The organism is Serratia sp. NCCP-200, assembly GCF_059697885.1.
On record NZ_BAAKUJ010000008.1, the window covers coordinates 151,733 to 209,403 of the forward strand.

The 57,671-nt window shown below is 55.6% G+C and carries 50 protein-coding genes and 1 pseudogene (2 of these 51 running past the window's edge); 28 read left to right on the plus strand and 23 right to left on the minus strand.

The features are described from left to right. From AC6HVW_RS22130 to ppnP, 4 genes are all read left to right on the plus strand, one after another. Positions 1-513: the 3' portion of an IclR family transcriptional regulator gene (locus tag AC6HVW_RS22130; protein ID WP_071683039.1), read on the plus strand. It extends 261 nt beyond the left edge of the window; the window shows 513 of its 774 coding nt (coding positions 262-774); its start codon lies beyond the left edge, outside the window; its stop codon occupies positions 511-513. A gap of 213 nt (positions 514-726) precedes the next feature. Continuing rightward, on the plus strand, positions 727-2,295 hold the full coding sequence (locus AC6HVW_RS22135; RefSeq protein ID WP_071683038.1) for an OPT/YSL family transporter: 1,569 nt from the start codon (positions 727-729) through the stop codon (positions 2,293-2,295). A 60-nt stretch (positions 2,296-2,355) separates the two neighbouring features. Next, positions 2,356-3,285, plus strand: a complete 930-nt coding sequence (locus tag AC6HVW_RS22140) for a DUF1177 domain-containing protein (RefSeq protein WP_021805521.1) — start codon at positions 2,356-2,358, stop codon at positions 3,283-3,285. A 184-nt stretch (positions 3,286-3,469) separates the two neighbouring features. Next, positions 3,470-3,760, plus strand: coding sequence for a pyrimidine/purine nucleoside phosphorylase (gene ppnP, locus AC6HVW_RS22145; protein ID WP_021180225.1), 291 nt, complete (start codon positions 3,470-3,472; stop codon positions 3,758-3,760). Positions 3,761-3,836: 76 nt separating this feature from the next. On the opposite strand, the gene rdgC is transcribed toward ppnP, so the two are convergent. Next, on the minus strand, positions 3,837-4,748 hold the full coding sequence (gene rdgC, locus AC6HVW_RS22150) for a recombination-associated protein RdgC (RefSeq protein WP_021805520.1): 912 nt from the start codon (positions 4,746-4,748) through the stop codon (positions 3,837-3,839). A 240-nt stretch (positions 4,749-4,988) separates the two neighbouring features. On the opposite strand from rdgC, the gene mak reads away from it, so the two are divergent. Further along, positions 4,989-5,897, plus strand: coding sequence for a fructokinase (gene mak, locus AC6HVW_RS22155; protein WP_071683037.1), 909 nt, complete (start codon positions 4,989-4,991; stop codon positions 5,895-5,897). Positions 5,898-6,075: 178 nt separating this feature from the next. On the opposite strand, the gene licT is transcribed toward mak, so the two are convergent. The 3 genes from licT to sbcD all read right to left on the minus strand — a co-directional run bounded on the left by licT (position 6,076) and on the right by sbcD (position 11,617). Then, positions 6,076-6,933 carry a BglG family transcription antiterminator LicT gene (licT, locus tag AC6HVW_RS22160; RefSeq protein WP_024483904.1) on the minus strand — a complete coding sequence of 286 codons (858 nt, stop codon included), beginning with the start codon at positions 6,931-6,933 and terminating at the stop codon, positions 6,076-6,078. 206 nt (positions 6,934-7,139) lie between these two features. Further along, the gene (gene sbcC / locus AC6HVW_RS22165; RefSeq protein ID WP_071683036.1) at positions 7,140-10,391 is read right to left on the minus strand and encodes an exonuclease subunit SbcC; all 3,252 of its coding nucleotides are present in this window, start codon (positions 10,389-10,391) and stop codon (positions 7,140-7,142) included. Beyond that, a complete protein-coding gene (gene sbcD, locus AC6HVW_RS22170; protein WP_071683035.1) occupies positions 10,388-11,617 on the minus strand; it encodes an exonuclease subunit SbcD in 1,230 nt (409 codons plus the stop codon). Before sbcD ends, sbcC begins: the two co-directional genes overlap by 4 nt. Positions 11,618-11,841: 224 nt before the next feature. Here sbcD and phoB point away from each other — a divergent pair, with 224 nt between their 5' ends. The 6 genes and pseudogenes from phoB to proY all read left to right on the plus strand — a co-directional run bounded on the left by phoB (position 11,842) and on the right by proY (position 19,405). After that, positions 11,842-12,531: a phosphate response regulator transcription factor PhoB gene (gene phoB / locus AC6HVW_RS22175; protein WP_021180214.1), complete on the plus strand. Its 690-nt coding sequence runs from the start codon at positions 11,842-11,844 to the stop codon at positions 12,529-12,531. A 24-nt stretch (positions 12,532-12,555) separates the two neighbouring features. Then, positions 12,556-13,872, plus strand: coding sequence for a phosphate regulon sensor histidine kinase PhoR (gene phoR / locus AC6HVW_RS22180; protein WP_186486895.1), 1,317 nt, complete (start codon positions 12,556-12,558; stop codon positions 13,870-13,872). Between the two features lie 13 nt (positions 13,873-13,885). Next, on the plus strand, positions 13,886-14,824 hold the full coding sequence (locus tag AC6HVW_RS22185; protein WP_071683033.1) for a PstS family phosphate ABC transporter substrate-binding protein: 939 nt from the start codon (positions 13,886-13,888) through the stop codon (positions 14,822-14,824). A gap of 188 nt (positions 14,825-15,012) precedes the next feature. Beyond that, positions 15,013-16,116 (plus strand): annotated as a pseudogene (locus tag AC6HVW_RS22190) (cobalamin-independent methionine synthase II family protein). A gap of 498 nt (positions 16,117-16,614) precedes the next feature. Continuing rightward, positions 16,615-17,934 (plus strand): branched-chain amino acid transport system II carrier protein, encoded by a 1,320-nt coding sequence (gene brnQ, locus AC6HVW_RS22195; protein WP_497569668.1) that lies wholly within the window; start codon positions 16,615-16,617, stop codon positions 17,932-17,934. A gap of 73 nt (positions 17,935-18,007) precedes the next feature. After that, the gene (gene proY / locus AC6HVW_RS22200; RefSeq protein WP_071683031.1) at positions 18,008-19,405 is read left to right on the plus strand and encodes a proline-specific permease ProY; all 1,398 of its coding nucleotides are present in this window, start codon (positions 18,008-18,010) and stop codon (positions 19,403-19,405) included. 564 nt (positions 19,406-19,969) lie between these two features. On the opposite strand, the gene AC6HVW_RS22205 is transcribed toward proY, so the two are convergent. Continuing rightward, positions 19,970-20,245 (minus strand): hypothetical protein, encoded by a 276-nt coding sequence (locus tag AC6HVW_RS22205; protein ID WP_071683030.1) that lies wholly within the window; start codon positions 20,243-20,245, stop codon positions 19,970-19,972. A 133-nt stretch (positions 20,246-20,378) separates the two neighbouring features. Then, the gene (locus AC6HVW_RS22210; RefSeq protein ID WP_021180206.1) at positions 20,379-21,644 is read right to left on the minus strand and encodes a mechanosensitive ion channel family protein; all 1,266 of its coding nucleotides are present in this window, start codon (positions 21,642-21,644) and stop codon (positions 20,379-20,381) included. Between the two features lie 238 nt (positions 21,645-21,882). On the opposite strand from AC6HVW_RS22210, the gene malZ reads away from it, so the two are divergent. Next, positions 21,883-23,706 (plus strand): maltodextrin glucosidase, encoded by a 1,824-nt coding sequence (gene malZ / locus AC6HVW_RS22215; RefSeq protein WP_071683029.1) that lies wholly within the window; start codon positions 21,883-21,885, stop codon positions 23,704-23,706. Positions 23,707-23,752: 46 nt separating this feature from the next. Here malZ and ggt read toward each other — a convergent pair whose 3' ends face one another. From ggt to AC6HVW_RS22230, 3 genes are all read right to left on the minus strand, one after another. Further along, positions 23,753-25,516: a gamma-glutamyltransferase gene (gene ggt, locus AC6HVW_RS22220; RefSeq protein ID WP_071683028.1), complete on the minus strand. Its 1,764-nt coding sequence runs from the start codon at positions 25,514-25,516 to the stop codon at positions 23,753-23,755. 227 nt (positions 25,517-25,743) lie between these two features. Next, positions 25,744-26,346, minus strand: a complete 603-nt coding sequence (locus tag AC6HVW_RS22225; protein ID WP_037375265.1) for a peroxiredoxin C — start codon at positions 26,344-26,346, stop codon at positions 25,744-25,746. Positions 26,347-26,576: 230 nt separating this feature from the next. Further along, the gene (locus AC6HVW_RS22230) at positions 26,577-27,158 is read right to left on the minus strand and encodes an ACP phosphodiesterase (protein WP_037375264.1); all 582 of its coding nucleotides are present in this window, start codon (positions 27,156-27,158) and stop codon (positions 26,577-26,579) included. Positions 27,159-27,275: 117 nt separating this feature from the next. Between AC6HVW_RS22230 and queA the strand changes: the two genes are divergently transcribed. The 5 genes from queA to secF all read left to right on the plus strand — a co-directional run bounded on the left by queA (position 27,276) and on the right by secF (position 32,761). Next, positions 27,276-28,346 (plus strand): tRNA preQ1(34) S-adenosylmethionine ribosyltransferase-isomerase QueA, encoded by a 1,071-nt coding sequence (gene queA / locus AC6HVW_RS22235; protein ID WP_021805506.1) that lies wholly within the window; start codon positions 27,276-27,278, stop codon positions 28,344-28,346. A 72-nt stretch (positions 28,347-28,418) separates the two neighbouring features. Then, positions 28,419-29,543: a tRNA guanosine(34) transglycosylase Tgt gene (tgt, locus tag AC6HVW_RS22240; RefSeq protein ID WP_021805505.1), complete on the plus strand. Its 1,125-nt coding sequence runs from the start codon at positions 28,419-28,421 to the stop codon at positions 29,541-29,543. Positions 29,544-29,576: 33 nt separating this feature from the next. Further along, positions 29,577-29,909, plus strand: coding sequence for a preprotein translocase subunit YajC (gene yajC, locus AC6HVW_RS22245; protein WP_021180200.1), 333 nt, complete (start codon positions 29,577-29,579; stop codon positions 29,907-29,909). Between the two features lie 25 nt (positions 29,910-29,934). Beyond that, complete coding sequence (gene secD / locus AC6HVW_RS22250) at positions 29,935-31,782, plus strand: protein translocase subunit SecD (RefSeq protein WP_071683027.1); 1,848 nt, start codon at positions 29,935-29,937, stop codon at positions 31,780-31,782. A gap of 10 nt (positions 31,783-31,792) precedes the next feature. Next, on the plus strand, positions 31,793-32,761 hold the full coding sequence (secF, locus tag AC6HVW_RS22255; protein ID WP_059200001.1) for a protein translocase subunit SecF: 969 nt from the start codon (positions 31,793-31,795) through the stop codon (positions 32,759-32,761). A gap of 56 nt (positions 32,762-32,817) precedes the next feature. On the opposite strand, the gene ttrR is transcribed toward secF, so the two are convergent. Both ttrR and ttrS read right to left on the minus strand, forming a co-directional pair. Then, positions 32,818-33,432, minus strand: a complete 615-nt coding sequence (gene ttrR, locus AC6HVW_RS22260; protein ID WP_071683026.1) for a tetrathionate respiration response regulator TtrR — start codon at positions 33,430-33,432, stop codon at positions 32,818-32,820. Beyond that, positions 33,407-35,146 (minus strand): tetrathionate respiration histidine kinase TtrS, encoded by a 1,740-nt coding sequence (gene ttrS / locus AC6HVW_RS22265; protein ID WP_497569671.1) that lies wholly within the window; start codon positions 35,144-35,146, stop codon positions 33,407-33,409. The genes ttrR and ttrS overlap by 26 nt, the downstream gene beginning before the upstream one ends. A 171-nt stretch (positions 35,147-35,317) precedes the next feature. On the opposite strand from ttrS, the gene ttrB reads away from it, so the two are divergent. The 3 genes from ttrB to ttrA are packed head-to-tail and all read left to right on the plus strand — an operon-like array spanning position 35,318 to position 40,183. Next, positions 35,318-36,052: a tetrathionate reductase subunit TtrB gene (gene ttrB / locus AC6HVW_RS22270; protein ID WP_071683025.1), complete on the plus strand. Its 735-nt coding sequence runs from the start codon at positions 35,318-35,320 to the stop codon at positions 36,050-36,052. Continuing rightward, positions 36,049-37,107 carry a tetrathionate reductase subunit TtrC gene (gene ttrC / locus AC6HVW_RS22275; protein WP_186486897.1) on the plus strand — a complete coding sequence of 353 codons (1,059 nt, stop codon included), beginning with the start codon at positions 36,049-36,051 and terminating at the stop codon, positions 37,105-37,107. Before ttrB ends, ttrC begins: the two co-directional genes overlap by 4 nt. After that, a complete protein-coding gene (gene ttrA, locus AC6HVW_RS22280; RefSeq protein ID WP_071683023.1) occupies positions 37,100-40,183 on the plus strand; it encodes a tetrathionate reductase subunit TtrA in 3,084 nt (1,027 codons plus the stop codon). Before ttrC ends, ttrA begins: the two co-directional genes overlap by 8 nt. Before the next feature lie 50 nt (positions 40,184-40,233). Here the strand turns inward: ttrA and AC6HVW_RS22285 are convergent, their stop codons facing one another. Continuing rightward, positions 40,234-40,776: a SadB/YajI family lipoprotein gene (locus AC6HVW_RS22285; protein WP_071683067.1), complete on the minus strand. Its 543-nt coding sequence runs from the start codon at positions 40,774-40,776 to the stop codon at positions 40,234-40,236. 196 nt (positions 40,777-40,972) lie between these two features. Between AC6HVW_RS22285 and nrdR the strand changes: the two genes are divergently transcribed. The 5 genes from nrdR (at position 40,973) to thiL (ending at position 44,594) form a co-directional block, all read left to right on the plus strand. Next, positions 40,973-41,422, plus strand: a complete 450-nt coding sequence (gene nrdR, locus AC6HVW_RS22290) for a transcriptional regulator NrdR (RefSeq protein ID WP_021180191.1) — start codon at positions 40,973-40,975, stop codon at positions 41,420-41,422. A gap of 10 nt (positions 41,423-41,432) precedes the next feature. Then, the gene (ribD, locus tag AC6HVW_RS22295; protein ID WP_071683022.1) at positions 41,433-42,539 is read left to right on the plus strand and encodes a bifunctional diaminohydroxyphosphoribosylaminopyrimidine deaminase/5-amino-6-(5-phosphoribosylamino)uracil reductase RibD; all 1,107 of its coding nucleotides are present in this window, start codon (positions 41,433-41,435) and stop codon (positions 42,537-42,539) included. A 120-nt stretch (positions 42,540-42,659) separates the two neighbouring features. After that, complete coding sequence (gene ribH / locus AC6HVW_RS22300) at positions 42,660-43,130, plus strand: 6,7-dimethyl-8-ribityllumazine synthase (protein ID WP_021805495.1); 471 nt, start codon at positions 42,660-42,662, stop codon at positions 43,128-43,130. Positions 43,131-43,151: 21 nt separating this feature from the next. Further along, positions 43,152-43,568, plus strand: coding sequence for a transcription antitermination factor NusB (gene nusB, locus AC6HVW_RS22305; protein ID WP_021180188.1), 417 nt, complete (start codon positions 43,152-43,154; stop codon positions 43,566-43,568). Between the two features lie 45 nt (positions 43,569-43,613). Next, entirely contained in the window at positions 43,614-44,594 is a 981-nt protein-coding gene (thiL, locus tag AC6HVW_RS22310) for a thiamine-phosphate kinase (protein ID WP_071683021.1), read from the plus strand. A 146-nt stretch (positions 44,595-44,740) separates the two neighbouring features. On the opposite strand, the gene AC6HVW_RS22315 is transcribed toward thiL, so the two are convergent. From AC6HVW_RS22315 to xseB, 4 genes are all read right to left on the minus strand, one after another. After that, positions 44,741-45,715, minus strand: coding sequence for an aldo/keto reductase (locus AC6HVW_RS22315; protein ID WP_071683020.1), 975 nt, complete (start codon positions 45,713-45,715; stop codon positions 44,741-44,743). A gap of 120 nt (positions 45,716-45,835) precedes the next feature. Next, the gene (gene dxs / locus AC6HVW_RS22320; protein ID WP_497569669.1) at positions 45,836-47,698 is read right to left on the minus strand and encodes a 1-deoxy-D-xylulose-5-phosphate synthase; all 1,863 of its coding nucleotides are present in this window, start codon (positions 47,696-47,698) and stop codon (positions 45,836-45,838) included. Positions 47,699-47,719: 21 nt separating this feature from the next. Beyond that, positions 47,720-48,622, minus strand: a complete 903-nt coding sequence (ispA, locus tag AC6HVW_RS22325) for a (2E,6E)-farnesyl diphosphate synthase (protein ID WP_021180185.1) — start codon at positions 48,620-48,622, stop codon at positions 47,720-47,722. 5 nt (positions 48,623-48,627) lie between these two features. Beyond that, positions 48,628-48,891, minus strand: coding sequence for an exodeoxyribonuclease VII small subunit (gene xseB, locus AC6HVW_RS22330; protein ID WP_021805491.1), 264 nt, complete (start codon positions 48,889-48,891; stop codon positions 48,628-48,630). A 283-nt stretch (positions 48,892-49,174) separates the two neighbouring features. Between xseB and thiI the strand changes: the two genes are divergently transcribed. Then, positions 49,175-50,623: a tRNA uracil 4-sulfurtransferase ThiI gene (thiI, locus tag AC6HVW_RS22335; RefSeq protein ID WP_071683019.1), complete on the plus strand. Its 1,449-nt coding sequence runs from the start codon at positions 49,175-49,177 to the stop codon at positions 50,621-50,623. Positions 50,624-50,796: 173 nt separating this feature from the next. Then, the gene (locus AC6HVW_RS22340; protein WP_071683018.1) at positions 50,797-51,588 is read left to right on the plus strand and encodes a DUF4198 domain-containing protein; all 792 of its coding nucleotides are present in this window, start codon (positions 50,797-50,799) and stop codon (positions 51,586-51,588) included. A gap of 40 nt (positions 51,589-51,628) precedes the next feature. Here AC6HVW_RS22340 and yajL read toward each other — a convergent pair whose 3' ends face one another. Together yajL and panE are read right to left on the minus strand one after the other, a co-directional pair. Beyond that, a complete protein-coding gene (yajL, locus tag AC6HVW_RS22345) occupies positions 51,629-52,219 on the minus strand; it encodes a protein deglycase YajL (RefSeq protein WP_059200012.1) in 591 nt (196 codons plus the stop codon). Continuing rightward, the gene (panE, locus tag AC6HVW_RS22350) at positions 52,182-53,093 is read right to left on the minus strand and encodes a 2-dehydropantoate 2-reductase (protein WP_021805488.1); all 912 of its coding nucleotides are present in this window, start codon (positions 53,091-53,093) and stop codon (positions 52,182-52,184) included. Before panE ends, yajL begins: the two co-directional genes overlap by 38 nt. A 169-nt stretch (positions 53,094-53,262) precedes the next feature. Between panE and AC6HVW_RS22355 the strand changes: the two genes are divergently transcribed. Beyond that, complete coding sequence (locus tag AC6HVW_RS22355; protein WP_024483937.1) at positions 53,263-53,754, plus strand: YajQ family cyclic di-GMP-binding protein; 492 nt, start codon at positions 53,263-53,265, stop codon at positions 53,752-53,754. Between the two features lie 33 nt (positions 53,755-53,787). On the opposite strand, the gene AC6HVW_RS22360 is transcribed toward AC6HVW_RS22355, so the two are convergent. The 5 genes from AC6HVW_RS22360 to cyoB form a co-directional block, all read right to left on the minus strand. Next, on the minus strand, positions 53,788-55,152 hold the full coding sequence (locus AC6HVW_RS22360) for an MFS transporter (RefSeq protein WP_186486902.1): 1,365 nt from the start codon (positions 55,150-55,152) through the stop codon (positions 53,788-53,790). Positions 55,153-55,355: 203 nt separating this feature from the next. Beyond that, positions 55,356-56,246, minus strand: a complete 891-nt coding sequence (gene cyoE, locus AC6HVW_RS22365) for a heme o synthase (protein ID WP_186486904.1) — start codon at positions 56,244-56,246, stop codon at positions 55,356-55,358. A gap of 17 nt (positions 56,247-56,263) precedes the next feature. Continuing rightward, entirely contained in the window at positions 56,264-56,602 is a 339-nt protein-coding gene (locus AC6HVW_RS22370) for a cytochrome o ubiquinol oxidase subunit IV (RefSeq protein ID WP_021180176.1), read from the minus strand. After that, entirely contained in the window at positions 56,603-57,217 is a 615-nt protein-coding gene (locus AC6HVW_RS22375; RefSeq protein WP_071683015.1) for a cytochrome o ubiquinol oxidase subunit III, read from the minus strand. It lies immediately after the preceding gene. Further along, positions 57,207-57,671, minus strand: partial view of a cytochrome o ubiquinol oxidase subunit I gene (gene cyoB / locus AC6HVW_RS22380; RefSeq protein ID WP_059200014.1) — the 3' end only. 1,527 nt of this gene lie beyond the right edge of the window; 465 of the gene's 1,992 nt are visible here — the last part of the coding sequence; its start codon lies beyond the right edge, outside the window; the stop codon is at positions 57,207-57,209. Before cyoB ends, AC6HVW_RS22375 begins: the two co-directional genes overlap by 11 nt.

Consider the following 57,671-nt stretch of genomic DNA (forward strand, 5'->3'; position numbering starts at 1 on the left):
GCGGCGATGATGCAGCTTAATCAGTTAACCTTCTGTACCGGCTATATATCGGTGTTGGAGGGGCGGGAGAATTGGGTGATGCGTACGCTGCCTGGCCGCCATTTCTTACAGGTGGTGACACCGGTGGGGGCCAGTTCGCCAGCGGCAGAAACCTCTGTGGGGCGCGCGATACTGGCGCGGGAAAGTGATGAGCAGGTGCGTGAGCGTTTCGCAGCTGGCTACCAGGTCGCTTCGGCAAACTCTCCCAAAACGCTGGAGGCGTTGCTGCAAAAGTTGGCAACCATTCGGCAGCAGGGCTGGTCATTGGCCCGTAATGAAACGCTGCCGGGTATCAGTTCGTTGGCAACCTCGGTGAGGAATAAGCACCGTAGTGAGACGGTGGGGTTATGTCTCTCTTTCCCCTCACAGACCGAGGAGCAACCTTATTCTCCCCAGGTGCTTGAGGCATTAATGACGGTTTCCCGGCAACTGGCAGAAAAACTCGGTGATGACTATTGGCAACAGATCAATTAGCTCACCGTAAACCGGCTTGATTAGCGCGCCAACACCAGGGCATCTCGCTGATGAGTTAATGGTAGAGAGAGTCGTTCTACCATTAATGCGGCCAAGGCAGGCACTAAATAATTTATTTCACCGCGTAGAGTTTCGAATAATGGAACTCTATCGGCAATCTGTGTCCGAAATATTATTTTTGCCATTTAGCAGGGATATTCACAGGGTGGATTTATGAAACCAGATATAACGAGTAATCCATTGAAAGATATCGGTACGTTACTGGTGATGGTGCTGTTATCCGTCGTCGGGGCGATAATTGGCGTACAGTTGATCACCACCTTGGGCGTGACGCCTAATACTTCGATTATCGGTGCGCTGATCGCCATGTTGCTGGCGCGGATCCCGCTGCGCATGTTCCAACGCTATCGTTCGATACACACTCAGAATCTGGCCCAAACGGTAATTTCCTCAGCCACCTTCGGGGCGGCCAATAGCCTGCTGATGCCGATTGCCGTGCCTTATGTCATGGGACAACCGCAATTGATCCTGCCGATGTTTTGCGGCGTAGCGGCGGCGATGCTGCTGGATGCTTACCTGCTGTACCGGATGTTTGACACTAAAGTGTTCCCGGCGGCCAATGCCTGGCCACCGGGAGTCGCGGCGGCGGAGGCTATCAAGGCCGGTGACCGCGGTGGTAAACAGGCCTGGTTGCTGGTTGTCGGCGTTGCTGTGGGGATTGCAGGCTCCATGTTGAAGATCCCTATGGCGGCCTTCGGTACCGCATTTATTGGCAATATCTGGGCGCTGAGCATGTTCGGTGTTGGCCTGTTGCTGCGTGCCTATGGCCAGCCGCTGACCGGTGTCGACATCAATGCGCACTATATTCCGCATGGCGTGATGGTCGGTGCCGGGCTGGTGGCATTAATCCAGGTGGTGCAGGTGATCCGCAACAAGAATCAAAGTTCGACATCTACCTATACCCAACCTGACAGCGAAGTACGCAAAGCCTTGGGTCTGGGGGCTGTTGGATATGTCGTGATTGCCGGGATGCTGGCTTTGGGGGGCGGGTTATACAGCGAAATGTCGTTGACCATGCTGGTGCTGTTTGTCATCTATGCTGCGTTTGCTGCCTTTGTACATGAACTGATCGTCGGCATTGCGGCGATGCATTCCGGCTGGTTCCCGGCGTTTGCGGTGGCGCTGATCACGCTGATCGTTGGGATCATGCTTGGTTTCCCTCCTCTGGCGCTGTGCATTCTCACCGGTTTTACCGCAGCGACCGGGCCGGCGTTTGCCGATATGGGCTTTGACCTGAAAGCCGGTTTTATCCTGAGAGGTTACGGTAAGGATTTACAGCAGGAACTGCTGGGGCGGCGTATTCAGCTGATTGCCGCCATGCTTGCTTTTGTGATCGCCATTCCCGTGGTTTATCTCTCTTACACCAGCTATTTCCTGCAGGAGTTGATCCCACCGGTGGCCCGGGTATACGCCAAAACCATTGAGGCAGGAGCCCAGCCCGGTATTGCGTCCAGCCTGCTGATTTGGGCTATACCAGGCGCGATAGTGCAGTTTATTGGGGGGCCTAAACGCCAGCTCGGCGTGCTGCTTGCGACAGGTTTGCTGATTAATAATGCCTTGGCAGGATGGGCGGTGCTTGCCGGTATCGCGCTGCGCATTCTGATCATCAAACGCTGGGGGGATAAAGGCCGCGCGCCGATGGAGATCATGGCTGCCGGGTTTATTGCCGGTGATGCGCTATACAACTTCTTCAACTCGATCTTTTCCAGCAAGGGAAAATAACGCCGTGCCTGCAATTGCGGGAGGCATAAACCTATCAGGCAACATTTGCGAGGGATTAACATGAGTTTGCAACAAACGCTGCAGGTCTTTGAGCTGATTGATAATGCCTATGTCAAAGGGCAGGACGTAGTCGATCTGTTTGCCCACTACCCGTCGGTCAAGGCCAGCACTCATCGTGTCAGCGGTGAGAAGGGCACCACGGACTTTGTCCGCATCGAGATCCCTGGCAGTGCGGGCAAGCAATCCGGTGGTGATGCGCCAACCTTGGGAATTATTGGCCGGTTGGGCGGCATTGGAGCTAGGCCCACGCGTATAGGATTGGTGTCAGACGGTGATGGGGCGATTGCGGCGATCGCCAGTGCGCTAAAGCTGGCAGAAATGCAGCGCAAAGGTGACGTTCTGCCTGGTGACGTGGTGATCACTACGCATATTTGCCCGAACGCACCCACTCGCCCACACGATCCGGTCGATTTTATGGATTCACCCATCGATGACGTTACGATGAATGATAACGAAGTGGTGCCGCAAGCCGATGCCATTTTGTCGATCGATACCACCAAGGGCAATCGTATTATCAACCACAAGGGCTATGCACTATCACCGACGGTGAAACAGGGCTACATCCTGCGGGTGTCGGAAGACCTTTTGCGTATCATGGAAATGACCAGTGGCCGCCCGGCAGTGACCTTCCCGATCACCATGCAGGACATTACGCCCTATGGTAATGACGTTCATCACCTCAACAGTATCCTGCAACCCTCAACCGCTACGGCAGCGCCAGTAGTAGGTGTGGCAATCTGTACTGAGTCGGTAGTGCCGGGCTGTGGCACCGGTGCCAGCCATGAAGTGGATATCGCGCTGGCGGTGAAGTTTGCGGTGGAAGTGGCCAAAGAGTTTGGGCGTGGTACCTGCAGCTTCTACGATCCTGCTGAATATGACCGTCTGCTGGCGCTTTATGGCAGCCTGAGCCATTTTCAACAGCGGAAATAACCGTGATGTCTGCCAGACTGAATGAGCAACAGAACGCCGAACGTTGGTCATCGAACTCATTGTTTGATCCCGCTCATGTTTTGCCGTGCGTAACGATCGCATTTCGCATCAAAAACCAGTGACAGACCCGGATTCATCCCCCAATATGGAGATCCCTCAAAGATGATTACGCAGGTGCCAGTCTATGCTGAAAGTGAACGAGTATTTTGCCGGGAAAGTGAAGTCTATCGGTTACGATAGTAGCAGCATCGGTCGTACCAGCGTCGGGGTGATGGAAGAGGGTGAATACACCTTCGGTACCGCACAGCCGGAAGAGATGACGGTGATCACCGGGGCATTGAAAGTGCTGTTACCGGGCGCACCGGATTGGCAGGTGTTTACGCCAGGCGAGAAGTTCTTTGTGCCTGCGCAGAGTGAATTCAACGTTCAGGTTGCCGATGCGACGGCCTACCTGTGTCGTTATCTGAGTAAGTAATCAGTGCAGTTTGGCCGGGAATGAAGATTTTCCCCGGCATTCCCCAGAGGGCGCAACGTGTTGCGCCCCTTCTGTTTTAGCGCTGTGCTTCGCCACCCAAGGCTTCGATGGTGTTGCTGATCAAGGCCGCCAGTTCGCTGGTCATCAGGATGAAGTCGGCGTCGAAACGCTGGGCAAAATCTTCACGATCGATATCGTCGTTCTGATCGCGCAGGGTATCGGCAAACTTCAGGCGCTTGAGTGAGCCGTCGTCGGCCAGCACCAGTTGAATGCGTTCCTGCCAATCTACCGCCAACTTGGTCACCAGCTTGCCCGCTTCGATATGCACGGCAATCTCGTCGCTGATCAGGTTCTGCTTCTTACAGCGGATCACCCCGCCTTCTTCCAGAATGGCTTTCAGTTCGGCCTCATCCTGAATGATAAAACCGGCTGGCAGTTCGCCGGAGCGGACCCATTCGGTCAGCGTCAGCTCGATCGGGCTTTCCATGGTCAAAGGTACCACCGGCAGAGAACCCAGGCTCTTACGCAGCAGCGCCAGCATATCTTCGGCGCGCTTGGCGCTGGCGGCATCGACCATAATCAGATCGTTAACGGTATCGATCCACATATAGGTCTGGTTGAAGCGGCTGAAGGCGCGCGGCAGCAGGCTATGCAGCACTTCATCTTTCAGGGAGTCTTTCTCGGTTTTTTTCAGCTTGCGGTGCTGTTCGCCTTCCAGCTTTTCGATCTTGGCCTGTAGCTCTTGTTTCAGCACCGGAGAGGGCAGGATCTTCTCTTCTTTACGGGCGCAAATCATGATCTGGCCGTTAACCGCGTGCGTCAGTGCGTCGCTGTGAGAGCCCATCGGGGAAACCCAGCCGGTTTTCGCCATGTCCTGGCTGCCACATGGTGTGAAGGCAAAGGCGCTGAGCTGTTTTTCCATTTCATCCGCAGTTAGCGCAACGTCGCGGCTCAAACGGTAAACCATCAAATTCTTAAACCACAGCATAATGTTATCCCAGGCTGGGCGTGCATTTGGCACGCAGATTCATCAAAAGCAGGGCGGCATAATAACGAATTGACGCTGAAAAATCGCCTCATTCCCGCTGATTTGCGTCCGCTGCCGCGTTTCACACAGCCAGATAGGGGAATTGCCATTGGCGTCACGTTTGCTGAGCATGGCTTGAGCCGGGCTATGGGGTACACTGGGCGGAAAATTTTTTGCCGTGCTGAATTGGGGAGAGAAATTGTGCGTATTGGTATCGATCTGGGTGGCACCAAAATTGAAGTGATTGCATTGGCTAACGATGGCGCAGAGCTGTTCCGCCATCGCATTGCCACGCCGCGCCATGATTATCAGCTGACGCTGGAGGCTATCTGCGGGTTGGTGAAGTTGGCGGAGGAAAAGACCGGCCAGCAAGGCTCGGTGGGGGTGGGGATCCCTGGCACGTTGTCGCCCTTTACCGGCCTGGTAAAAAACGCCAACTCTACCTGGCTGAATGGCCAGCCGGTGGATAAAGACCTCTCCACTATGTTGCAGCGCGAAGTGCGGCTGGCCAACGATGCCAACTGCATGGCCGTATCGGAAGCCACCGATGGTGCCGCAGCAGGAAAACCAACCGTGTTTGCGGTGATCATTGGCACCGGATGCGGTGCTGGAGTTGCGATAAATGGCAAGGTGCACTCTGGGGGCAACGGTATTTCCGGCGAGTGGGGCCACAACCCGTTGCCGTGGCTGGATGAGGACGAACTGCGTTTTCGCGCCGAGGTGCCCTGTTACTGTGGCAAGCAAGGCTGTATTGAAACCTTTATCTCCGGGACCGGTTTCACTACCGACTATGCGCGGCTGAGCGGTCAGGCTCTGAAAGGTCACGAGATCATGGCACTGGTGGCGCAGCAGGACGCGGTGGCAGAGTTGGCTATTCAGCGTTACGAAATGCGGTTGGCGAAGTCACTGGCGCACGTGATCAATCTCTTTGATCCCGATGTGATCGTCCTGGCTGGCGGCATGAGTAACGTGGATCGGTTGTATCAAACGGTGCCGTCACTGGTGAAGCCTTGGGTATTTGGCGGCGAGTGCGAAACGCCAATCCGCAAGGCAATTCACGGTGATTCCAGCGGTGTGCGCGGTGCCGCCTGGCTCTGGCCCCAGGTATAACAAACTTACCGTAGGGTGTCAGGCTGACCGTAGGGGTTACAGATTGCCTCCCATACCTGACCATGACTCCGCACCGGTTTTTGGGGAGAGGGCTGGGGTGAGGGGGAACAGCCTTCTCTGGCTAACCATTGATCATCCAAACGGGCACTGCATGCAGTGCCCGTTGTGATCCCCAGCCTCACTCCTTCGGCGTGTAATCCTTTTCGCTTTCGCTGCGTACCCGCTCGATATGGATGGTCAGAAACAGCATCTCTTCGCTGGTCAGCTGATGCTGGTAGCTCTTCTCGATGTGCTGGTTGATCTTGCCGGCACAGGCGAATGACTCGCGGTATTTCTCCTTCACCACCTGATACAGCGAATCGTCCTCGCTGTTGACGTAATTCTTGCCTAACAGGCGCTGGGCAAAGAATTTCAGGTGGGTGACAAAGCGATGGTAGCTGAGCGATTCCTCGTTGTAGTCAAAACGGAAATGGTATTTGACGATATTGAGGATCTCCTGCATCACGCGGGTGATATGCAGGGTGTTGTGCATTTCGTCATTGAGCTGCGCGTTGACCAGGTGCAAAGCGATAAACCCAGCCTCGTCTTCCGGCAGCGTGGTTTCCAGGCGCTGGGCGATGATGGTCAGCGCCTCCAACCCAATGGCAAACTCGTTTGGATAGAGTTTTTTAATCTCCCACAGCAGCGCGTTCTTGATATCCAACCCTTGCGCGTGGCGTTGCAGCGCAAAATGGATATGGTCGGTCAGCGTGATGTAGACAATGTTATGCAGTTTCCCCGGCAGCCGCTCGCGGGCGAGGGTGATGATCTTGTCCGCGGTGGTCACGCACGCCAGAGGGATCTCCGCCAGCAGTTCTTTGTAACGTTCGCTCATTTCGCCGCTGTTGAGGGTGAACACCTTTTCGATCAGGCTTTCATCCACACTTTCCCCGGCTTTCTTTTGAAAGCCAATGCCACGCCCCATAACCACCGTTTCTTCCTGATGGTCATTCAGCGTAATCACTACGTTATTATTGAGTATTTTAGCGATTTTCATGGCTATTCCCGGCCCGCTGAAAACGAAAAAACCCGACGTCCAGGAGCGATCCCGGAGGTCAGGTTTTGCCTGTATGCACAGTGACAATCCTGTAATCATTATCATGATAACCGTTGTCGGCTCTGGCTCAATGCTTTTCAGCCTGTACTGTCGCCGCGATCACACTTCTGGCCGTAGTTACCTCTTGACGTAAACCTCAGTCGCGGTCATTCGATGCGAAACTGCGCGTCCAGTCGGCTGACCCCCAGGCCATTGACCTTTTTCACCTTAATCTGCACCGGGATGCGCTCCTTCATTGCCTCAACGTGGCTGATCACACCGATGGTTTTGCCGGTGGCGTTAAGGCTGTCCAAGGCGTCTAGCGCGGTATCCAGCGTCTCGGCGTCCAGCGTGCCGAAGCCCTCATCCAGGAACAGCGAATCGATGCTGGTCTTGTGGCTGACCAGATCGGACAAGGCCAGCGCTAGCGCCAGACTCACCAGGAAGCTTTCACCGCCGGAAAGGGTACGGGTATCGCGCAGAGCATCTGCCTGCCAGGTATCTACTACCTGTAGCTCCAGCGCATCACTGGTTTTGCGCTGCAACAGATAGCGCCCGTGCAGGCGGCCAAGCTGGTTGTTGGCCAGGTACACCAGATGATCCAGGGTCAGGCCCTGAGCGAACTTGCGGAACTTGTCGCCCTCTTTGGAACCGATAAGCTGGTTGAGCAGGCTCCAGTCGTCGTACTGCTGCTGGCTTTGGGCGATCTGTTCGAACAGGGACTGTTGATTCAGGCGGCGCTCGGCATCGCTGCTCAGTTGGTTACGTACCTCGCCCTGGCGCAGCTGTAATGTTTTCAGCCGCTCTGCCAGTTCGCTGAGCGCGGTGGTGAGTTGCTCAATATTGACCTGGTTTTCATCCAGATCCGCAGGGCGTTCCAGACGGTGCTGTTCCAGAGCTTGTACGGCCTGCGCCAACAGCGTTGTGGCCCGCACCTGACGCTCCTGCAACTGCTCTTTGTGCTGCTGTAAGCGCTGGCGTACGTCGTCATCCAGCAGCGCGGCGTTGAATGCGGCCTCATCATCGAAGGTGCTGCTGGCCAGGGCCTGCTGCCATTGCTGTTCGGCCTGTTGCCCCCGTTCGGCTTGCTGTTGTTGCTGTTGCTGCAAACCGACCCACTGGCCAGCCAGGCGATCGCGCTGCTCCTGCGCTTTGTGCAATTGCTCCGTGGCCTGCTGCAAGGCGTGCTCTGCGGCGATTTGTGCCGTGCGTAGCTGCTCACGGGCTTCAACCACCGTTCGCTCACCAAACAGCGCGATGCGTTCGTTACGCTGTGCCAGCAGCTGAGTTTCATTCGTCAGGCACTGCTGTTGCCACTGCGCCAATTGGCGTTGAGTTTCCTGCTGGTTTTTCTGCAGCAGTTCAAAGCGCTCATTCAACCTTGCCGCTTCCTGTTGCGAACTCTGCTGTTCGGTTTGCAGGGCATTCAGGGCATCCTTCGCCAGTTGCACGGCCTTGGCGAGCCGTTCGTGTTGCAACAGCAGTTGCTGACCGGCCTGTTCCTCACTATCGCAAGCCTCCAGCCAAGCGGTTAACCGGGCGCTGTCTTGCAGCGTAAAGTCGAAGGCCAAGGGCGCGCTGAGGGTTTGCCAGTTTTGCAGATAGCTTTCCTGCTGCTCGAGTTCCTGGTTCAACTGTGTTTGCAAGCGTTGCTGCTGCTCTTTCAGGCTTTCACTGCGTGCACGCAGCTCTGTTCCTTTAGTGTGCAGCTCTTCGGTTTGGGCGCGCAATTGAGCGACGCGCTGCTCCGTTTCTGACGGTTTGACAGCCTGATATTGCTCGATCGCCGGATGGTGCGTGGAGCCGCACAGCGGGCAGGGGGCATCGGTTTGCAGACGCGCCCGTTCGGCTTCCAGACTGACGATGCGTTTTTCCAGTTCGAGTGTCTTCTCAACGTCTGTCAGGTGCGCTTTTTGCTGTTTATACTGCTGGCGCACCGCATCGAGCTGGGTTTCTACTTCGGTCAGCTGTTTTTGGCGCGAAGTGAATTCGAGCCGCTGTTGCTCAAGGCGCTGCTGGCTCTGCTGGAACAGTAAGGTCAGTTTCGACAACTGTTGGCGAACCGGGCGCAAGCCACTCAGTTCGGCCTGGCGGTGACGCAGTTTCTCCAGAGGGGATTGCGCCTCTAACGTGGCTTGCTGCTGGAGTTGGCTATCCAGCGCCGCCGTGAGTTCAAGCTGCCTGGTCTGATATTGACCCGCCAGGGTAGCCAGTTGGCCGCGTCTTTCGGTGAGTTGTTCCAGCGTACGCCGCAGCTCATCGCTCTGCTGTTGGCTCTCTGCATGCTGTTTATGCGCTTCTGCCAGTTGGTTTTGTAACTGAGCAATCTGATGATCGAGCGGCAACACCTTGTCATCCATCAGCGTCTGCTGCTGTTGCTGATGTTCCGCCTGAGCCTGCCTGGCCTTTTGCGCCTGCTCCAACTGCTGTTGTAACGGGGTCAGTTCGGCTAATTGCTGCTGTTGCTGTTTTGCCAACAATTCGATCTGCCGTTGCAGCGCCAAATGTTCTTGCTGACAACGATTACGCTCATTGAGCAACGGGCGCAGTTTCTCGGCGGGCTCACTGCGAGCTAATTGCTGCAACTGCGGTTCGGCCAGTTGATACTCCTGCTGCACGCCAGACAGCTGTTGCTGATAATCCTGGGTCTGTTGCTGGATGGCGTGCCAGCGTTGCAGCCAGCTCAACTGATGTTGTTGCCGCTGTGATTGTTGGCTGAGAAGTTGCTCTTCAGCGCCGAGCTCGTTGAGCTGGTTTTCCAACGCCTGGCGCTGCTCATCATTAAGCAGTTCAATCCCACTGGCACGGTGGTGCAAAGCGTCCAGATCGCTTTTCGCCTGTTTGTGCTGTTCGAATACCTGTGCCGATAGCCGTCCATAAATTTCGGTGCCGGTCAGTTCTTCCAACAGTTCGGCACGTTCGTTGGCCTTGGCGTTCAGGAAGGCGGCGAACTGGCCCTGTGACAGCATCATCGATTTGGTGAAGCGGCCGAAATCCAGCCCGGTGATCGCGGCAATCAGCTCTTTTTTATCGGAAATTTTATCCGCCAGGATTTTGCCGTCTGCCCGCAGTGCCAGCTCCACCTTGGGAGCCTGCAGGTTGCCGTCCGGATCGTTTTTCGCCCGGCGTTGGCTCCAGAAGGCGCGATAGCCGACGCCTTTGACCTCAAACTCCACTTCGGCCAGCGATTCGGCGGTGTGGCGGGTCATCAATTCATTCTGGCTGGCACTGACTTCCAGGCGTGGTGTCTGGTGATAGAGGGCCAGGCAGATGGCGTCCAGCAGGGTGGTTTTACCCGCTCCGGTGGGGCCGGTAATGGCAAACAGGCCGTTGCTGGCGAAGGGTTCCGCCGTGAAGTCGATTTTCCACTCGCCCTGTAGCGAGTTCAGGTTTTTCAGCCTTAGGCTCAGGATCTTCATGCTGATGGCTCCTCATGGTGATGCAAGGTTTCTACCACCTGCTGGAACATCTGCCGCATCTGTTGTTGGCGCGGTTCGGCCATCTCGGCTTCCAACGCCAACCGGCGCTCGAAGACTTCGCCCACGCTTAATTCATTCAAGGTTTCTTTATCCTGCTGGGCAATGGTCTGGCTACGTTGCTCTTTACTGCGTCGCAGCAGCACCACTTCAACCGGTAAATCTTCCGCCAACTGTTGGATGCGGCGCTGAATATCGCTGAGGTAATCCTGGGTGGCCACTTCGATATCCAGCCAAACCGGAAGTTCGCCCTGATAATCGGCAAACTGCTGTAATTGCGCCTCGATTTGCTGCAAATTACCTTTGATCAGCTGCATGGGCTGGAAGGTTGGGATCTCCAGTGGCGTGATCTGTTGCAATGCTCCGTCGGCAAAATCGACCATAAACACGCTTTTGGCTTTGCCTAACTCGTCAAAGCTCAGTGGGATTGGCGAGCCGCTGTAGCGGATGTGCTCGGATTTGGCGACGTTCTGCGCACGATGGATATGCCCCAACGCAATGTAATCGGCAGGAGGGAACGCTTGAGCCGGGAAAGCGTCCAGCGTGCCGATATAGATATCCCGTACCGAATCCGAGGTGGTGACGCCTACTGTGGTTAAATGGCCAGTGGCGACGATCGGCAGTGGCAAACCCAACGCATCACGGCGCGCACAAGCTGCCTGATACAGGTTTTGGTAATGCTCGGCGATGGCTTCTTGCAGGGCCTGCTGCTTTTGGTTGCCAGACTCACCGGCGCGGCTGGTGAGCAGATCCCGTGGGCGCAGGAACGGGATGGCGCAGAGCACCGCACCAGGTTGGCCATCAAGCTGGTTGAGCACCACGATTTGCTGCTCAAGCTCGCTTTGCGCGTTGGCAATCACGGTGGTGTTCAGGCAGGAAAGCAGCTCACGCGATTCATTCAGCGTGGCTACGGAGTCGTGGTTGCCGCCCAGCACTACCAGTTGGCAGCCGGTGCGTTGCAGCTCCACCACAAAGCGGTTGTACAGCTCGCGGGCGTAGCTGGGTGGGGAGCCGGTATCGAACAAATCGCCTGCGACGATCAGCGCATCCACCCGCTGCTGTTCCACCTGTTCGATCAGCCAACCTAAGAAGGCCTGATGCTCGGCGGCGCGGCTTTTGGTGAAAAAGTACTGGCCCAAATGCCAGTCGGAGGTATGGATCAGGCGCATAAAACTCCCAGGGCGACAACATAATGGCGACGATTATAAAGGGGGGGATCTCTCCTGTCGTGGCTCAATCAAGCAGGGAGCCGAATGATTTTTGTTTGCCGTCAGAAATAATCGCTATGCTTACTGCCATTAATGGGGCTTTTTTTTCATAAAAGTGTCACAAAACTGACGCATAATGGCGACCGCAATCAACTGAGATCGCTAACACATTGGCAGGATTGACGATGGCAAGACGCATACTGGTGGTGGAAGACGAAGCGCCGATCCGTGAGATGGTGTGCTTTGTGTTGGAACAGAATGGTTACCAACCGTTGGAAGCCGAGGATTATGACAGTGCCGTCACGCGCCTGTCTGAGCCGTTCCCTGATTTGGTGTTACTGGACTGGATGTTACCGGGGGGATCCGGCATTCAGTTTATCAAGCATATGAAGCGCGAGGCGATGACCCGGGACATCCCGGTGATGATGCTGACCGCGCGCGGTGAAGAAGAAGATCGGGTACGTGGCCTGGAGGTTGGCGCGGATGATTACATCACCAAACCTTTCTCGCCCAAGGAGTTGGTGGCACGTATCAAGGCGGTGATGCGCCGTATTTCACCGATGGCAGTAGAAGAAGTGATTGAAATGCAGGGGCTAAGCCTGGATCCTTCCTCGCACCGGGTGATGGCCAATGAGCAGGCGCTGGAGATGGGGCCGACCGAGTTCAAACTGCTGCACTTCTTTATGACTCATCCGGAGCGTGTTTATAGCCGCGAACAGTTGCTTAATCACGTCTGGGGCACTAACGTTTATGTGGAAGACCGCACCGTTGATGTGCATATCCGCCGGCTGCGTAAGGCGCTGGAGACCAGTGGTCATGACAAGATGGTTCAAACCGTTCGCGGCACCGGTTATCGGTTCTCAACGCGCTACTGATCGCACTGCGCTGGAGAGGTTACCGTGCTAGAACGTTTATCGTGGAAGAGGCTGGCGCTGGAGCTGGCCCTTTTCTGCCTGCCTGCCTTATTGCTGGGGCTGATTTTCGGTTATCTGCCCTGGCTGCTGTTGGTTTCGGTGCTGGCCGCGCTGGCCTGGAACTTCTATAACCAACTCAAACTTTCCCACTGGCTGTGGGTGGACCGCAGCATGACGCCGCCGCCGGGCCGCTGGAGCTGGGAGCCGCTGTTCTATGGTCTGTACCAGATGCAGCAGCGTAACCGTCGCCGCCGTCGTGAGCTGGCGCTGTTGATCAAACGCTTTCGCAGCGGGGCCGAATCCTTACCGGATGCGGTGGTGATGACCACCGTTGAGGGCAATATCTTCTGGTGTAACGGCCTGGCACAGCATCTGCTGGGCTTTCGCTGGCCGGAAGATAACGGCCAACACATTCTCAACCTGCTGCGCTATCCGGAATTCAGCCATTATCTGCAACAGCAAGAATTTACCCGGCCGCTGACGTTACAGCTGAATAACGAGCACTTTGTCGAATTCCGTATCATGCCGTATTCCGAAGGCCAACTGCTGATGGTGGCACGTGATGTGACCCAGATGCGTCAACTGGAGGGGGCCAGACGCAACTTCTTTGCCAACGTCAGTCATGAGCTACGTACGCCGCTAACGGTGCTGCAAGGCTATCTGGAAATGATGAGCGATGAAGAGCTGGATGGTTCGCTGCGTGGCAAAGCCTTGGGCACCATGCAAGAGCAGACCAAACGCATGGATGGGTTGGTAAAGCAGTTGCTCACGCTCTCCAGGATCGAGGCCGCGCCAAACGTGGATATGAACGAGAAGGTCGATATTCCGTTAATGCTGCGGGTATTGCAGCGTGAGGCGCAATCGCTCAGCGGTAGTAATCACCAGATCAATTTCCGGGTGAATGAAAATCTGCAAGTGTTCGGTAATGAGGATCAGCTGCGCAGCGCGGTTTCCAATCTGGTGTACAACGCTGTCAACCATACTCCGGCGGGTACCAACATCGAAGTGAGCTGGCAGCAGACGCCGCACGGGGCCCAGTTCCAGGTCAGCGATAACGGGCCGGGCATCGGTGCCGAGCATATCCCACGCCTGACCGAGCGTTTCTATCGCGTGGATAAAGCACGTTCGCGCCAGACCGGCGGCAGTGGACTCGGGTTGGCGATCGTGAAGCATGCGCTCAGCCATCATGATTCGCGGCTGGAGATCCTCAGCGAGCCAGGCATCGGCACCCGTTTCATTTTTACCTTGCCTAACCGGTTGATTGTTCCCGCGGCTTTAGCAGAGAATGCGGTGAAAAATTAACAGGTAGCCCGCCATGAATCGATTTACCCAAGCTTTGCTGCTTTGCCTGCTGTTGTCGGTTGGCCGCGGGGCCGTGGCTGCACCGGACGGCATGCTTTCCGGTAACCTGTCCAGCGTAGGTTCCGACACCCTGGCCAACCTGATGGCGCTGTGGGGGCAGGATTTCAGCCGGCACTATCCCAACGTGAACTTGCAACTGCAGGCTGCCGGTTCCTCGACGGCACCCACCGCATTGGCGGCAGGAGCTGCACAGCTTGGACCAATGAGCCGGCCAATGAAGGCGGCGGAGGTGTCGGCATTTGAGCACCGCTATGGCTATGCGCCGCTGGCGGTGCCGGTCGCGGTTGATGCGCTGGTGGTGCTGGTGCATCAGGACAATCCGCTACGTGGGTTGAATCTGCAACAGCTGGATCAAATCTTTTCCGCTACCCGCCGCTGCGGGGAAAACACGCCGATTAACCGCTGGGGAGAGCTGGGGCTGCAGGGCGGCTGGCAGCAGCGTGCCTTGCAACGCTTTGGCCGCAACTCCGCCTCGGGTACCTATGGGTATTTCAAACTGCGTGCGTTATGCGGTGGTGATTTTATGGCGCGGGTGAATGAACTGCCGGGGTCGGCCTCGGTGGTGCAGGCGGTGGCCGGATCGTTAAACGGCATTGGCTATGCCAGCATCGGTTTTCGTGCCAGCGGGGTGCGGCTGTTGCCCCTGGCAGAAACGGGTGACCGTTATGTTGAACCTAGCGAAACCAACGTGCGTAACGGCAGCTATCCGTTGGCGCGCTACCTGTATATCTACATCAACAAAGCTCCCAACCAGCCGCTGGAACCTCTGACGGCGGCATTCCTCGACCGTGTACTGTCTGCGCAGGGGCAGGAGCTGGTAAATCACGACGGCTATCTGCCGCTGCCGCCGGCTACGCTGCGCAAAACCCGTACGCTCCTGGGGCTGGATTAGTCCGGCCAACTTGAATTTAATTCAACACCAATGAAAATTTCTCCATTGCCGGGTGACCGGTGACATGAAAGGATGCACTCAAGCAGTGTAGACGTCTGGATGTCTATTTGTAACCCGGCGTAATAATTCAACTTGTCAATGATTGGAACTGATGGCGGCTAGCCCTCAGTGCATCATCGGAGCAGAACATGTCCAAAGCCAGCCATGCCTTTCACGCCGACGTTGTCGGTAGCCTGTTGCGCCCTGCGGCGCTGAAAACGGCCCGTCAGCAGTTTCAGAATGGTGAGATTGACGCGGCTCATCTGCGTGCAGTAGAAAACGAGTAAATCCGCCACATTGTTGGCAAACAGCAAGAGATCGGCTTACAGGTCGTGACAGATGGCGAGTTCCGTCGCGCCTGGTGGCACTTCGACTTCCTTGAAGGGCTTGATGGTGTAGAAGGCTACGACGTGGAGCAGGGCATTCAGTTTAACGGCGTGCAAACCAAAGCCCGCAGCATCAAGGTGACCGGCAAACTGGGTTTTAGCAACCATCCGATGCTGGAGGATTTCCGTTTTCTGAAAAGCGTAGCCGGTGATGCTGTACCGAAGATGACCATCCCGAGCCCGAGCGTGCTGCATTTCCGTGGTGGCCGTAAGGCGATCGACCCTCTGGTTTATCCGGATCTGGATAGCTACTTTGACGATCTGGCACAAACCTACCGCGATGCGATCAAAGCTTTTTACGACGCTGGCTGCCGCTACCTGCAGCTCGATGATACCGTCTGGGCCTATCTGTGCTCCGACGAGCAGAAGCGCCAGATCCGTGAGCGGGGTGAAGATCCTGAGCAATTGGCCCGAACCTACGCAGAGGTGCTGAATAAAGCCATTGCCGGAAAACCGGATGATTTGACCATTGGTCTCCACGTTTGTCGTGGTAACTTCCGTTCCACCTGGATCTCGGAAGGCGGCTATGAGCCAGTAGCGGAAATCCTGTTTGGCCAGGTCAATATTGATGCCTTCTTCCTGGAATATGATAACGAACGATCTGGCGGTTTTGAGCCACTGCGTTTTATCAGGCCGGGCAAACAGCAGGTGGTGCTAGGGTTGATCACCACCAAGACCGGTGAGCTGGAAGATCCGGCGGTGGTGCAACAACGTATCAAGGAAGCAACGCAGTTCGTCGATATCAGACAGCTATGCTTGAGCACGCAGTGTGGCTTTGCCTCTACCGAAGAGGGCAACAGCCTGAGTGAGCAGCAGCAGTGGAATAAGCTGCGTAGCGTGGTCAATATCGCAGCGTCAGTCTGGTAAGCGCCAGTAAAATGAGCACATGACACGCGTTTAGTGTTTGGTTATTGGTGTTTTCACGCACTATGTAACCATTTGTTTCACATTTCGTGAGTGATGTGCTCAAAAATAATACAAATCATGTAGTGCATATTTATTGATAACCCCTATGTTCGACTGGATGAGCAATATTATCTGGACGATCACTCTGCTTTCTGTCCTGCGTATTGCCTTTTGGCACTATAAACGTTTAACTATCCCCCTATTGCCGGACTAAACCTCCATTTTCCTCAGCATTCCGCGGTGATTGCGACCTGGGATTCAGCACGGGAAAAAACGTCTAAAAATCTGCTCGTCATCATGAGTATTCGCCTTTATCAAGGTCAGACGCCGCTATTGCGTGCTGTCTGTTGCCCATGAGTATTACGATGAGAGAGCAGGCCGGCAACCGAACCGAAGTGGGGCACTTTTGCCACCATGCTTATCGGCAATTTTTTATTTCAACAGGCAGCACAACAGATTATGAGTCATCGTTTAGCGTCAAAAGATATTCTGGCTTTGGGTTTTATGACCTTTGCCTTATTCGTCGGAGCCGGGAACATCATCTTCCCGCCGATGGTGGGTTTGCAGTCTGGCGAACACGTCTGGACCGCGGCAATTGGTTTTCTGATCACCGCCGTGGGTCTACCTGTTCTCACCGTGATTGCCTTGGCTCGCGTTGGCGGCGGCGTTGATGCATTAAGCTCACCGATTGGCCGTAGCGCTGGTCTGCTACTGGCAACGGTGTGCTACCTTTCCGTTGGCCCGCTGTTTGCCACCCCGCGCACCGCGACCGTTTCCTTTGAAGTGGGTATTGCGCCGTTGACCGGTGACGGTGCCATGCCGCTGTTTATCTACAGCCTGGTCTATTTCGCACTGGTGATTGGCATCTCGCTCTATCCGGGCCGCTTGCTTGACACCGTGGGCCATATTCTGGCTCCGCTGAAGATTGTGGCGTTGGCCGTGCTGGGGATTGCCGCAGTGTTGTGGCCTGCTGGGACGCCGATCCCGGCGGTGGATGCCTACCAAACCGTGCCGTTTTCTTCCGGTTTTGTTAACGGCTATCTGACGATGGATACGCTGGGCGCCATGGTGTTCGGTATCGTTATCGTTAACGCCGCACGTTCTCGTGGGGTGAAGGACGCTGGTCTGCTGACCCGTTATACCATCCTGGCCGGTTTGATCGCCGGTGTGGGCTTGACGCTGGTCTACCTGAGCCTGTTCAAACTGGGCTCCGGCAGCGGCGTGCTAACGCCGGATGCCACCAATGGTGCGGTAGTGCTGCATGCCTACGTGCAAAATACCTTCGGTGGCCTGGGCAGCTTCTTCCTGGCGGCGCTGATCTTCATCGCCTGTATGGTGACCGCGGTGGGCCTGACCTGTGCCTGTGCGGAGTTCTTTGAGCAATACCTGCCGTTCTCATACAAAACGCTGGTATTCATTCTCGGCCTGTTCTCGATGGTGGTTTCCAACCTCGGCCTGAGCCACCTGATCCAGATTTCGATCCCGGTGCTGACTGCGATCTATCCACCTTGCATCGTGCTGGTGCTGCTGAGTTTCACCCTGCGTTGGTGGACCAGTGCATCACGTATTGTTGCGCCGGTGATGTTAGTCAGCCTGTTGTTTGGTATCCTTGATGCGGTGAAAGCGTCCAACTTCCAGCATTTGATGCCAGAATGGACCAATCACCTGCCGCTGGCGGCGCAGGGGCTGGCATGGTTGCCACCTTCGCTGCTGATGCTGGTACTGGTCGCGATTTATGATCGGGTTTTTGCACGCAGCCAAGTGACTGCTCACCCTTAAACCTACGGTCTGAATTTTAGGCCACGGACTTGTCCGTGGCTTTTTTACGTTTAAATTAAGACGGGTCATTTTCATGCAACAACAGTCACCCACCGCAGCTCCAGCCAATAAGCTCAAGCGTGGCCTCAGCACGCGCCACATTCGTTTTATGGCCCTGGGTTCGGCCATTGGTACCGGTCTGTTTTACGGCTCCGCAGAGGCCATCAGAATGGCTGGCCCCAGCGTCCTGCTGGCTTACCTGATCGGCGGTATCATTGCCTTTATCATCATGCGCGCACTGGGCGAAATGTCGGTGAATAATCCGCAGGCCAGCTCGTTCTCGCGCTATGCCCAGGATTATCTCGGCCCAATGGCAGGTTACATTACCGGTTGGACCTATTGCTTTGAGATCTTGATCGTTGCCATTGCCGACGTGACGGCTTTCGGCATCTACATGGGCGTCTGGTTCCCGGAAGTGCCGCATTGGATCTGGGTGTTGAGCGTGGTGCTGATCATCGGTGCCATCAACCTGATGAGCGTGAAGGTGTTCGGCGAGCTGGAGTTCTGGTTCTCGTTCTTCAAGGTGGCGACCATTATCATCATGATCGTCGCCGGTATCGGCATCATCTTCTGGGGCATCGGCAACGGAGGGCAACCGACCGGGATACATAACCTGTGGGTCAACGGCGGCTTCTTCAGTAACGGCTTTATTGGCATGATCCTGTCGCTACAACTGGTGATGTTTGCCTACGGTGGGATTGAAATCATTGGCATTACCGCCGGTGAAGCCAAAGATCCTAAAGTGTCGATCCCTAAGGCCATCAACTCGGTGCCTTGGCGTATCCTGGTGTTCTACGTCGGGACGCTGTTCGTCATCATGTCCATCTATCCGTGGAACCAGGTGGGGACCAACGGTAGCCCGTTTGTGCTGACCTTCCAGCATATGGGGATCACCATTGCTGCTGGTATTCTTAACTTCGTAGTGATCACCGCCTCACTGTCGGCGATTAACAGCGACGTGTTCGGCGTTGGCCGTATGATGCATGGCCTGGCAGAGCAGGGGCATGCCCCGCAGGTATTCAGCAAAATTTCCAAACGCGGTATTCCGTGGGTGACGGTGGTAGTGATGATGGCGGCCATGCTGATCGCCGTGTATCTCAACTACATCATGCCGGAAAGCGTGTTCCTGGTGATTGCCTCACTGGCGACCTTTGCCACCGTGTGGGTGTGGATCATGATCCTGTTCTCGCAGATCGCTTTCCGCCGCAGCTTGAGCAAGGATCAGGTCAGTAAGCTGGCGTTCCCACTACGCGGTGGGGTATTCACCTCGGTGGTTGCCATCATCTTCCTGGTGTTTATCATCGGCCTGATCGGTTACTTCCCAACGACGCGTATTTCCCTGTATGCCGGGCTGGTGTGGGTCGCGGTGCTGCTGCTGGGCTACTACATCAAGGTGAACCGCCAGAAAAAGCGAGCCGTATTGACACAGTAAGATTGCCCCTCACCCCAACCCTCTCCCACAGGGAGAGGGAGCTGCCCGGAGCACTTGATTGGTTCGTGCTGCTTCGGAAACAGGGGAGTAAAGGCATTACGCAGAAAAATCAGCGAGTCTTCTCATCCAAGGTGCATCACCGCATTTTCAGGCCCACTCGATCGGTCCCCTCTCCCTGTGGGCTGAGGTATCCCCACTAATTTTTTCTTAGTGGTTTCAGAGAATTAGAGCGAGTGTTTTACGATCAATCTGTTCCATTTTGTTCGTAAATTGGCAGTGAGAGAATGACGAACCACTTCTTCTTGTCTGCTTGAGGCTATTTTTTAGTCCGTTTGTGGGTAAAAAAACAGCCTATTTCTCGTCTCAATTTTTATGGGGATTCCTCAGCCCACAGAGAGGGAGCTGCCCGGAGCGTGTAGTTAGCCCGTGCAGTTTCGGAAATCAGAGGGGGAAGAACAAGAAAGGCAAGGTATTACGCAAAGCATTCAACGCACTCGATCGGTCCCCTCTCCCTGTGGGAGAGGGTTAGGGTGAGGGGCTTAATATTGAAGCCAACGCTCCTCACTACCGTATTAGTGTGTTTTCCTCTTCCGTATCGCCATCACCGGCGGCTCTGGCCTCCATCACCAGGTTGCTTTCGCATAACCGTTCTTCCTTCCCTTCTCTGACACAGCGCGCCAGTGCTTCACGAATATCCATCATATTGCTGCTCAAGGCACTGAGCGCCGGTTGCAATGTGCGGCTCATCTGGCTTTCGTCCAGCGTGGCGCTGTGCAGATAGCCAGCAAATATCAGCGTGGCAAATAGGGTGATCAGACGGTGTTTTGACGATGTTAACAAGATGCCTGCTCCGAACGGTAAAATGGCGTGTGAGTATTAATAGCCATTCGGTGGCAGAAAGAAAGTCAGAGGAGATATCTGTTGGCAATCGGTTGAAGATAATTACCAACAGAAATAATTTCGTCAGGCTAGGTTAGGGATTGTTGGGCGCGGGCTGCAGGTTTGCCAGCATGCTGCGCATGTCGTTGCTGCTTGGCGTCTGATGGATGCGCAGATCGAATTCGCCGATCACCGCCAGCAGATGATCGAAGATATCCGATTGAATTCCTTCGTACTCTGCCCACACAGTGGTGTTGGTAAAGGCGTAAATCTCCAGCGGTAACCCTTCCGGCGTTGGGGCCAATTGGCGCACCATCAGCGTCATATTCTGGTGGATCCCCGGGTGCGAACGTAAATAAGCCACCAAATAGGCACGCAAAGTACCGACATTAGTCAGGCGGCGGCCGTTGAGCGGCGAACTGAGATCCACCTCGCTCTGTTGATTGTACTTACCCAGCTCCTGGGTTTTATCGTTCAGATAGCGTTGCAACAGGGGGTTACGGTTGAGGCGTTCCTGCTCCTCTGACGTCAGGAAGTGGACGCTGGTGGTGTCGATATTGATGCTGCGCTTGATGCGGCGGCCACCGGATTCAGACATTGAACGCCAGTTCTTGAACGAATCAGAGATCAGTGCGTAGGTGGGAATGGTGGTGACGGTGTTGTCCCAGTTTCTGACCTTGACCGTGGTCAAGCCGATGTCGGTCACCGCGCCATCGGCACCGTATTTAGGCATCTCCAGCCAATCGCCGATTTTCAACATATCGTTGGCGGAAAGCTGGATCCCGGCGACCAGGCCGAGAATGGGATCTTTAAACACTAACATCAAGACGGCCGTCATGGCTCCCAAACCGCTGAGTAACAGCAGCGGTGAGCGGCCCATCAGCAGTGAGATGATCATGATGCCAATAAAGATCGCGGCGACCAGTTTCACGCCCTGGAAGATGCCACGCAGCGGGAGCTGATTGGCAAGCTGGCTTTGGCGCATCAGAGTCAACAGCGTGTCGAGCAGTGAGAACAACGTCAGCAGGGAGAATAACAGGATCCACACCTGCGCCGCAGTAACGATAATTGCCTGAGTCTGGCTGCCATTATGCAGCCACAGTACCGCCTGCACGTTGATGATCACCCCTTGCAGCAGCAGGGCGGCGCGCTGGAAGAGTTTATGCTGGGTGATGGCCTGCTGCCAGAGATGCTGTGAATGCTGGCCACGGCGCTGGATAGCGGTCAGCACCACGCGGTGCAGCACCAGATGGATCACCACGGAAATCAGTGCAATCAGCCCAAGCACCATCGCCAGTGACATCATGTCGGTGAATTCCAGCCCAATACTTTCCAACCAGTGCCTTATTTGTTGTTGCATGCTAGCTCCCTCCAAAGTACTTAAAAAACATCCAATAAATCTAAAACCCGTTAGCCTAAAGGTTATCGGGCATGATATGTGTCTGTTTACCCACTTTTACATTGTAAATCAGCATCTCCACCCCTCGGCTCATCCCCGAGTTTATCACTCAAAGATGAGGGAGAACGGTGCTCAACGTGGCATGGTGCGTGGCATTGCATTCGTCGTCGATTGGGTTTGCTACATCAGGAGAAAATTCATGCTAAATGCCTGGCATCAGCCGGTTCCACCTTTCGTGGTGAATAAGGGGCAGCGTCTGGAGATCGCTTTGTGGTTACAAAGTGACGAGTTGCCCGAACAGGTCTTTCTACGCGTCGAGCCGGACAATGAAGAGTGGCTGTTGATCATGAAGCCGAAGGCGGTAGACGGGCTGTGGCGCTACCAGGCTAGCCTGACGCTGCACGAAGGGGAGCCGGTACGGCGCTACTGTTTTAAACTGCTATGGGCCGATCGTCAGCAGTGGTTTGGCCCGCAGGGCTGGTCGCTGACCCCGCCGGGGCAACTGGCTCAGTTTGCCGTGGATGAGCCGGATAGCAGCCCAGGTTGGGTAGCCGATCAGGTGTTTTATCAGATCTTCCCCGATCGCTTTGCCAGCAGCGGTGGGGAGCATGGTATCCAGAATGGCAGTTATCACCATCATGCTGCCGGAAGTGACGTGATACGTCGTGACTGGCAACACCCGTTGGCAGATGAGCATGCTGCCTCGACCTTTTACGGTGGCGATCTGGATGGCATCAGCGAGAAGCTGCCCTACTTGCAGCGGCTTGGCGTCACCGCCCTGTATCTGAACCCGATATTCACCTCACCCAGCGTCCATAAGTACGATACCGAAGATTACTATCAGGTCGATCCCTACTTCGGCGGTAATGATGCCTTGCTGCGTTTGCGAGTAAGCACTCACAAGGTGGGAATGAAACTGGTGCTGGACGGCGTATTTAACCACACCGGAGATTCCCATCCGTGGTTCGATCGTTATCAACAGGCAGAGGATGGTGCATGCCATCATCCCGATTCGCCTTATCGTGGCTGGTTCAACTTCTATCCGGATGGTAACGTGCTGAGCTGGAAGGGTAATACCAATCTGCCCAAGCTCAACTTTGCCGAACCGCAGGTGGTCGATACTATTTATCGGGCGGACAACAGCGTGGTACGCCATTGGTTACGCCCACCGTACAGCATCGACGGCTGGCGCTTGGACGTGGTGCATATGCTGGGGGAAAACGGCGGTGCAGCGGGGAACCTTCATCACCTGGCCGGAATGTATCAGGCAATCAAGCAAGAGAACCCAGATGCCTATGTGCTGGGCGAACATTTTGGCGACGCGCGCCGCTGGCTGCATGCCGGAGTTGAAGACGCTGCCATGAACTATATGGGTTTTGCCTTGCCGCTTAGGGCGTTTTTGGCCGGTGTCGACGTGGCTTATCATCCGGTACTGCTGGATGCGGCAGACTGTGCGCAGTGGATGGATGGTTACCGGGCCGGATTGCCCCATAACCGCCAACTGATCCAGTTCAATCAGTTGGATAGCCACGACACGGCGCGTTTCTTGACCTTGCTGGATAACAATCCACGCCGGATGCAGATGGCGGCGGTGTGGCTGCTGGCGTGGATCGGCGTGCCTTGCCTGTATTACGGTGATGAAATTGGTCTGGATGGCGGCAACGATCCCTTCTGCCGCAAGACGTTCCCTTGGGACGAAAGCCAATGGGATCGGCCGCTGTTGGCCTTGTTCAGCCGCATGACGGCACTGCGTAAGCAGAGCAAGGCGTTACGCCGTGGCGGCTGCCAGGTGCTGTATGCGCAGGGGGAGACGCTGGTGTTTGTGCGTACTTACCAGCGGGAGCAGGTGCTGGTGGCGTTGCAGCGTAGTGATAGCGGAGAAGTCGAACTGCCTTATAGCCCGCTGTTGCGAGAGGGGAAATGGCAGCTTGTGGAAGGGGAAGGCGAACTTGTTGCACAGGAAGGTGGCCTGCGGTTGCAGCTAGCAGCCGAGTCGGCCAGCGTGTGGCGGCTACGTAGCTAAAGTTGGCTAAAGGTTTACCCGCCAATTGGCGGGTAAACCAGATCCCTCAGTATCCCACTGCAGATCCTGCCGGGCGGCGTACGTCGTTGGCTCCGTACAGGTAGCCCTCACGTACGCGTCCAGAAACGGCAGAGTCGTTACCCGAGTTGGCCGGGCTGACACCCGCTGCACCCGGTAATCCCACCAGAATCAGCTCCGCAGCGCCCCAAGGGGTTTGCTCAACCATCTTGTAGCCCATCTCTTTGAGGATTTTCAGCGTATCGGCAGAGACACCGCGCTGCTCGTAATAGACCTCATCCGGCAACCATTGATGATGGATCCTCGGCGCATCCACCGCTTCCTGCGGCGCCATGCCATGATCGATCACGTTCAGCGCGGTCTGCAGCGTGATGGTAATGATGCGTGAACCGCCTGGCGAGCCGAGTACCATAAAGATTTTGTTGTCTTTGGTCACCAGCGTAGGGCTCATGGAGGATAGTGGGCGCTTACCGGGGGCGATGGCGTTGGCTGTGCCCTGCACCAAACCATAGAGGTTTTTCTCGCCAACCTTGACGGTAAAGTCATCCATTTCATCGTTAAGGAAGAAGCCGGTACCCGGTGCGATCACCACGGCACCAAAACGGCCGTTGACGGTATAGGTCGTCGATACCGCATTCCCTTCATGATCGACAATCGAATAGTGGGTGGTTTCCGGCTTTTCGTGCGGTTCCATCCCCGGTTGTACATTGACAGAAGGTGTAGCCTGATTGGCGACGATTTTCTTGCGGATCTCATCGGCGTAGCTTTTGCTCACCAGCCGATCGATCGGATTCTTGATAAACTCGGGGTCGCCGAGATAGGTATTGCGGTCCATATAGGCATGGCGCATCGCCTCGGTCATGGTATGGATCGTCGCAGCCGAGTTAAAGCCCATGCTTTTCAGATCGTAACCCTCAACGATATTGAGGATTTCGCACAATGTTACGCCACCGGAGCTAGGTGGTGGTGCAGAGACGAATTTATAACCGCGATAGCTACAGGTGATCGGCGTAGCCTCGGTCACTTTGTAGTTGGCGAAGTCGGCGGCGGTGAGGATGCCTCCCCCCTGTTTGGCGGCGGCTTCAACCGCCTGCGGGATTTTGCCCTGATAGAATGCGGAGGGGCCTTCTTTGGCAATGGCTTCCAGCGTGTTAGCCAAGTCGGTTTGCACCAGGCGATCGCCCGGTTGCAGCGCAGAACCGTCTTTACGCAGGAAGATTTTGGCCGACTCCGGGTCTTGCTTGAAGCGTGCGACGGTGGTGTCGAGAATATCGGTATCGGCCCGCGTCAGGATAAAGCCCTCACGGGCCAGCCTGATAGCCGGTTCCATCACCTGTTCACGGCTCAGCTTGCCGTACTTTTTACGTGCGGTCTCCATCCCCAGCACCGTTCCCGGCACGCCAGCGGCCAGATAACCGTACAGGCTGGCGTCTTTTTTCACCTTGCCTTGCGCATCCAGATACATATCGGCACTGGCCGCCGCCGGAGCGGTTTCACGGAAGTTGATAAAGGTATCGGTGCCATCGGCCAGGTGCAGGGTCATGAAACCGCCGCCGCCGATATTGCCACAGCAGGGGTTAACCACCGCCTGGGCATAGCCGACCGCGACCGCCGCATCCACTGCGTTGCCCCCCATCTTGAGAATATCTACGCCGACCTGTGAGGCCAGATGCTGCGAGGTGACCACCATACCATTTTGCGCTTCCACCGCCGGGGTTGATGCGGCATACAGTTGGCTGCTGATCAGCAAGGCTGCCAAGGTCAGCGGTTGACTCCATTTTTGTAAAAACATAACGACTCCTGTGTTGATCCCTGTTTTATTATTTGTCCCGCAGGTGCTGCAAAGCGCAGGCCAACCTATGAAGAGTAGCTACGAATAGGCAATGCGGCGGTCGGTAGAGTGAAAAATGTGAAGCGAAACAGGGGAATATTGCACCGGAGGGGGGCGGTTGCACCGATTTTGGGCATAAAAAAAACCGGCCAGCAGGGTTGACCGGTTCTGACACTTACCGGCTGAAATTACAGCTTGGAAGCGTTCTCAGACAGGTATTTAGCTACGCCGTCTGGAGATGCGCCCATACCTGCTTTGCCTTTTTCCCACTGAGCTGGGCACACTTCGCCGTGCTCTTCGTGGAATTGCAGCGCGTCAACGGTACGGATCATTTCGTCGATGTTACGGCCGATTGGCAGGTCGTTCACGATCTGGGAACGAACAACGCCGTTCTTGTCGATCAGGAAAGAACCACGCAGGGCAACGCCCGCTTCTGGGTGTTCGATGCCGTAAGCTTTCTGAATTTCGCGCTTAACGTCAGCAACCATTGCGTATTTCACTTCACCGATGCCGCCTTTGTCGACAGGGGTTTTACGCCATGCGTTATGGACGAATTCTGAGTCGAAGGAAACGCCTACAACTTCAACGCCGCGCTTCTGGAACTCTTCATAGCGGTGATCGAAAGCGATCAGCTCAGAAGGACATACGAAGGTGAAGTCCATCGGCCAGAAGAACAGTACGGCTGGTTTGCCGTTCAGGTGCTTCTTCAGGTTGAAGTTTTCTACGATTTCGCCATTGCCTAAAACGGCTGCAGCGGTGAAGTCAGGGGCTTGACGAGTTACCAGGACCATAATTACTCCTGTAATAGTAGTTCAATGGGTTGATGTAAAAGCAGGGGCCAGTATAAGGGCCACCACTCGGTGAGGGAAGGGTGAAAGACCAATCAATGAGATAGCTTCCACCTATCAAACCGAGAGAATAAATTCAGCAGTCTTTCAAAATAACCTTTTCGTACAAAAGGGCAAGGACAAAAAGCCACATTCCCTTAACTGAATGAGTAATAGGGTTTTTTATCCGGCGATCACAATGACTTGTTTCTGGCCTGTTCCATCATACGAGGATAAAACTGCCAGAACTGTGTTTCAAGCTGATGATACTGGCGTTCCACGTCGGCAAAGGAGCCAGCCAATGCGGCCAGCCGTGGGCGGCGGCTAGCCATGCCTGCCAATACATCGCTGATAAACGGCAGCTCGGCGTAACGTTCCAGCCAGCGTTCGGGCCAAAGATAGCTGTTCAGATTCTGGAAACGCTGCGGCGTTTGCGGCAGGTGCGGCACAATCACGCTGCGAGCTTGTTGGGTGAAGGTACGTAAGCTGCAGGTTGGCTCAAGCTGTTGCCAGTGGCGAGCCAGAAAGTGATCCCAGACCACGTCGAGCGTAATAGGGGCTACGCGGCGGAATTGCGGGCTGAAAAAGTCACGGCAGGCTTTGACTTCCGGCTGGATATCGGTCAGAACATCGACGCGCCGATGCATCATGATGCCAGCCACGACCGCCGGATCGTAATCACCTGCGGGATTGCCACGCACGAAATCGGCGAGCAGGTTGCCAAGCAGCGAGCTTTCCGCAAGCTGGGCCAAATGGAGATGAGCGAGAAAATTCATCTGCCAACTATAACCCAAGTCATGCAATTCCTCCTTATTCCTTGCTGCTTGTCGCCCGCGGCTTTAGACTGTACCGCCTGTTTTTTCCCAATTAGCTAGCTGAAGAAGTGAATACCCATGCGCGTCGCCGATTTTTCTTTTGAGCTCCCCGAGTCTTTGATTGCCCGCTATCCACAGCCTGAGCGTAGCGGTTGCCGTTTGCTGCAGCTGGACGGGCCAAGCGGAGGCCTGACGCACGGCGTGTTCACCGATCTGCTGGATAACCTGGAAGCGGGCGATCTGCTGGTGTTCAACAATACCCGCGTGATCCCGGCGCGCCTGTTTGGCCGTAAGGTCAGCGGCGGCAAGATAGAAGTGCTGGTCGAGCGGGTGTTGGACGATCATCGGGTGCTGGCCCATGTGCGTGCCTCCAAATCCCCCAAGCCGGGTACCGAACTGCTGCTGGGCGATGACGAAAGCATTGCCGCCACCATGGTCGCGCGCCATGACACGCTGTTTGAACTGCGCTTTAACGACGATCGTGACGTGTTCACCATCCTCAACGCGGTGGGCCATATGCCGCTGCCGCCGTATATCGATCGTCCGGATGAAGACGCCGACCGCGAGCTGTATCAGACCGTCTACAGCGAAAAGCCAGGTGCCGTAGCGGCCCCGACTGCTGGCCTGCATTTTGATGAGCCGCTGTTGGCTGCGCTGCGCGCCAAGGGCATTGAGATGGCGTTTGTCACCTTGCACGTTGGCGCTGGCACCTTCCAGCCGGTGCGGGTAGAAACCATTGAAGAGCATGTAATGCATGCGGAATACGCCGAAGTGCCGCAGGATGTGGTGGATGCGGTATTAGCCTGTAAGGCGCGGGGCAAAAGGGTGGTTGCCGTGGGCACCACTTCGGTACGTTCGCTGGAAAGCGCGGCCAATGCCTGCCAGGATGCTCTGATTGCGCCTTTCTTCGGTGACACCAGCATCTTTATCTATCCGGGATATCACTATCAGGTGATCGATGCGCTGGTGACCAACTTCCACCTGCCGGAATCCACCCTGATCATGCTGGTCTCGGCGTTTGCCGGCTATAAAAACACCATGAACGCCTATCATCAGGCGGTGGCCGAGCAGTACCGTTTCTTCAGCTACGGTGATGCGATGTTTATCAGCCGTAATCCACTGGCGGAAAGCGAATCCGTCGGGGAATAAATTCCCGGGCTACGCACAATGCGTGGTCCTGTTTTAATGACGTCAGACTGTATCTCTGACGCTGGAGGTTTTGTGAAGTACGAATTACAGACAACCGATGGCCGTGCTCGTCGCGGCCGCCTGGTCTTTGAGCGTGGCGTAGTGGAAACCCCGGCCTTTATGCCGGTGGGTACCTATGGCACGGTCAAAGGTATGACGCCGGAAGAAGTGAAAGACACCGGTGCGCAGATCCTGTTGGGTAACACCTTCCACCTGTGGCTGCGCCCAGGGCAGGAGATCATGAAGCTGCACGGCGATCTGCATGATTTTATGCAGTGGCACGGGCCGATCCTGACCGACTCTGGTGGTTTCCAGGTGTTCAGCCTGGGGGCGATGCGCAAGATTAAAGAGGAAGGCGTGTATTTCCGTAACCCAATCAACGGCGATAAGGTGTTCCTCAGCCCGGAAAAATCGATGGAGATCCAGTACGACCTGGGGTCTGACATCGTGATGATTTTCGACGAATGCACGCCTTACCCGGCGGATTGGGACTATGCCAAGCGTTCGATGGAAATGTCTCTGCGTTGGGCGCAGCGCAGCCGCCAGCGTTTTGATGAACTGAATAACAACAATGCGTTATTCGGTATTATCCAAGGCGGTGTTTACGAAGATTTACGTGATGTATCGGTAAAAGGGCTGGTGGAGATCGGCTTTGATGGTTACGCTGTGGGCGGTTTGGCGGTAGGTGAGCCAAAAGAGGATATGCATCGCATTCTTGAACACGTTTGCCCACAAATTCCAGAAGATAAGCCACGCTATCTGATGGGGGTTGGCAAGCCGGAAGATCTGGTTGAAGGCGTGCGTCGCGGCATCGACATGTTCGACTGCGTGATGCCAACGCGTAATGCCCGTAACGGCCATTTGTTCGTGACGGACGGTGTGGTAAAAATCCGTAATGCCAAGCACAAGGATGATACCTCCACGCTGGACAGTGAGTGCGACTGCTATACTTGTCGCCATTATAGTCGTGCCTATTTGCATCATCTCGATCGTTGCAACGAAATTCTCGGTGCCCGATTGAACACCATCCATAACTTGCGCTATTACCAACGTTTGATGGCGGGTTTACGCCAGGCTATTGAAGAGGGTAAATTAGAGCTGTTTGTGGCGGATTTTTATGGTCGGATCGGCAAACCGATACCACCTTTAAACGCTTGAATTAATAATTGAAAATTTAATGAGGGAATTTTAATGAGCTTTTTCATTTCCGATGCAGTGGCAGCAGCAGGGGCTCCATCTCAGGGTAGCCCGTATTCTTTGATCATTATGCTGGTGGTGTTTGGCCTGATCTTCTATTTCATGATCCTGCGCCCACAGCAGAAACGTGCTAAAGAGCACAAAAAACTGATGGACTCCATCGGCAAGGGTGATGAAGTGTTGACCACCGGTGGCCTGATTGGCCGTGTCACTAAAGTGGCAGATACCGGTATCATTGCCATCGCGCTGAATGACACCACGGAAGTGATGATCAAGCGTGACTTCGTGGCGGCCGTTCTGCCGAAAGGTACTATGAAGGCCCTGTAATTTTGTTTTCCCTAAGGGAACTGCCGTGCTAAACCGTTATCCTCTGTGGAAGTATCTGATGTTGATCGTGGTGATCCTCGTCGGACTGCTATATGCGCTTCCCAACATTTACGGAGAGGATCCGGCCGTACAGATCACTGGCGCGCGCGGAGTCGCCGCCAGTGAAACTACGCTGGACCAAGTCCGTTCTGTATTAGAAAAAGACAATATTGCGAGCAAGTCGATTGCGCTGGAAAACGGCGCCATCCTGGCTCGCTTTAAAGATCCTGACGTTCAGCTGCGCGCCCGTGAAGCCTTGATGGCGGAGCTGGGTGACAAATATGTCGTCGCATTGAACCTTGCCCCGGCAACGCCTGCCTGGCTGGCGATGCTCAACGCCGAGCCGATGAAGCTGGGTCTGGATTTACGTGGTGGCGTGCACTTCCTAATGGAAGTCGACATGGACACCGCGCTGAGCAAGTTGCAAGAACAAACCATGGATACCCTGCGCAGCGAACTGCGTGAAAAGGGCATTCCTTACGCTGCGATCCGCAAGTTGGACAACAACGGCGTGGAAGTCCGCTTCCGTGACAATGCCGCTCGCGATCAAGCCATCAGCTACATGACGCCACGTCAGCGCGATCTGGTGCTTTCTGCCAACGGCACCAACACCCTGAAAGCAACGATGACCGACGCTCGCCTGAGCGAAGCGCGTGAGTATGCGGTGCAGCAGAACATAACCATCCTGCGTAATCGTGTTAACCAGCTCGGCGTTGCCGAACCGTTGGTACAGCGCCAGGGTGCCGATCGTATCGTTGTTGAATTGCCGGGTATCCAGGATACCGCGCGCGCCAAAGAAATTTTGGGTGCGACCGCTACGCTGGAATTCCGTCTGGTAAATACCAACGCGGATGCGACCGCTGCGGCCAATGGCCGTGTGCCGGGTGACTCCGAGGTGAAATACACCCGTGAAGGCCAACCGGTTGTGCTGTACAAGCGCGTCATCCTGACCGGTGACCACATTACAGACTCCACCTCCAGCACCGATGAGTACAACCAGCCGCAGGTAAATATCTCGCTGGACAGCGCTGGTGGTACTGCCATGTCCAACTTCACCAAAGACAGCATTGGCAAGCCAATGGCAACGCTGTTCGTGGAGTATAAGGACAGCGGCAAGAAAGATGCCAACGGCCGTTCCGTGCTGGTGAAGCAGGAAGAAGTGATCAACGTGGCGAACATTCAGTCACGTCTGGGTAACAGCTTCCGTATCACCGGTATCAGCAACCCGAACGAAGCACGTCAGCTTTCGCTGCTGCTGCGTGCCGGTGCGTTGATTGCGCCTATCCAGATCGTGGAAGAGCGGACCATAGGTCCAACCTTGGGGCAACAGAACATCACCCAGGGCCTGGAAGCTTGCCTGTGGGGCCTGGTGGCTTCGATCGTCTTTATGGTGGTCTGGTACCGCAAGTTTGGCCTGATCGCCTCTACCGCGTTGATGGCTAACCTGGTGCTGATCGTTGGCGTGATGTCTCTGCTACCAGGGGCGACGCTAACCATGCCGGGGATTGCCGGGATCGTGCTGACGCTCGCGGTGGCGGTTGACGCCAACGTACTGATAAACGAACGTATCAAGGAAGAGCTGAAGAATGGGCGATCCATTCAGCAGGCGATCCATGAGGGCTATAAAGGCGCGTTCTCCAGTATCGTTGATGCCAACGTCACGACGTTGATCACCGCGATCATTCTGTACGCAGTCGGTACCGGTTCGATCAAGGGCTTTGCAATTACCACCGCAATCGGTGTGGCGACGTCCATGTTCACCGCGATTGTCGGTACCCGTGCCATCGTCAACCTGCTTTACGGCGGCAAGCGCATTAACAAGCTGTCTATCTGAGGAGTGCGTTGTGGCACAGGATTATACTGTTGAACAACTCAACTACGGCCGTAAAGTCTATGACTTTATGCGCTGGGATTACGTGGCCTTCGGCATCTCTTTGGTGCTGTTGGTAGCGTCGATCGCCACCATGTCCGTGCGTGGGTTTAACTGGGGTCTGGATTTCACCGGTGGTACGGTGATTGAAATTACTCTGGAACAACCCGCGAATCTGGACCTGATGCGCGATACGTTGGAAAAAGCCGGGTTCCAGGACCCGATTATCCAGAACTTTGGCAGCAGCCGTGACGTGATGGTGCGTATGCCACCGGCGGTCGGTACTGCAGGCCAGGAACTGGGTAACAAAGTTATTGGCGTGATCAACGAATCGGTCGATAAGAATGCGTCCGTCAAGCGTATTGAATTCGTTGGCCCGAGCGTAGGGGCAGAACTGGCACAAACCGGCGGCATGGCGCTGCTGGTGGCGTTGATCTGTATCCTGATTTATGTGGGCTTCCGTTTTGAATGGCGTTTGGCCGCGGGGGCCGTTATCGCCCTGGCGCACGACGTGGTCATCACCATGGGCGTGCTGTCGCTGTTCCATATCGAGATTGACCTGACCATCGTGGCATCCTTGATGTCGGTGATCGGTTACTCGCTGAACGACAGTATCGTGGTATCTGACCGTATTCGTGAGAACTTCCGCAAGATCCGTCGCGGTACGCCTTACGAAATCATGAACGTCTCGCTGACGCAGACGCTGAGCCGTACCATCATGACCTCCGCCACTACTCTGATGGTGGTTCTGATGCTGTACATCTTCGGCGGCGCGATGCTGCAGGGCTTCTCCCTGACCATGCTGATCGGTGTGTCTATCGGTACCGTATCCTCTATCTACGTCGCCTCTGCGCTGGCGTTGAAACTGGGTATGAAACGCGAGCACATGCTGCAGCAGAAAGTGGAGAAAGAGGGCGCCGATCAGCCTTCGATCCTACCGTGATTGCCCGGTGTGCGGCTGAATAAGCCACGCACCGTCTGAACCAGATGCCGGTCAGTTTACGCTGACCGGCATTTTTTTTGCTCCTGTGCCGCCAGCAGGTTCAGCGAGCTCACCAATTCCGCCAGGCTGGTGGCCTGCATCTTCGCCATCACTTTAGAGCGGTGTACCTCTACGGTGCGTACGGCGACGAAGTAACGATCGGCGATGGCCTTGTTAGTCATACCGGCGGCAACGGCGCTGGCGATATCACGCTCGCGCGAGGTTAGCGTACTGAAACGCTGCTGCAACTGGTAGCGCTCCACTTGGCGTTGAGAATGGACGATCCCCCGTTCCAACGCGGCGATCAGCGGTGCGGTTGCAATCGGTTTTTGCAGAAAATCCAACGCCCCCAATTTCATCTCTGCTACCGCCATGGCGATATCGCCATGGCCGGTAACGATCACCACTGCCAGCGTACTTTCCCGCTTGCGTAGCCGCTGATGGATTTGCTGCCCATCGATCCCCGGCATGCGAATATCCAGCATCACGACGCCGCATTGGTAAGGGTCGACTTGGTCGATAAAGCTTTGGCTGTCGTTCCAGATCTTCACCCGGTAATCCAACCCTTCGAGTAAAAAGCGGCTGGCGTCGGTGACCGCCAGATCGTCATCGACCAGATGTATCAGCGCCATGACGTGTTTCCTTTTTGATCCCAGGGAAGAGCAGGGTAACGCGTAGCCCCTGCCGTTGTGGTGATAGCGAATAATTTTCCAGCGTCAGTTCCCCCTGTTGGCTTCTCAGCAGCCGTTGGCAGATCACCAGCCCCAGGCCAAGACCTTCAGATTTAGTGCTGCGAAAAGGCACGAACGGCTGTGCTAACTGTTCGGCGCTGAGGCCGCCGCCATCGTCTTCCAGTATCAGCGCCTGGCGATCGCCATCGGTTTCCAGCCGTAGAGTGATCTGCTGGGAACCGGCCTGCAGGCTGTTGCTTAACAAGTTGGTGAGCACCTGCTCCAACAGCGTGGCCTGGCTATACAACTGGCTTTTCGGGGCGATGATGATGGCCAACTGGCACTGAGGGTAATGCTGTTCGATGCGCATCAGCTTGATGACGTTTTCCACCAGGGGGCGCAGCGTTAGCCATTGTGCGCTTTCATGGTGTGGCGTTTTGCTGACCCATTGGCGCAGATTGACGATGGTTTCTGCCCCGCGCTGCGCCTGTTGGCCGATCTGTTCGAGGATCGGCAACAGCTCGTGCTGCGGATCGCTGCGCTCAAGGCGAATACGGCAGCCTTCGGCGTAGTGACGAATAGCCGCCAGAGGCTGGTTAAGTTCGTGAGCAAAGCCGGAAGCCATCTCACCCAGAGTGCTGAGGCGCTGCGCCCGGGCTAGCGCCGCTTCTCTGGCCCGCAGTGTCAGATGCATTTGTTCTAGCTCGCGCCCACGCTGGCGTACCAGGTGGCCGATCCACAGGTGGTTAGCGCCAAGCAGTAACATGCCACCGGCGAGTACGCCAAGCAGGAGCAGATGTTGCAATGCCCAACTGTGTATCTCTTGCCAGAGTGAACGCTGTGCCGGATGGCGATCCAGATCGCGCAGCAATTGATCTACCTGGCGAGATGAGGCGGGAGCACCCCAGGCAGGGAGACCTGGGGTATCCATTTGCAACAGTTGGCGGGTCAACTCGTCGACTAGGGGATCGGGTACGTGGTTCAAGGCGGCAAACGACCAGTTGGGATAAAGCACGCTGCTGGTCAGGCAGGGCTGTGCGCTGGGTTTGGCCAGCAGGGCACGGTAATCACTGGCCTTTAGTAATCCCTCTTTCTCCATATCTTCCAGCAGGCAAACCGGCACTATGGCCGCGTCCAGTGCCCGATCGCGCAGCAGATAAAGCAGGGCGTCCACGGGATAACCACTGAAGTGCAATTGCAGATCTTTTTCCGGATGTACGCCAGCGGCCAGTAGCTCCTTATAGCCCAGCAGATAGCCACCAAAAGCGTCAGGGGAGACCGCGCCCACTTTTTTACCGGTGAGCTGAGTAGCCTTGGTTACGGTGCTATCGCGGCGTACCAATATCACGCTGCCTATCACGTTGTTTGAGGCATTCTGCTGATTTTTACTGGAGCGTAAGGAGACCAACCAGCGTAACGGGTAACTATTGTCCAACTGAATATACTGCGCCGGGTTGGTGAGCAGAAAATCGACCTGGCCGTTGCTGACGGCTTCCCCCATATCGGCCAGGTTCAGCGGCAACAGTTGAAAGCTTTCGTCTGGGAACTGACGGTTGAGATGGTTAATTAACGGCTGCCATTGGGCCAGCGCATGTGTATCGCCGCGTAATGCCAGCACGGCGATAGTCCATTGCCCCGCCCAGGCCGGGCTCAACCAGCCGCATAGCAAGATCATCAGTACTGCCTTTTTCACATCATCTCCATTTTTATGATCTCGATCGCCAGCAGGAATTGTCCTGGATCAAGCCGCAGTAGGGAATGTGGTAAACCACAATATGGGCGGTCGTACGCCACTTTTACACTCCTTTGTATCAGCTCCCCGGTTGATACTTTTTGGGAGAAATCAATGGATAGTGGAAAACGGCAATTTTTACAACGCCTCGGTGTCCTGACCGCAGGAGCCGCATTGGTACCGCTGGCGCACTCCGGCTGGCAGTTGCAACCCGAGCGGCGTGAAGGCGACGGCAAAAAGCGTATGGCGATGTTGATCGATCTGCGCCGCTGTATTGGCTGCCAGGCCTGCACGGTTAGCTGCGCGATAGAAAATCAGCTGCCGCAGGGGCAGTTTCGCACCAGTGTGCTGCAGTATCAGGTCGTCACGGATAGCCAGCGTATCCCCACCAACGTGCTGCTACCGCGCCTGTGCAATCATTGCGATAACCCGCCATGCGTGCCGGTCTGCCCGGTACAGGCGACCTTCCAGCGTGAGGACGGCATTGTGGTGATTGATAACACGCGCTGTGTCGGCTGCGCCTACTGTGTGCAAGCCTGCCCCTATGAGGCGCGCTTTATCAACCATGAAACCCAAACCGCGGATAAATGCACCTTCTGCGTCCACCGCCTGGATGCCGGACTGTTGCCTGCCTGCGTTGAATCTTGCGTCGGTGGTGCGCGCATGATCGGCGATCTTAACGATGAACAAGGCACTTTAAGGCGCACGCTGGAACAGCATCGAGGGGAGCTAAAGGTGCTGAAACCCGAACAGGGGACGCACCCACAGGTGTTTTATCTGGGGCTGGATGAGGCTTTTGTCAGCCATGTCCGGGGACAACCGGCGCTGTGGCAGGAGGTACACTCATGATCCGCGAAGTGATGGCTCGCCCGCAGGAGATCGCCTGGTTGCCCTGGGCGGTACAGTATTTCTTTTTCATCGGTCTGGCATGTAGCAGCATTGCCATTGCGACCTGGCTACGCTGGCGTTCAGCGTCTGAGGCATCTCGGCTGGAGTTGGCTGCCGTTTCGTTGGCGGTGGTGAGCGGCACCGTGGCTCCGTTGGCCCTGAGTGCGGATTTACATCAGCCCGCTCGAATCTGGCACTTCTATGCCCATTTTGCACCTTGGTCGTGGATGTCTCTTGGCTCGGTGTTTTTGCCGCTGTTTACCTTGCTGGTAATGGCCTATTTCATTTTGCTGCTGCGTTGCCAACTGAGGGCAAAAGCCCTGCCATTTTGGGCGCGCTGGTTACAGATCTGGCCCGCTTGGCAGGAAGAGAAATGGTTGCGCTGGATAGCATTGGCCACGCTGCTTTCAGCCGTCAGCATCTTGCTTTATACCGGCCGCGAAGTGTCCGTGCTGCGTTCACAGCCGCTGTGGTACAGCCTGTGGTTACCTTGGTTATTGCTGCTCACCGCTATGCAGGCCGTTCCGCCAATGCTGGCCTACTGGTTACGTCACGAACCTCAGTGGCAGCCTCGATTGGCGCGCTATCAAGGGCTTTCCCTATTGTTGCTTTGTCTCTCCAGCATAGGCTGGTGGTTGGACGGTAGTGACTCCGCCGCTGCGCTGCGTCAGTTACCTGCTCAGGGGAGCGTTTGGTCATTGGTTGGCAGCGCATTTACCGTCTTGATCCTGCTATTGCTGGTTTCGGCTTGGCGCTCGCGTCATCGGGCGCTAGGGACGGCAGGTCTGTTAGCGCAGTGCGTGGCAGCGTTGCTGCTCTGTTGGGGCGTGCGCTGGATGCTGCTGATGCAAACCCAGACGCTGCCCAAGTTCAATATATTGCTCAACCCCTATGTGTTACCGCTCGGCAGCGAGGGGCTATTGGCCATCCTCGGCACCTTCGGGCTGTGGTTGGCATTGATCATCGGGGTTCGTGAATTACAGCATGGGTTGATGGAGAAAAAACGCTATGGCTAAGTCAACGCGTCGTCAGTGGTTGAAAGGCGGGCTCGCTTTGGGTGGGCTGGCCGTGTTTGGTGCCAGCTACAGCGAAATGGTGCAGAAGGTGTTTACCGGCCTGCGTGACGGCAGCAGTGGAAAACTGACGCTGGACCGGATCAGTGCCAATGCGTTACCGCCAGAAGGCCGCCAGCATCCCGAAGGCTGGCAGGCCAATCCGCAGCAGGCAGTTTCCATGACGCAATGTTTTGGCTGCTGGACGCTGTGCGGCCTACGGGTGCGGGTCGATCGTGACAGCAATCAGATACTGCGCGTAGCGGGTAACCCTTATCATCCGCTGTCGCACGATCATCATTTTCCTTATCGTTTGCCCGTGAGTGATGCGCTCAACCGGCTAGGCGGTGATGCTGGTCTGGAACAGCGCTCAACCGCTTGTGCTCGCGGTGCCACTCTGCTGGAAGGGCTGACCAGCCCCTACCGGGTGCTGGAACCGATGAAACGGGTAGGGCCGCGCGGTGGCGGGCAGTGGCAGCGCATCAGTTTTGAACAACTGATCAAGGAAGTGGTTGAAGGCGGCGATCTGTTTGGTGAAGGGCCAGTGGAGGGATTACGGGCCATCCGCGATCTGCAAACGCCGCTCGATCCGGCACAGCCAACGCTTGGGCCGAAGGCTAACCAACTGCTGGTCACCAACGCAGGTGATGAGGGGCGGGATACCTTTATCAAACGCTTTGCACAAAACGCCTTTGGCACGCGCAACTTCGGCCATCATGGCGCTTACTGTGGTTTAGCCTATCGGTCAGGTTCCGGAGCGCTGATGGGCGATCTGGACAAAAACGCCCATGTGAAACCCGACTGGGATCATCTGCGCTTTGCACTGTTTCTGGGGACGTCACCCGCACAGTCCGGTAACCCGTTCAAACGGCAGGGGCGTCAGTTAGCCAATGCCCGCCTGCGCGATGAGTTCCGCTATGTGGTGGTAGCCCCGGCGCTGCCGTTAACCACCACGCTGGCCAACGATCATAACCGCTGGGTGCCGGTACTGCCGGGGACGGACTCAGCGCTAGCGATGGGCATGATCCGTTGGATTATCGACCAGGAGCGTTATAACGCCGATTATCTGGCGTTACCCGCAGAGGCAGCCATGCAGGCGGCCGGTGAAAAAAGCTGGTCGAATGCCACGCATCTGGTGGTGATCGATGACGATCATTCTCTGTGCGGCCAGTTCCTGCGTAAGTCACATCTGGTAGGTGGGGCTGGCGGTGATGAGGAAAGCCCTGCCTTGGTGTGGGACGCACAGCGAAACGAACCAATACCCGCCACCGAGGCCATGCGTGGACAACTGCTTGTTGAGCAGCAGGTTCAACTGGCCGATGGCTCATCGGTACGGGTGCGCTCCAGCTTCCGTTGTCTGCAATTGGCGGCGCAACGCTTTACGCTGGCTGAATACAGCGCCCAGTGTGGCGTTAGCGCTGAAACCATTGCGGCGTTGGCCAAGGAGTTTACTTCCTACCAGCGGCAGGCGGCAGTGATCTCCCATGGCGGCATGATGAGCGGCAACGGTTTCTATAGCAGCTGGGCGGTGATGATGCTCAATGCGCTGATCGGTAACCTTAATCTCAAGGGGGGCGTTTCAGTGGGCGGCGGCAAGTTCAAGGAGTTTGCCGAAGGACCACGCTACAATCTCGCCACTTTCCCTGAGATGGTGAAGCCGAAAGGATTGGTGTTGTCGCGCAGTAAGCAGGCGTACGAAAAGTCAGATGAATATCGCCGCAAGGTGGAACAAGGTGTCAATCCCTATCCGGCGCGGGGGCCGTGGTATCCCTTTGTGGCTGGTCAGTTTACCGAGCAGCTAGCTCCGGCGCTGATGGGATACCCTTATCCGCTGAAAGCCTGGATCAATCACATGGGCAACCCGCTCTATGGTGTAGCTGGGTTGCGCGACGTGGTGGAGAGCAGGCTGAAGGATCCGCAGCATCTGCCGCTGTTCATTTCCGTCGACGCCTTTATTAACGAAACCAGCGCGTTGGCGGACTATATCGTGCCGGATACGCATAACTTTGAAAGCTGGGGATTTACCTCCCCTTGGTCTGGCGTAATGGTCAAGGCGAGTACCGCCCGTTGGCCAGTGGTGCCTGCGCGAACAGCCAAGACGGCGGATGGGCAGCCGATCGCGCTGGAGAGCTTTGTTATTGCGCTCTCGAAGGCCATGGGGCTGCCGGGATTCGGCGACGGGGCGTTGCAGGATGCGCAAGGTAACCCTTGCGGGCTGCATTGTGCCGAAGATTACTACCTGCGTGCCGCGGCTAACGTGGCATTTGCCGGTGAGCCAGTGCCTGAGGCGACGGAGAATGAGCTGCGCCTGACCGGCGTTGATCGTCTGCAACCGGCGCTGAATCAGGTGTTGAAACCGGATGAGCGGCTGCGGGTGGGCTATATGCTGGCGCGTGGGGGCCGTTTCGCGCCTCATGAGCAGGCTTGGCAAGGGGAGGCGACCGGCCCACAGTGGAAGCAGGGGCTGAATATCTGGAATGAAGAGGTGGCACGCCATCGCCATGCCATGACCGGGGAGCGCTATAGCGGCTGCCCAACCTATTATCCACCACGTTTTGCCGACGGTTCCGACGTGGCGCAGCACTATCCGAGCGAGGCGTGGCCGTTCCGGCTGATGTCGTTCAAGTCGCACCTGATGAGCAGCTCAACCGCTCCTATCGAGCGTTTGCGGGCCGTGAAGGCGGTTAATCTGGTCGCGCTCAATCCGTTAGATGCCGAGCGCTATGGGCTACAACATGGCGACCGGGTCAGGTTGCAGACGCCGGGGGGCCGCGTGGAAGCGCAAATCAGCTTGCTCGACGGGGTGATGCCGGGTGTGATTGCCATTGAACATGGCTATGGGCATCGAGAGATGGGGGCAAGGGTTCATTCGCTGGATGGGCAGGCATTGGCGGCGGATCCACGCATTGCCGCAGGGATCAACCTCAACGATCTGGGGTTGGCCGATCCGACACGTGAAGTCGGCAATAGTTGGCTGGACTGGGTCAGCGGAGCGGCGGTACGGCAGGGGTTACCGGCGAAGCTGCAGCGCTTGGGCTAATCTTGCTGGCCCAATCCCCGTGAACAGCGGGGATTGGGTGACTCGTCGTGTCAACGTTGAGCGATGGGCTCGACGCTATGCACACGGATATAGCCCAGTTGCGATGGCGTTACGCCACTCAGGCGCAGTTCAAAGATTTGCTCGGTTTTTGGCAGCAGCGAACTGGCGCTCTGAATTTGTTGCGACTGCGCTTGCGCGGTCAGAGGCATACCGGTTGCGGCATCCAGCTGGCCCCACTCCAACGTAGCGGTAAAGCCTGGCAGATATTGGCCTGAGAGCGTACGCACATACAGTATTGCCTGGCTACCGTTGGCCTCGCTCTTCACATAGTTGAGCGACAGGCTAAGCTCACCCACGCTGCTTTGTAATCTGGCGGCATTATTGGCGGCTGGCAGCAGGTAGACGCCGCTGGTTGAGCTTTGGTTAAGCCGATTTTGGCGCTCCAGGGCGGTCGCCTGCTCGGTCAACTCCCCCAGCACCTGTTTCAGCTCAACCACCTGGTTGGTGAGTTTCGGCACTTCGCGGTTCTGTGCACAACCGGCCAGCAGGATCATGGCGGTGAGCAGACAAACCTGACGATAACGGATTGTCATAACGGCAATTTCCTCTTCAATCACACTGGCTACCAGCTTAGACCGATCGCTGGCCAAAGTCATGTCCAGTGCCTTTTAGGGTTGCTTTATTACTCAATGATGGACGCAATTCGCAACAAATGCCCGGCGGTCTTTGTTGTGGCGTTAGTTCGGGGTAAACTGTGCTCAACTATGTAAACGCTTATCAGGACGAGTTATGCATTGCCCTTTCTGCGCTGCCGTTGATACCAAAGTGATTGATTCCCGCCTGGTGGGTGATGGATCGCAGGTGCGCCGTCGTCGCCAATGTCTGGTGTGTAATGAACGTTTTACCACTTTTGAAGTGGCCGAACTGGTAATGCCACGAGTGATCAAAAGTGATGAGGTTCGCGAACCGTTCAATGAAGATAAACTGCGCCGTGGCATGCTGAAAGCGCTGGAAAAGCGCCCGGTCAGCTCCGACGACGTCGAAAACGCCATCAACCACATCAAATCCCAGCTGCGTGCTACCGGCGAGCGTGAAGTGCCCACCAAAATGGTCGGCAACCTGGTGATGGATGCGTTGAAGAAGCTGGATAAGGTCGCGTATATCCGCTTCGCTTCGGTATATCGCAGTTTTGAAGACATTCGCGAATTCGGCGAAGAGATCGCCAAACTGCAGGATTAACAGGATCCGCATGCAAAACGACGAATTCTATATGGCGCGCGCCTTTGAGCTGGCGCGTCTGGGGCGTTTTACCACCACGCCGAACCCGAACGTGGGCTGCGTGATCGTGCGCGATGGCAGCATCGTGGGTGAAGGCTTCCATTTGCGGGCCGGTGAGCCTCATGCGGAAGTACACGCTTTGCGCATGGCGGGGGAAAAGGCGCGGGGGGCCACGGCCTATGTCACGCTGGAACCTTGTAGCCACCATGGCCGTACGCCACCTTGTGCAGATGCTTTGATCGCTGCGGGAGTCAGCCGCGTGGTCGCTGCCATGCAAGATCCCAACCCGCAGGTTGCCGGGCGTGGGCTATACAAGCTGCAACAGGCAGGCATCGAAGTGCGCCACGGCGTAATGCTGGCAGAGGCGGAGGCGGTCAATCTGGGGTTCCTCAAGCGTATGCGCACCGGGTTTCCCTATGTACAGCTCAAGCTGGGCGCTTCACTGGATGGCCGCACGGCGATGGCCTCGGGTGAAAGCCAATGGATCACCTCACCGCAGGCAAGACGGGATGTACAGGAGCTGCGGGCGGCCAGTTCGGCGATCCTCAGCACCAGCGCGACCGTGTTGGCCGACGATCCCGCGCTGACGGTGCGTTGGGATGAACTGAGCAGTGAAACCCAGCAGATTTATCCGCGTGACACGCTGCGCCAGCCGCTACGGATTATTCTAGACAGCCAGAACCGGGTTACGCCACAGCACCGGGTCGTGCAGCAACCGGGGATGACCTGGTTGGCACGCCAGCAGCCAGATGATCGGGTTTGGCCTGCGGGTGTGGAGCAATTAACCTTGCCACTGCACGGCGGCGGTATCGACCTAGTAGTGATGATGATGCAATTGGCCAAACGCCAGGTGAACAGCATCTGGGTCGAGGCGGGCGCACAGCTTGCCGGTGCGCTGCTGCAGGCCGGGTTGGTGGATGAGCTCATTGTGTACATCGCGCCCAAATTATTGGGGGATAATGCCCGCGGGCTGTGCCAACTGCCGGGTTTGACGCAGTTGGCCGATGCGCCGGAGTTTGTCTTTAGCGAGGTGCGCCAGATTGGTCCCGATCTGCGCCTGCGGTTAACCGCAAAATAGAGAATATAACCTTTGCCTGCCGGTGCGGCCGCGTTTTACAAAAGCGCCGCGCAGGCGGGCAAAGAATATGATAGAATCCGCCCCCCTGCGGGGTATTGAACCCATTTTTAAGGAAAGCCCATGAAAGTTATCGAAGGTGTTGTTGCTACTCCAAATGCCCGTGTGGCGATCGCAATTGCACGTTTTAACAATTTCATCAACGACAGCCTGCTGCAAGGTGCCATTGATGCACTGAAGCGTATCGGCCAGGTTGCTGATGACAACATCACCGTTGTTTGGGTCCCAGGCGCTTACGAGCTGCCATTAACCGCACGCGTGCTGGCTAACACCGGCAAATATGATGCGGTGATTGCTCTGGGTACGGTGATCCGTGGGGGCACCGCGCACTTCGAATATGTGGCGGGCGAAGCCAGCTCCGGTCTGGGCCAAGTCTCTATGAATACCGAGATCCCGGTTGCCTTTGGCGTGCTGACCACCGAAAGCATCGAACAAGCGATCGAGCGTGCCGGCACCAAAGCGGGCAACAAAGGCGCAGAAGCCGCCCTGACCGCACTTGAAATGATTAATGTAATCAAAGCTATTAAAGCCTGAATTTAGTTTAAGGGGAATTCCGTGAAACCTGCTGCTCGTCGTCGCGCTCGTGAGTGCGCTGTTCAAGCGATTTACTCTTGGCAGTTGTCTAAAAATGACATTGCCGATGTTGAACACCAGTTCCTGACGGAGCAGGATGTCAAAGATGTTGACGTCGCCTATTTTCGTGAGCTGCTGTCCGGTGTGGCAGTCAACGCAGGTATGCTGGATGGCCTGATGGCCCCCTTCCTGTCGCGCCAGCTCGAAGAATTGGGCCAGGTGGAAAGAGCCGTACTGCGCATTGCGTTGTTCGAGCTGAAAATGCGTGAAGACGTCCCTTACAAAGTGGCCATCAACGAAGCGATCGAACTGGCGAAAACCTTCGGCGCAGAAGATAGCCACAAGTTTGTCAATGGCGTGCTGGATAAAGCAGCCCCCAGCATCCGTAGGAAAAAATAAAATATAAGGCCGGGAAACCGGCCTTACTTCTTTGGAAGACGAATTATGGCATGTGGCGAATTTGATCTCATTGCCCGCTATTTTGACCGGTTCAAAAGTGTGCGCCGCGACGTACAGCTCGGCATTGGCGATGACTGCGCACTGCTTACAGTGCCGGAAAAACAGCTTTTAGCCATCAGTACCGATACCCTGGTTTCGGGTATTCACTTCCTGGCGGATATCGATCCCGCCGATCTCGGCTATAAAGCCTTGGCGGTTAACTTGAGCGACCTGGCAGCAATGGGCGCCGATCCCGCGTGGCTTTCGCTGGCGCTGACGTTGCCGGAAGTGAACGAAGAGTGGCTCAAGGCATTCAGCGATAGCCTGTTCGAACAGATGAATTACTACGGCATGCAGCTGATTGGCGGCGACACTACCCGTGGCCCGCTGAGCATGACGTTGACGATCCACGGCCATATCCCGGTCGGGCGGGCACTAACCCGCAGTGGCGCGCGTATTGGCGACTGGATTTACGTGACCGGTACGCTGGGTGACAGCGCCGCCGGGCTGGCAATCCTGCAGGATCGTTTGCAAGTGAGCGATCGGGCTGCTCAGGAATATCTGTTGGCGCGCCATCTGCGCCCGCATCCGCGTGTGCTGCAAGGCCAGGCGCTGCGTGATTTGGCCAGCTCGGCGATCGATATCTCCGACGGTCTGATTTCCGATCTGAGACACGTGCTGAACGCCTCTGAGTGTGGTGCCCGTATCGAGCTGGATGAGTTGCCGCTGTCGCAGACGCTGACCAGCAATACCGATGCAGATCAGGCGCTGCGTTGGGCGCTAACCGGCGGTGAAGATTATGAACTGTGCTTCACCGTGCCAGAGATCAATCGGGGCGCGCTGGAAGTGGCATTAAGCCATTTAGGTGCGGATTACACCTGTATTGGCCAGATTGGGCCGCAGTCTGAAGGGATGAAGTTCTACCGCGATCAGCAAGAGGTTGAACTGCCTTGGAGTGGTTACGATCACTTCGGTGCCGCTCAATAGCCATTAGTATTGCGGTATGAGTCTCTTTGGTCTCATACTGAGACTGTTAGTTAGGGATAGTTCTACCCCGGCCAGAGTTATCGGCCAAAATGCAAAAACCCGACCTCACCAGTCGGGTTTTTGCATTTTGGAGTACGCCTCTGCTGCTATTCAAAGCCGACCACATGATGTGGCACATAGGCCGTTTCTAATTCTGCAATCTCTTGCGATGTTAGTTCCAGATCAACGGCGGCTAAGGCATCGACCAAGTGTTCGCTGCGTGAGGCACCAATAATCGGCGCGGTAACCACTGGTTTACTCAACAGCCATGCCAGGGCGATTTGCGCTCGCGAAACGCCGCGCGCTTCAGCAATAGTGGCTACGCGCTCGGCAATCAGGGCATCAACCCCTTCGGTAGCGTCATACAAGGTTTTGCCATATAGGTCGCTTACCAGACGCGCTGTAGTTTCGCCCCAGGGGCGTGTGAGTCTGCCACGAGCCAGCGGGCTCCAGGGAAGTACGGCAATCCCTTCGGCGGCGCATAGCGGGTGCATTTCGCGCTCTTCTTCCCGTTGGATAAGGTTGTACTGATCCTGCATGCTGACAAAACGTGTCCAGCCGTGCAGATCGGCGGTGTACAGCGCCTTGGCGAACTGCCAGGCGTACATCGAAGAGGCCCCGATATAACGTGCCTTACCGGCTTTTACTACGTCATGCAGGGCTTCCAGCGTTTCTTCGATCGGGGTTTCATAGTCCCAACGGTGGATTTGCAGTAAATCGACGTAGTCGGTACCCAAACGCCGCAGGCTGTCGTCGATCGACTGCATGATCTTGGGGCGTGACAGGCCACGTTCCAGGTTGCTCATGGCGTTATAGACTTTGGTGGCAATCACCACCTCGTCGCGGCGAGCAAAGTCGCGCAGTGCCCGACCAACGATCTCTTCGCTGCTGCCATCGGAATAGTTGTTGGAGGTATCAAAGAAGTTGATGCCCGCATCCAGCGCCTGCTTGATCAACGGGCGGCTGCTTTCCTCCGGCAGCGTCCAGGCGTGGTTGCCACGTGAGGGTTCGCCATAGGTCATGCAACCCAAACAGATGCGGGAAATGTTGAGATCGGTGTTACCTAACTTTAGATATTTCATGCCTCTCTCCTGTGTACCGTTCAAAAAATAACTGTAGCGGAAAATGATGCAGAAATGATGGGCGTGGCGTTGAAGGGTGGAATTGATAAGGGCGCCCAGTGCGACGCCCTCTTGGTTAAATCATGCCAACCAGGTTTCGATCTGGCGCTGAATACCGGCCGCATCCAGGCCCAGATCGCTGCGGATCTCTTCCTGGCCGCCCTGTGGGATAAAGTAATCCGGCAGGCCAATATTCAGCACGGGCACCACACGGCGTTTGGCCATCAGCAGTTCGTTAACCCCGCTGCCAGCGCCGCCCATAATGGCGTTCTCTTCCAGCGTCACCAACACTTCGTGGCTGGCGGCCATTTCCAGCACCAGCTGTTCGTCCAGTGGTTTGACAAAACGCATGTCCACCAGCGTAGCGTTCATCGCTTCGGCGACCTGAGCGGCTTCCGCCAACAGGGTACCAAAGTTGAGGATGGCAATCTTTTCCCCTTCGCGACGCACGATGCCCTTACCGAGCGGCAATGCGGCCAGAGGTTCCAGCGTTGCCCCCGTACCGTTGCCCCGTGGGTAGCGTACCGCACTTGGGCCCGTGTTATGGTGATAACCGGTGTACAGCATCTGGCGGCATTCGTTTTCATCACTTGGCGTCATGATCACCATGTTCGGGAAGCAGCGCAGGAACGAAAGATCAAAGGCGCCCTGGTGGGTCTGGCCGTCTGCACCGACAATCCCACCGCGGTCGATGGCAAACATCACCGGCAGCTCCTGGATCGCCACGTCGTGGATCACCTGATCGTAGGCGCGCTGCAGGAAGGTAGAGTAAATCGCCACCACCGGCTTGTATCCACCAATCGCCAATCCGGCGGCGAAAGTCACCGCATGCTGCTCGGCGATCGCCACGTCGAAATATTGCTGTGGATAGTCGCGGGAGAACTGCACCATGCCGGAACCTTCACGCATGGCTGGGGTGATCGCCATCAGTTGGCTGTCTTTGGCCGCCGTTTCACACAGCCATTCACCAAAGATCTTGGAATAGGTTGGCAGGCCGCCAGCGCTTTTTGGCAGGGTGCCGCTGGCCGGATCGAATTTTGGCACCGCGTGGAAGCTGATCGGATCCTTTTCTGCCGGAGCATAGCCACGGCCTTTCTTGGTCATGATATGCAGCAACTGTGGCCCTTTCAGATCACGCATGTTTTTAAGCGTAGCGGCCAATCCCTGCACGTCGTGCCCGTCTACCGGGCCAATGTAGTTAAAGCCCAGCTCTTCAAACAGCGTGCCGGGGACCACCATGCCTTTGAGGTGTTCTTCGGTACGCTTGAGCAGTTCTTTGATCGGCGGTACGCCGGAGAGCACCTTCTTGCCACCTTCGCGCAGCGTGGAGTAGAGCTTGCCAGACAGCAGCTGCGCCAGATGATTATTCAACGCTCCGACGTTTTCGGAGATCGACATTTCGTTATCGTTCAGCACCACCAGCATATCCGGGGTGATGTCGCCAGCGTGGTTCATGGCTTCGAACGCCATGCCTGCGGTGATGGCACCGTCGCCTATCACGCAGACGGTGCGGCGGTTTTTGCCCTCACGCGCGGCGGCCACGGCCATACCAAGACCCGCGCTGATCGAGGTTGAAGAGTGGCCAACGGACAACACGTCATATTCGCTTTCGGCGCGCCACGGGAAAGGGTGCAGGCCGTTTTTCTGGCGGATGGTCGAGATGCGGTCACGCCGACCGGTCAGGATCTTGTGTGGGTAAGCCTGATGGCCAACGTCCCAAACCAGGTGATCGAAAGGAGTGTTGTAGACGTAATGCAGTGCCACCGTCAGCTCGACGGTACCCAGCCCAGACGCAAAGTGGCCACTGGAGCGGCTGACGCTGTCCAGCAGGTATTGCCGCAGTTCATCACACAACTTCGGCAGGCTTTCTTTTGGCAATGAGCGGAGCTCTTCAGGATTTTCCGCTAAGGCCAAGGTCGGGTATTTGGCTATATCAAGACTCATTCAGTACTCATATCAGAGGAGTTAATTGTCGCGTTCAATAATGAAGTTGGCCAATGCACGTAACGGTGCGGTGTTATAAGATTGTGTGGCCAACGAGTCTAATGCGGCCAAGGCTTCCTGATAGAGATCCCACGCTTTTAACTTGGCGCTGTCAAGCCCAAGTAGTGCAGGGTAGGTACTCTTGCCAAGCTGTTGGTCGGAGCCTTGGCGCTTACCGATTTTTTCGGTTTCGCCCACGACGTCGAGAATATCGTCCTGCACCTGAAACGCCAGCCCTATGGCGGCCGCGTAACGGTCAAGTTCAGAGAGTGCAGCACGGCCCGGCTCACCGGCGGCCAAAGCCCCCAAGCGAACCGCGGCACGGATCAGCGCGCCGGTTTTATGGCGGTGGATCTGTTCTAGTGCCTGTAGATCGATCTGCTTACCTTCGGCTTCCAGATCCAGCGACTGGCCACCGCACATACCGGCAACGCCGCTGGCTTTGGCCAGTTCGGAAATCATCGCCAGCCGATCGCGCAGTGCCACATCGGGCATGTCTGCGTCGGCCAGGATCGAGAAAGCCAGCGTTTGCAGGGCGTCGCCCGCCAGAATCGCGTTAGCTTCTCCAAATTTGATATGGCAGGTTGGCTGCCCACGGCGCAGATCGTCGTCATCCATCGCTGGCAGATCGTCATGGATCAGCGAATAGGCATGGATGCACTCCACTGCCGCCGCTGGGGCATCCAGATTCTCCAGGCTCAGGCCAAACATTTGCCCGGTAGCATAAACCAGGAAAGGCCGTAGCCGTTTACCGCCCAGCAAGGCGCCGTGACGCATCGCCTCAACCATTTTGCCATCATTGAACGGCAGCGGAGCGATATAGCCAAGCAGTGCGCGATCGCTGCGCTGATGGAAGGCCTGTAACTGATCGTGGAACTCAGACATCGTAATTACTCAGCGTCCGGGGTAAAAGGGGTCAGTGCGGTATCGTCGTTATGGTCGTTGAGCAGGATCTGTACTCGCTGCTCCGCCTGTTGCAGCTTCTGTTGGCCCTGGCGAGCCAATTGGACGCCACGCTCAAACTCATTAAGCGCATCTTCCAGAGGCAACTCGCCGGATTCCAGCCGGGTTACGATACTCTCTAGTTCGCTCAGAGAATTCTCAAAGCTGATGCTTTGCTCTTTACTGTCTGATTGTGCAGGTTTTTTCGCCATAGATTTCTTTTTACATCATCATGTGAACAGTGGGCCCGAGCCTATCCTAGCGGATCTTGATTAGCAAATCATGGCACGTCTATGTGGTTTTGTGCACGGCGCGCATGCAGATAGTGATATACTTCGCGCCCAGATAAGATTGATAAAAGCTCGGCCAGCCCGCGATTTTATCAATCTTATCGCCATTGTATACCTAATAGCCTTGCAGTGGCAGCTAACCACGGCCGCTGAAACCCATAGGGCAGAGGTATTGCCTAATTTTCATCAGACTATAAAGACCGCCATGAAGTTTATCATTAAATTGTTCCCGGAAATCACCATCAAGAGTCAATCTGTGCGCTTGCGCTTTATTAAGATCCTGACTACCAACATCCGTAACGTCCTGAAGCAGTATGATGAAACTCTGGCGGTTGTCCGTCACTGGGATTTTATCGAGGTGCGTGCCAAAAACGAAGATCAGCGCCCGGTGATTGCCGATGCTCTGACGCGTATTCCCGGTATTCACCATATCCTGGAAGTGGAAGATCGCGCCTATACAGATGTCCACCACATCTTTGAACAGACGCTGGAAACCTACCGCGAGCAGCTGGAAGGCAAGACCTTCTGCGTGCGGGTGAAACGCCGCGGCAAGCATGAGTTCAGCTCGCAGGATGTAGAGCGTTACGTTGGTGGCGGTTTGAACCAGCATATTGAAAGCGCGCGCGTCAAACTTTCTCGCCCTCAGGTGACGGTAAATCTGGAGATCGATGACGACAAGCTGATGTTGGTCAAGGCGCGCCGCGAAGGCATTGGCGGCTACCCGATTGGCACTCAGGAAGATGTGCTGTCACTGATTTCCGGCGGTTTTGACTCTGGTGTTTCCAGTTATATGCTGATGCGCCGTGGCTGTCGTGTACATTATTGCTTCTTTAATCTGGGTGGCGCGGCGCACGAAATTGGCGTCAAGCAGGTTGCCTACTATCTGTGGAACCGCTTCGGCAGCTCACACAAGGTGCGCTTTGTGGCGATCGATTTTGAACCGGTGGTCGGTGAGATCCTGGAAAAGGTCGACGATGGTCAGATGGGCGTGGTGCTCAAACGCATGATGGTACGTGCCGCTTCCCAGGTTGCTGAACGTTATGACGTGCAGGCTTTGGTGACCGGCGAAGCGCTGGGCCAGGTTTCCAGCCAGACACTGACCAACCTGCGCCTGATCGATAACGCCTCCGATACCCTGATCCTGCGCCCGCTGATCTCGCATGATAAAGAGCACATCATCAACGTGGCGCGTGAAATCGGCACTGAAGACTTTGCCAAGACCATGCCGGAATATTGTGGTGTGATCTCAAAAAGCCCGACGGTCAAGGCAATCAAAACCAGGATTGAAGAGGAAGAAGGGCACTTTGACTTCGAGATCCTCAATCGCGTGGTGCGCGAAGCGCGTAACGTCGATATCCGCACTATCGCAGAAGAAACCAGTCAGCAGGTCGTCGAAGTAGAAACCGTGGCTGAATTCAGCGCTGACGAAGTGATCCTGGATATCCGCTCTGTGGACGAGCAGGAAGAGAAGCCGCTGCAACTGGCGCAGGTGGAAGTCAAACTGCTGCCGTTCTACAAGTTAGGTACGCAGTTTGCCGATCTCGATCAGAGCAAAACCTATTTGCTGTACTGTGAGCGCGGCGTAATGAGCCGTTTGCAAGCGCTGTACCTGCTGGAGCAGGGCTACGCTAACGTTAAAGTCTACCGCCCGTAATCTGCGTTGCAGGGTAGCAATGCCGTTTCTCTGGTGTTGCTATCCTTGACCACTTCCTCTGCTTGCTCCTCTTTTTTTCTCTTTCCCCTTGAATAACTTTGACATAGTAGCTTACTTTGGTTTATTAATTGTTATGTTATAACATACTTTTTTATTGGGAAAGGAGCAGGTTAATGCAGTTAAAAAAGTTGGTGGCGATACTGCCTTTTTGGTTTGTCAGCCATTCGCAGGCCCATTCGTTATGGGTTAATGCGTTACCCGCTGCGGGCGGGCAGAGCACGATAGAGCTTGGTTATGGAGATGAGTTCCCTTCCGCAGAAGCGATCCCTGAAGATCGCCTGCACATTTTCGCACCGGCACAGCTGATCGGGAAGGATGGGGATCTGATGCTGAAGCCTGGTAAAGAGAATTACCAGTTCGTGACGGAAAAACCGTTAGCCAAGGGCAGCTATGCCGCTATCGCTATCTATAAACCCACCTATTGGTCGAAAAATAAATCGGGATGGCAACAGCAGAGCAGGACGGAAATGCCAGACGCGCTTTATTGCGAGCGGGCTTCCATGTTTGGCAAAACCATTGTGAACATCGATGGGGCGACAGAGACCGCAGTCATTAGCCAGCCGCAGGGGTTGCAGCTAGAGATTATCCCTTTAGCCAACCCGGCGACTATCAAGCCAGGGCAGCCGTTGCCAATACAGGTATTGTATGACGGGAAACCGCTAAAGAATGCCGATGTGACGGCGACGTTTGCCGGTTTTGGCGACCAACACGAGCACCACGGGCATACGCATAGTCATGCCAAAGCCTTTTTGAATCAGACGGACGGCAAGGGCAAAGTCAATGTTTACCCGCTGAAGGCGGGATATTGGGTCGTTGAAACCGAACATAAACTGCCTTATGTGGATAAGGCGAAATGTGATGAATCCGTGTTGCTTTCAACGCTGACCTTTACCATCAGCGAATAAGCCATTGGCTTGGCAGGCCAGCCGGCCTGCCAATCTTGCTTCAATCGCGGAAGTCGTACATGCCGGGGATCAGTACCAGCTGTGCCGCTATCTCAGCCGCTTTGGCCTTACCCAACAGCAAATCGATCAGTTTCAGGGCAAACTCCATCGAGGTGCCTGGCCCTTGACTGGTGAGCAGGTTGACGCGTGGGTCGAACACGACGCGTCTTTCCATCCACTGATCTTCCGGGATTTGCTCTTTCAGGCCAGGGAAGCCGGTCATATTGCCGATCGGGAACAGTTGGTGATGCTGCAATACCAAGGCCGGTGCCGCACAGATGGCGGCGACAATATTGCCTTGCAGATGCATCTGGCGAACTTTTTCCACCAGCAACGGGCTATCGCGAAAACACTCTGCCCCCTTGATACCGCCAGGTAAGACGATGGCGTCAAAGTGGTCATCAACAATTGCCACCAGGGGGGCATCTGCCAGCAACTTGACGCCGCGTGAGCAGACGATGGTCAGGCCACCGTCACTGGCAACGCTGGCGGTCGTTACTTTGACACCGGCGCGAACCAGCAGGTCGATGGTGGTTACGGCCTCGGTTTCTTCACTACCAGGTGCCAGGCAGACCAATACCGATGCGCTCATAGCTATTTTCCTTGCGTTTAATGATTTCAAACAGCCGGGTATTTTCTGGCAGCGGAATGCCGTGGCTGCGTCCGCGACGCAGCAAATAGCCGGTAATGTAGTCGATCTCGGTGTGCCTTTGAGAACGGATATCCTGGAGCATTGAGGATATGTTGTCCGCCGTTGACTGGATCACCTGCATCACATAGAACACCAGGCTTTCGCACGAGGTGTGGTGACCTTCCATCTCCATCACGCTAGCCACTTCACGGCAGATAAGCTCTATCTGCTCAGGATAGCGTTGCAGATCGCCATTACGGCAGTCATACAGCACGGTTAGCGGGTTAATGACGCAGTTGACCGCCAGCTTGCGCCAACTGGCCGAAGCAATATTGTTATGCCAGGCAACGTCGGGCAGAGCCTGGTGCAGGATCTCTGCCAGATGGCTGAGATGGGTGGCTTGCTGGGTCGTTGGGCCGATATGGGTGGTGCCGTTGGCGACGTGCACAATGGTGTTACCATCGTGGCGTGCGGCATGGGTGGTAATTCCCTGAAGCACTGGCTGGCTGTGCGGTGGCAATTCCTCTTGAGTCCCTATGCCGTTATGCAGCAGCAAAATGGCACAGCGAGGGTTTAATTTGGGCAGCAATGCCGTCACCGCGCTGGAAACCTGCCAGGCTTTCAGCGTGACCAGCAGCAACTCACTTTGCCGCAGGTGTTCAGGATCGTTGGTGGGTAAATTACGGTTAAACGAGGTGCCGTCGGGTTCAATGACGTTGACCGCACAAAATGGCTGGGGCACCCGTAACCATCCCTGTACATCGTGGCCCTGCTGATAGAGTTTGGCTAGCCACAGTTGTCCGAGCGCGCCGCAACCAAGAATGGTTATTTTCATTTCATCTCCCTGGTTTTCGGAAAGACCACTGATGCATCCTTTTGATTATAGGCTTTTCTGTTGTTGAACGTCTTGTTCAGGCGTATATCTGAATTTTGCCTGAAACCGCAAAGCGGGTATCATGCACGGCAACGAAATCATACAGCACCCATTCAGGAGGAAGAGAAGTATGCCATCTTTCGACATCGTTTCCGAAATTGATATGCAGGAAGTTCGCAACGCCGTTGATAACGCTACCCGCGATCTCAGCACCCGTTGGGATTTCCGTAACGTACCGGCCAGCTTTGAGCTGAACGAGAAAGACGAAAGCATTAAGGTCGCCAGCGAGTCTGACTTCCAGGTGCAGCAACTGCTGGATATCCTGCGCGAAAAACTGATGAAACGCAGCATTGAAGGCGGCGCGCTGGAAATTCCGGAAGAGCTGACCCACAGTGGCAAAACCTACAGCGTGGATGCCAAGCTCAAGCAGGGGATCGAAAGCTCAATGGCGAAGAAGATCGTCAAGCTGATCAAAGACAGCAAGCTGAAGGTACAGGCGCAGATCCAGGGTGATGAAATCCGCGTTACCGGTAAGGCACGCGACGATCTGCAAAGCGTGATGGCGCTGATCCGTGGTGCCGATCTGGGGCAGCCGTTCCAGTTTAAAAACTTCCGCGATTAAGTTGTGCAGGGCCGATAAACCGGCCCTATTGTTTTAAAGCGCTGCGATTAGGGCTTCCAACTGACCGCGATTGGTCTGTTTGGTATCTACCTTCACGTAAGCGCTGCGTTCCTCGGGAACTACGACCGCTTCCGCTACCCCCGGCTGAGCCAGCAAACGGCTTTGTAACGCCGAATCTTTTACCGCCAGTTCAGACAACGTGATACGCAGGCTGCTGACGTAAGGCGGCTCTTTCATGGTGCTGCTGACCACAAACCAGACGGCGGCTAGTACCGCACCGGCGATAAAGACCAACCCTGCTCCCTGAAAACCATATAACCAGCCGCCCACGCTGCCGCCGATGGCCACGCCAATAAACTGGCTGGTGGAGTAAACCCCCATCGCCGTGCCTTTATAACCCGCCGGGGACTCTTTGCTGATCAGCGAAGGCAGGATGGCTTCCATGACGTTAAACGCCATAAAGAACAGCTGCACCCCGGCAATGATGCCCCATAGATGCTGGCCAGAAAACCACAGCACCACCTCGGCGCAAAACAGTACCGCCACGCAGCCCATAAAGACCTGCTTCATACGGCGGTATTTTTCCGCATAGATGATAAACGGCACTACGGCAATGAAGGAAACCAGCATGGTGACCAGATAGACTTTCCAGTGGTCCGCAGCGGCCAGCCCAGCTTTTTCCATCGCCAACGGTAAGGCAACGAAGCTGGACATCAGCAGGACATGCAGGCACAGGATGCCAAAGTTGAGTTTCAACAGCCGCGAATTGTTCAGCACCTTGCTAAAACTGCCCCGCACGATGCTCGATTCCCGGTTCAGCACGTGTTCGTCGGCTGAAGGGACGACCAGCAAGGTAATCGCGATACCAGCTAGTGACAGCACGGCAATCATCCAGAACAGCGCATGCAAACCGAAAGCATGGGTCACTATCGGGCCCACCACCATGGCGATAGCAAAAGTGATACCGAAGCTGATGCCGATAAACGCCATCGCCTTGGTGCGGTTCTGTTCGCGGGTCAAATCCGACAGCAGCGCCATCACTGCAGCAGCTATCGCCCCGGAACCCTGCAATGCACGGCCAAGAATGATGCCCCAAATGGAGTCGCTTAAGGCCGCGATCACGCTGCCAAGGGCGAAGATCAGCAGCCCGCCGACGATCAGTGGCTTACGGCCAACGCGGTCGGAAATCAGGCCGAAGGGGATCTGGAATACCGCCTGCGCCAGGCCATAAATACCGATAGCCAGGCCGATCAGGGCCTCACTGGCACCGTGCAGCGCCATCCCATAGGTGGTCAGTACCGGTAACACCATAAACATGCCAAGCATGCGCAGTGAGAATACGGTTCCCAAGCCCCAGGTCGCACGGCGTTCTTGGGGCGTCATTATATTGTCGTTCATCTTGACCTCAGTAAAGCCTATTCCAACGGGCTAAGTAGGGGGGACTTAGCCTGTTGGAATAGCCTCGGCAAAGTTGCGTCATTCTAGTGCGAAGGGCAGGGGGGGTAAATCGAATGTTGTTTAACAGATATTACAGTTGGCGTGCTTTTCTCTGAAACAAATAAAATGGGCCGCTAAGCGGCCCATTCGCAGACATCCGCTGTTTACCAAGCGTAGGTTAACAGGGTTTCTGGTGTAGCACTGGCACTGAAATCGATCGACATCATTACGCTAAGTGAAGTAATGGCCACGATTGAGAACACAAACAGTTTGCGCGCCCAGACGCTGTCATTTTCCGCTTTGTAGCCGCGTAACGCCATGCCCAGCCACCACACGCTCACCGCAGCTGCGACGATCAGGTATTTGTAGCCGGCATAACCGCCCAGGGTCAGCATCAGCGTGGCGATCATAAACGCCAGGATGTAGAGCGTAATGTGGTTTTTGGCAACAGAGATGCCTTTCACCACCGGCAGCACCGGGATATTGGCTGCCTGGTAATCTTTGAAGCGGAAGATGGCAATCGCATAGGAATGCGGCATCTGCCACAGGCTAAAGATAGCCAGCAGGATCAACGCACCAGCATCAAACTCGTTAGTGACCGCGCAGTAGCCAATAACCGGTGGCGCAGCTCCAGACAGGCTGCCGATCAGCGTGCCATATACCGAGTGGCGTTTCATGTACAGGCTGTAAATGCCGACATAAACCACAAAGCCCATCACCGCCAGCCACATGGCCAGCGGGTTGGCTGCGATATACAGCAGTGCAAAACCAGCAATACCCAGCAAGGTAGCGTAAACCAGGCTCACACTCGGCGCGATCAGGCCTTTTACCAGCACCCGGTTCTTCGTTCTCTCCATTTTCTTGTCGATGTCGCGGTCAATGTAGTTGTTAAATACACAGCCCGAGGCAACCACCAACGAGACCCCTAACAGGGTGGCGAGAAACAGGGGATAGTCGATGCTCCCTTTGGAAGCGAGCAGGAATCCCCCGACGACAGAAATTAAATTACCGAAAATAATTCCTGGTTTAGTTACTTGCAGGTATTGCTTAATCATCACGTCCAGCTCTGCTCTTAATCGACCATCATGTTGATGTTGAGGTTGTACATAATCCAGAGTGAACCCACAACAACGATACCGATGATCATAACGGTGAACAGCAATGCCACCAGGTTCCAGCGCTCTTCCGATGAGGTGTTCATATGCAGGAAGTAAACCAGGTGAACGATCACCTGGATAACCGCCATGCCGACCACGACCGCCAGGATGGTGGAGTGAGAGGCGCTGCCGCTCATCACCATCGCAAATGGAATTACCGTCAGGATGACCGACAGGATAAAGCCGGTCAGATATGACTTCACGCTACCGTGGCTTGCGCCGCCGTGAGAGGTATCATGGGATGAATGGCTCATTTACATTACCCCCAGCAGGTAGACAACGGTAAATACGCAGATCCAGACCACGTCCAGGAAGTGCCAGAACAGGCTCAGACACATCAGACGGGTTTTATTGGTTGGGTTCAGGCCACGCTTGCTCACCTGAATCATCATGATGATGATCCAGATCAGGCCGGTGGTTACGTGCAGACCGTGAGTCCCCACCAGCGCAAAGAAGCTGGAGAGGAACGCACTGCGGTCTGGGCCGTAACCTTCGGCGATCAGGTGATGGAATTCATAGATCTCCATCGCCACGAAGCCGAGGCCAAACAGGAAGGTCAGGAACAGCCAGGTGTTAACGCTGCTTACCTTGCCCTTGTTCATGCCGATCATCGCCATACCGTAGGTGATGGAGCTGAACAGCAGGAGGAAAGTTTCAACCAGTACAAAATTCAGGTCGAAGATATCTTTCCCAGTGGGACCGCCAGCGGTCCCGTTCACCAGTACTGCATAGGTTGCGAACAAGCTCGCAAACAAAATACAGTCGCTCATCAGGTAAACCCAGAATCCGAAGACCTTGGTTTCTCCTGCGTCGTGGTGCCCATGCTCGGCATGGGCTGCGCTATGGTTGGTCAGAGTATCAGTTGACATGTTTCACGCCTGCTTTGCTGATTTGTTCATAGTGTTGGTTTTCAATGCGCTCGATCTCATCAACCGGCACATAGTAATCAACATCTTCATCGAAGCTCTTGACGATCCAGGTCACGATCATGCCGACGAAGCCAGCAATCGCCATCCACCAGATATCCCAGATCATCGCGAAACCAAATACCAAGCTGAAGCCAGCAATAATCACACCGGCGCCGGTATTCTTCGGCATATGAATCGGCTCGTATTTCGCTGGTTTCTTATAGGCTTCACCTTTTTCTTTCATGTCCCAGAACGCATCACGATCGTGAATTTCTGGCACTACGGCAAAGTTATAGAACGGAGGTGGTGAAGATGTTGACCACTCCAGCGTACGTGCACCCCACGGGTCACCGGTCAGATCGCGATTCTGCTCGCGGTCGCGGATACTGACGTAAACCTGGATCACTTGGCACAG

Excerpts from the sequence above, each read along its gene's own strand:
- AC6HVW_RS22135 (WP_071683038.1), top strand. The coding sequence starts at position 727 with ATGAAACCAGATATAACGAGTAATCCATTGAAAGATATCGGTACGTTA.
- AC6HVW_RS22140 (WP_021805521.1), top strand. The coding sequence starts at position 2,356 with ATGAGTTTGCAACAAACGCTGCAGGTCTTTGAGCTGATTGATAATGCC.
- ppnP (WP_021180225.1), top strand. The coding sequence starts at position 3,470 with ATGCTGAAAGTGAACGAGTATTTTGCCGGGAAAGTGAAGTCTATCGGT.
- rdgC (WP_021805520.1), bottom strand. The coding sequence starts at position 4,748 with ATGCTGTGGTTTAAGAATTTGATGGTTTACCGTTTGAGCCGCGACGTT.
- licT (WP_024483904.1), bottom strand. The coding sequence starts at position 6,933 with ATGAAAATCGCTAAAATACTCAATAATAACGTAGTGATTACGCTGAAT.
- sbcC (WP_071683036.1), bottom strand. The coding sequence starts at position 10,391 with ATGAAGATCCTGAGCCTAAGGCTGAAAAACCTGAACTCGCTACAGGGC.
- sbcD (WP_071683035.1), bottom strand. The coding sequence starts at position 11,617 with ATGCGCCTGATCCATACCTCCGACTGGCATTTGGGCCAGTACTTTTTC.
- phoB (WP_021180214.1), top strand. The coding sequence starts at position 11,842 with ATGGCAAGACGCATACTGGTGGTGGAAGACGAAGCGCCGATCCGTGAG.
- AC6HVW_RS22185 (WP_071683033.1), top strand. The coding sequence starts at position 13,886 with ATGAATCGATTTACCCAAGCTTTGCTGCTTTGCCTGCTGTTGTCGGTT.
- brnQ (WP_497569668.1), top strand. The coding sequence starts at position 16,615 with ATGAGTCATCGTTTAGCGTCAAAAGATATTCTGGCTTTGGGTTTTATG.
- proY (WP_071683031.1), top strand. The coding sequence starts at position 18,008 with ATGCAACAACAGTCACCCACCGCAGCTCCAGCCAATAAGCTCAAGCGT.
- AC6HVW_RS22210 (WP_021180206.1), bottom strand. The coding sequence starts at position 21,644 with ATGCAACAACAAATAAGGCACTGGTTGGAAAGTATTGGGCTGGAATTC.
- malZ (WP_071683029.1), top strand. The coding sequence starts at position 21,883 with ATGCTAAATGCCTGGCATCAGCCGGTTCCACCTTTCGTGGTGAATAAG.
- ggt (WP_071683028.1), bottom strand. The coding sequence starts at position 25,516 with ATGTTTTTACAAAAATGGAGTCAACCGCTGACCTTGGCAGCCTTGCTG.
- AC6HVW_RS22225 (WP_037375265.1), bottom strand. The coding sequence starts at position 26,346 with ATGGTCCTGGTAACTCGTCAAGCCCCTGACTTCACCGCTGCAGCCGTT.
- AC6HVW_RS22230 (WP_037375264.1), bottom strand. The coding sequence starts at position 27,158 with ATGAATTTTCTCGCTCATCTCCATTTGGCCCAGCTTGCGGAAAGCTCG.
- queA (WP_021805506.1), top strand. The coding sequence starts at position 27,276 with ATGCGCGTCGCCGATTTTTCTTTTGAGCTCCCCGAGTCTTTGATTGCC.
- yajC (WP_021180200.1), top strand. The coding sequence starts at position 29,577 with ATGAGCTTTTTCATTTCCGATGCAGTGGCAGCAGCAGGGGCTCCATCT.
- ttrR (WP_071683026.1), bottom strand. The coding sequence starts at position 33,432 with ATGGCGCTGATACATCTGGTCGATGACGATCTGGCGGTCACCGACGCC.
- ttrS (WP_497569671.1), bottom strand. The coding sequence starts at position 35,146 with ATGATCTTGCTATGCGGCTGGTTGAGCCCGGCCTGGGCGGGGCAATGG.
- ttrB (WP_071683025.1), top strand. The coding sequence starts at position 35,318 with ATGGATAGTGGAAAACGGCAATTTTTACAACGCCTCGGTGTCCTGACC.
- ttrC (WP_186486897.1), top strand. The coding sequence starts at position 36,049 with ATGATCCGCGAAGTGATGGCTCGCCCGCAGGAGATCGCCTGGTTGCCC.
- ttrA (WP_071683023.1), top strand. The coding sequence starts at position 37,100 with ATGGCTAAGTCAACGCGTCGTCAGTGGTTGAAAGGCGGGCTCGCTTTG.
- AC6HVW_RS22285 (WP_071683067.1), bottom strand. The coding sequence starts at position 40,776 with ATGACAATCCGTTATCGTCAGGTTTGTCTGCTCACCGCCATGATCCTG.
- nrdR (WP_021180191.1), top strand. The coding sequence starts at position 40,973 with ATGCATTGCCCTTTCTGCGCTGCCGTTGATACCAAAGTGATTGATTCC.
- ribD (WP_071683022.1), top strand. The coding sequence starts at position 41,433 with ATGCAAAACGACGAATTCTATATGGCGCGCGCCTTTGAGCTGGCGCGT.
- ribH (WP_021805495.1), top strand. The coding sequence starts at position 42,660 with ATGAAAGTTATCGAAGGTGTTGTTGCTACTCCAAATGCCCGTGTGGCG.
- thiL (WP_071683021.1), top strand. The coding sequence starts at position 43,614 with ATGGCATGTGGCGAATTTGATCTCATTGCCCGCTATTTTGACCGGTTC.
- AC6HVW_RS22315 (WP_071683020.1), bottom strand. The coding sequence starts at position 45,715 with ATGAAATATCTAAAGTTAGGTAACACCGATCTCAACATTTCCCGCATC.
- dxs (WP_497569669.1), bottom strand. The coding sequence starts at position 47,698 with ATGAGTCTTGATATAGCCAAATACCCGACCTTGGCCTTAGCGGAAAAT.
- ispA (WP_021180185.1), bottom strand. The coding sequence starts at position 48,622 with ATGTCTGAGTTCCACGATCAGTTACAGGCCTTCCATCAGCGCAGCGAT.
- xseB (WP_021805491.1), bottom strand. The coding sequence starts at position 48,891 with ATGGCGAAAAAACCTGCACAATCAGACAGTAAAGAGCAAAGCATCAGC.
- thiI (WP_071683019.1), top strand. The coding sequence starts at position 49,175 with ATGAAGTTTATCATTAAATTGTTCCCGGAAATCACCATCAAGAGTCAA.
- AC6HVW_RS22340 (WP_071683018.1), top strand. The coding sequence starts at position 50,797 with ATGCAGTTAAAAAAGTTGGTGGCGATACTGCCTTTTTGGTTTGTCAGC.
- yajL (WP_059200012.1), bottom strand. The coding sequence starts at position 52,219 with ATGAGCGCATCGGTATTGGTCTGCCTGGCACCTGGTAGTGAAGAAACC.
- panE (WP_021805488.1), bottom strand. The coding sequence starts at position 53,093 with ATGAAAATAACCATTCTTGGTTGCGGCGCGCTCGGACAACTGTGGCTA.
- AC6HVW_RS22355 (WP_024483937.1), top strand. The coding sequence starts at position 53,263 with ATGCCATCTTTCGACATCGTTTCCGAAATTGATATGCAGGAAGTTCGC.
- AC6HVW_RS22360 (WP_186486902.1), bottom strand. The coding sequence starts at position 55,152 with ATGAACGACAATATAATGACGCCCCAAGAACGCCGTGCGACCTGGGGC.
- cyoE (WP_186486904.1), bottom strand. The coding sequence starts at position 56,246 with ATGATTAAGCAATACCTGCAAGTAACTAAACCAGGAATTATTTTCGGT.
- AC6HVW_RS22370 (WP_021180176.1), bottom strand. The coding sequence starts at position 56,602 with ATGAGCCATTCATCCCATGATACCTCTCACGGCGGCGCAAGCCACGGT.
- AC6HVW_RS22375 (WP_071683015.1), bottom strand. The coding sequence starts at position 57,217 with ATGTCAACTGATACTCTGACCAACCATAGCGCAGCCCATGCCGAGCAT.